The organism is uncultured Eubacterium sp., from assembly GCF_934295145.1.
In the GTDB taxonomy this organism is placed as follows: Bacteria; Bacillota; Clostridia; order Lachnospirales; family Lachnospiraceae; genus Eubacterium_I.
In genome coordinates this window covers 1-57,671 of sequence record NZ_CAKRAS010000009.1, presented here as the reverse complement: position 1 = coordinate 57,671, position 57,671 = coordinate 1, and the positions used below count along the sequence as shown (strand labels likewise).

Annotated in this window: 44 protein-coding genes (1 of these 44 running past the window's edge); 37 read left to right on the top strand and 7 right to left on the bottom strand. The window is 42.6% G+C overall.

The window, feature by feature from the left end; genetic code table 11:
- Together metA and Q0I54_RS03130 are read left to right on the top strand one after the other, a co-directional pair.
- Positions 1–696 carry the 3' portion of a homoserine O-succinyltransferase gene (gene metA, locus Q0I54_RS03135; protein ID WP_296116360.1) on the top strand. The gene continues 219 nt to the left of window position 1, outside the view, so only the last 696 of its 915 coding nucleotides appear in the window; its start codon lies beyond the left edge, outside the window; it ends in the stop codon at positions 694–696.
- Between the two features lie 169 nt (positions 697–865).
- A complete protein-coding gene (locus Q0I54_RS03130; RefSeq protein WP_296116358.1) occupies positions 866–1,357 on the top strand; it encodes a hypothetical protein in 492 nt (163 codons plus the stop codon).
- A gap of 20 nt (positions 1,358–1,377) precedes the next feature.
- Here Q0I54_RS03130 and Q0I54_RS03125 read toward each other — a convergent pair whose 3' ends face one another.
- Positions 1,378–2,346: a Gfo/Idh/MocA family protein gene (locus Q0I54_RS03125; protein WP_296116356.1), complete on the bottom strand. Its 969-nt coding sequence runs from the start codon at positions 2,344–2,346 to the stop codon at positions 1,378–1,380.
- A 293-nt stretch (positions 2,347–2,639) separates the two neighbouring features.
- On the opposite strand from Q0I54_RS03125, the gene Q0I54_RS03120 reads away from it, so the two are divergent.
- From Q0I54_RS03120 to Q0I54_RS03050, 15 genes are all read left to right on the top strand, one after another.
- Positions 2,640–3,581, top strand: a complete 942-nt coding sequence (locus Q0I54_RS03120) for an ROK family glucokinase (RefSeq protein ID WP_296116373.1) — start codon at positions 2,640–2,642, stop codon at positions 3,579–3,581.
- A 790-nt stretch (positions 3,582–4,371) separates the two neighbouring features.
- Positions 4,372–5,259 (top strand): LysR family transcriptional regulator, encoded by an 888-nt coding sequence (locus tag Q0I54_RS03115; RefSeq protein ID WP_296116354.1) that lies wholly within the window; start codon positions 4,372–4,374, stop codon positions 5,257–5,259.
- A 102-nt stretch (positions 5,260–5,361) separates the two neighbouring features.
- A complete protein-coding gene (locus Q0I54_RS03110; protein ID WP_296116353.1) occupies positions 5,362–6,531 on the top strand; it encodes a DUF4317 domain-containing protein in 1,170 nt (389 codons plus the stop codon).
- A 495-nt stretch (positions 6,532–7,026) separates the two neighbouring features.
- Entirely contained in the window at positions 7,027–9,051 is a 2,025-nt protein-coding gene (locus tag Q0I54_RS03105) for a beta-galactosidase (protein WP_296116352.1), read from the top strand.
- A gap of 112 nt (positions 9,052–9,163) precedes the next feature.
- On the top strand, positions 9,164–9,658 hold the full coding sequence (locus tag Q0I54_RS03100; protein WP_296116351.1) for a phosphatase PAP2 family protein: 495 nt from the start codon (positions 9,164–9,166) through the stop codon (positions 9,656–9,658).
- 84 nt (positions 9,659–9,742) lie between these two features.
- Positions 9,743–11,788, top strand: coding sequence for an alpha-L-arabinofuranosidase C-terminal domain-containing protein (locus Q0I54_RS03095; protein ID WP_296116349.1), 2,046 nt, complete (start codon positions 9,743–9,745; stop codon positions 11,786–11,788).
- A gap of 104 nt (positions 11,789–11,892) precedes the next feature.
- Complete coding sequence (gene fic, locus Q0I54_RS03090) at positions 11,893–12,498, top strand: protein adenylyltransferase Fic (protein WP_296116371.1); 606 nt, start codon at positions 11,893–11,895, stop codon at positions 12,496–12,498.
- 356 nt (positions 12,499–12,854) lie between these two features.
- Entirely contained in the window at positions 12,855–14,333 is a 1,479-nt protein-coding gene (locus tag Q0I54_RS03085) for an L-fucose/L-arabinose isomerase family protein (RefSeq protein WP_296116347.1), read from the top strand.
- Positions 14,334–14,351: 18 nt separating this feature from the next.
- The gene (gene xylB, locus Q0I54_RS03080; RefSeq protein WP_296116346.1) at positions 14,352–15,815 is read left to right on the top strand and encodes a xylulokinase; all 1,464 of its coding nucleotides are present in this window, start codon (positions 14,352–14,354) and stop codon (positions 15,813–15,815) included.
- An 81-nt stretch (positions 15,816–15,896) separates the two neighbouring features.
- Positions 15,897–17,063: a substrate-binding domain-containing protein gene (locus tag Q0I54_RS03075; protein WP_296116344.1), complete on the top strand. Its 1,167-nt coding sequence runs from the start codon at positions 15,897–15,899 to the stop codon at positions 17,061–17,063.
- Positions 17,064–17,228: 165 nt separating this feature from the next.
- The gene (locus tag Q0I54_RS03070) at positions 17,229–18,749 is read left to right on the top strand and encodes a sugar ABC transporter ATP-binding protein (RefSeq protein ID WP_296116342.1); all 1,521 of its coding nucleotides are present in this window, start codon (positions 17,229–17,231) and stop codon (positions 18,747–18,749) included.
- Positions 18,750–18,751: 2 nt separating this feature from the next.
- Entirely contained in the window at positions 18,752–19,774 is a 1,023-nt protein-coding gene (locus Q0I54_RS03065; protein WP_296116340.1) for an ABC transporter permease, read from the top strand.
- Complete coding sequence (locus tag Q0I54_RS03060) at positions 19,767–20,732, top strand: ABC transporter permease (RefSeq protein ID WP_296116338.1); 966 nt, start codon at positions 19,767–19,769, stop codon at positions 20,730–20,732. Before Q0I54_RS03065 ends, Q0I54_RS03060 begins: the two co-directional genes overlap by 8 nt.
- Positions 20,733–20,779: 47 nt before the next feature.
- Positions 20,780–21,892: a Gfo/Idh/MocA family protein gene (locus Q0I54_RS03055; protein ID WP_296116337.1), complete on the top strand. Its 1,113-nt coding sequence runs from the start codon at positions 20,780–20,782 to the stop codon at positions 21,890–21,892.
- Positions 21,893–21,992: 100 nt separating this feature from the next.
- Entirely contained in the window at positions 21,993–22,412 is a 420-nt protein-coding gene (locus Q0I54_RS03050; protein ID WP_296116336.1) for a cupin domain-containing protein, read from the top strand.
- A gap of 173 nt (positions 22,413–22,585) precedes the next feature.
- Here the strand turns inward: Q0I54_RS03050 and Q0I54_RS03045 are convergent, their stop codons facing one another.
- Both Q0I54_RS03045 and Q0I54_RS03040 read right to left on the bottom strand, forming a co-directional pair.
- On the bottom strand, positions 22,586–23,608 hold the full coding sequence (locus tag Q0I54_RS03045; protein ID WP_296116334.1) for a LacI family DNA-binding transcriptional regulator: 1,023 nt from the start codon (positions 23,606–23,608) through the stop codon (positions 22,586–22,588).
- Positions 23,609–23,844: 236 nt separating this feature from the next.
- Complete coding sequence (locus Q0I54_RS03040) at positions 23,845–24,015, bottom strand: DUF362 domain-containing protein (protein WP_296116333.1); 171 nt, start codon at positions 24,013–24,015, stop codon at positions 23,845–23,847.
- Between the two features lie 420 nt (positions 24,016–24,435).
- Here Q0I54_RS03040 and leuA point away from each other — a divergent pair, with 420 nt between their 5' ends.
- The 6 genes from leuA to Q0I54_RS03010 all read left to right on the top strand — a co-directional run bounded on the left by leuA (position 24,436) and on the right by Q0I54_RS03010 (position 31,570).
- Positions 24,436–26,097: a 2-isopropylmalate synthase gene (gene leuA, locus Q0I54_RS03035; RefSeq protein ID WP_296116331.1), complete on the top strand. Its 1,662-nt coding sequence runs from the start codon at positions 24,436–24,438 to the stop codon at positions 26,095–26,097.
- Between the two features lie 34 nt (positions 26,098–26,131).
- Entirely contained in the window at positions 26,132–27,571 is a 1,440-nt protein-coding gene (locus Q0I54_RS03030) for a sugar transferase (RefSeq protein ID WP_296116330.1), read from the top strand.
- 38 nt (positions 27,572–27,609) lie between these two features.
- A complete protein-coding gene (gene glf, locus Q0I54_RS03025) occupies positions 27,610–28,719 on the top strand; it encodes a UDP-galactopyranose mutase (protein ID WP_296116328.1) in 1,110 nt (369 codons plus the stop codon).
- A gap of 149 nt (positions 28,720–28,868) precedes the next feature.
- The gene (locus tag Q0I54_RS03020; RefSeq protein WP_296116327.1) at positions 28,869–29,816 is read left to right on the top strand and encodes a glycosyltransferase family 2 protein; all 948 of its coding nucleotides are present in this window, start codon (positions 28,869–28,871) and stop codon (positions 29,814–29,816) included.
- A gap of 1 nt (position 29,817) precedes the next feature.
- Positions 29,818–30,285: a GtrA family protein gene (locus tag Q0I54_RS03015; RefSeq protein WP_296116325.1), complete on the top strand. Its 468-nt coding sequence runs from the start codon at positions 29,818–29,820 to the stop codon at positions 30,283–30,285.
- A gap of 223 nt (positions 30,286–30,508) precedes the next feature.
- Positions 30,509–31,570: an FUSC family protein gene (locus Q0I54_RS03010; protein WP_296116323.1), complete on the top strand. Its 1,062-nt coding sequence runs from the start codon at positions 30,509–30,511 to the stop codon at positions 31,568–31,570.
- Between the two features lie 406 nt (positions 31,571–31,976).
- Here the strand turns inward: Q0I54_RS03010 and Q0I54_RS03005 are convergent, their stop codons facing one another.
- Positions 31,977–32,651 carry a DUF6198 family protein gene (locus Q0I54_RS03005; RefSeq protein WP_296116321.1) on the bottom strand — a complete coding sequence of 225 codons (675 nt, stop codon included), beginning with the start codon at positions 32,649–32,651 and terminating at the stop codon, positions 31,977–31,979.
- Positions 32,652–32,746: 95 nt separating this feature from the next.
- Entirely contained in the window at positions 32,747–33,556 is an 810-nt protein-coding gene (locus tag Q0I54_RS03000; protein ID WP_296116319.1) for a helix-turn-helix domain-containing protein, read from the bottom strand.
- Positions 33,557–33,704: 148 nt separating this feature from the next.
- On the opposite strand from Q0I54_RS03000, the gene Q0I54_RS02995 reads away from it, so the two are divergent.
- The 5 genes from Q0I54_RS02995 to pnuC all read left to right on the top strand — a co-directional run bounded on the left by Q0I54_RS02995 (position 33,705) and on the right by pnuC (position 39,526).
- Positions 33,705–36,749 carry a glycoside hydrolase family 2 TIM barrel-domain containing protein gene (locus Q0I54_RS02995; RefSeq protein ID WP_296116318.1) on the top strand — a complete coding sequence of 1,015 codons (3,045 nt, stop codon included), beginning with the start codon at positions 33,705–33,707 and terminating at the stop codon, positions 36,747–36,749.
- Between the two features lie 325 nt (positions 36,750–37,074).
- A complete protein-coding gene (locus tag Q0I54_RS02990; protein WP_296116316.1) occupies positions 37,075–37,581 on the top strand; it encodes an RNA polymerase sigma factor in 507 nt (168 codons plus the stop codon).
- A complete protein-coding gene (locus Q0I54_RS02985) occupies positions 37,581–38,273 on the top strand; it encodes a zf-HC2 domain-containing protein (protein ID WP_296116314.1) in 693 nt (230 codons plus the stop codon). Before Q0I54_RS02990 ends, Q0I54_RS02985 begins: the two co-directional genes overlap by 1 nt.
- Before the next feature lie 70 nt (positions 38,274–38,343).
- The gene (locus Q0I54_RS02980) at positions 38,344–38,664 is read left to right on the top strand and encodes a hypothetical protein (RefSeq protein WP_294786646.1); all 321 of its coding nucleotides are present in this window, start codon (positions 38,344–38,346) and stop codon (positions 38,662–38,664) included.
- A 187-nt stretch (positions 38,665–38,851) separates the two neighbouring features.
- Positions 38,852–39,526: a nicotinamide riboside transporter PnuC gene (gene pnuC / locus Q0I54_RS02975; RefSeq protein ID WP_296116312.1), complete on the top strand. Its 675-nt coding sequence runs from the start codon at positions 38,852–38,854 to the stop codon at positions 39,524–39,526.
- A gap of 222 nt (positions 39,527–39,748) precedes the next feature.
- Here the strand turns inward: pnuC and Q0I54_RS02970 are convergent, their stop codons facing one another.
- Together Q0I54_RS02970 and Q0I54_RS02965 are read right to left on the bottom strand one after the other, a co-directional pair.
- Entirely contained in the window at positions 39,749–41,518 is a 1,770-nt protein-coding gene (locus Q0I54_RS02970) for an acyl-CoA dehydratase activase (RefSeq protein WP_296116310.1), read from the bottom strand.
- Complete coding sequence (locus Q0I54_RS02965; RefSeq protein WP_296116309.1) at positions 41,518–42,792, bottom strand: 2-hydroxyacyl-CoA dehydratase family protein; 1,275 nt, start codon at positions 42,790–42,792, stop codon at positions 41,518–41,520. Before Q0I54_RS02965 ends, Q0I54_RS02970 begins: the two co-directional genes overlap by 1 nt.
- Positions 42,793–43,236: 444 nt before the next feature.
- Between Q0I54_RS02965 and Q0I54_RS02960 the strand changes: the two genes are divergently transcribed.
- The 9 genes from Q0I54_RS02960 to Q0I54_RS02920 all read left to right on the top strand — a co-directional run bounded on the left by Q0I54_RS02960 (position 43,237) and on the right by Q0I54_RS02920 (position 57,483).
- On the top strand, positions 43,237–44,376 hold the full coding sequence (locus Q0I54_RS02960) for a DUF362 domain-containing protein (RefSeq protein ID WP_296116307.1): 1,140 nt from the start codon (positions 43,237–43,239) through the stop codon (positions 44,374–44,376).
- A 56-nt stretch (positions 44,377–44,432) separates the two neighbouring features.
- The gene (locus Q0I54_RS02955; RefSeq protein ID WP_296116306.1) at positions 44,433–45,425 is read left to right on the top strand and encodes a hypothetical protein; all 993 of its coding nucleotides are present in this window, start codon (positions 44,433–44,435) and stop codon (positions 45,423–45,425) included.
- A gap of 11 nt (positions 45,426–45,436) precedes the next feature.
- Positions 45,437–46,135, top strand: coding sequence for a response regulator transcription factor (locus tag Q0I54_RS02950; RefSeq protein ID WP_296116305.1), 699 nt, complete (start codon positions 45,437–45,439; stop codon positions 46,133–46,135).
- Positions 46,136–46,138: 3 nt separating this feature from the next.
- Positions 46,139–48,166 (top strand): sensor histidine kinase KdpD, encoded by a 2,028-nt coding sequence (locus tag Q0I54_RS02945; RefSeq protein ID WP_296116304.1) that lies wholly within the window; start codon positions 46,139–46,141, stop codon positions 48,164–48,166.
- 138 nt (positions 48,167–48,304) lie between these two features.
- Positions 48,305–50,593 (top strand): hydratase, encoded by a 2,289-nt coding sequence (locus Q0I54_RS02940; protein ID WP_296116303.1) that lies wholly within the window; start codon positions 48,305–48,307, stop codon positions 50,591–50,593.
- Between the two features lie 184 nt (positions 50,594–50,777).
- Positions 50,778–52,139: an AI-2E family transporter gene (locus Q0I54_RS02935; protein ID WP_296116300.1), complete on the top strand. Its 1,362-nt coding sequence runs from the start codon at positions 50,778–50,780 to the stop codon at positions 52,137–52,139.
- A 33-nt stretch (positions 52,140–52,172) separates the two neighbouring features.
- Complete coding sequence (locus tag Q0I54_RS02930) at positions 52,173–54,926, top strand: hypothetical protein (RefSeq protein ID WP_296116298.1); 2,754 nt, start codon at positions 52,173–52,175, stop codon at positions 54,924–54,926.
- Positions 54,927–54,952: 26 nt separating this feature from the next.
- On the top strand, positions 54,953–56,854 hold the full coding sequence (gene glgB, locus Q0I54_RS02925; protein ID WP_296116297.1) for a 1,4-alpha-glucan branching protein GlgB: 1,902 nt from the start codon (positions 54,953–54,955) through the stop codon (positions 56,852–56,854).
- A 56-nt stretch (positions 56,855–56,910) separates the two neighbouring features.
- Positions 56,911–57,483, top strand: a complete 573-nt coding sequence (locus Q0I54_RS02920) for a phosphatase PAP2 family protein (RefSeq protein ID WP_296116294.1) — start codon at positions 56,911–56,913, stop codon at positions 57,481–57,483.
- Positions 57,484–57,671: the final 188 nt, after the last annotated feature.

Here is a 57,671-nt window from a genome sequence, read left to right as displayed (position 1 = left end):
AGCTATACACCGCAGCATGTGGACAGCGAGCATATGGAATCATTCTACACGACATTTGAGCAGGTAAAAGACCGCTGGTTCGACGGATTGATCATTACAGGTGCGCCGCTGGCTTTTGTGCCGTATGAAGAAGTACATTACTGGAAAGAACTTTGCAAGATCATGGACTGGGCAAAGACACATGTACATTCTACGATGCACATCTGCTGGGGCGCTCTGGCAGGACTCTATTATTATTATGGTATTCCGACCGTGGAATACCCGGAGAAACTTTCCGGTGTATATACGAATACCGTATTAAAGCAGAGTTCACCGTTATTCCGGGGATTTGATGATGTATTTTATGCGCCTCATTCCCGCGAAGTCGGTATCCTCAAGGAGGATGTGGATAAAGTCCCGGAACTGGAACTGATCGCTGACAGCGAAAAGGGCGGTCCGACAATTTTGAAAACGACGGATTCCAAAAACTTTTTTGTGCTTTGTCATCTGGAATATGATGCAAACACACTGGAACTGGAGTATCAGCGAGATATGAAAAAAGGGTTAAACCCGCATATTCCGTGTAATTATTATCCAGATGATGATCCAACAAAGAAACCGATAGTAACCTGGCGTTCTGCCGGTCAGCTGTTGTTTTCAAACTGGTTGAATTATTATGTATACCAGACCACACCATATGATATTGGAAATAAATAAAAATTCTATATCAGATGAATAAAAGATTAAGAAAGAAACATCTCAGAGTACGTCAGATATCATTGCGCAGATGGCAGTAGGATATCATGGCACGCTGGGATGTTTCTTTTATGGATTTGCTTTTTGCGGGAAAGAAGTGCTGATTGAATAAAAGAGGACGCGAAAGGATATGAAAAAGAAAAAACGGCATTATTACTTATTAGTAATTATATTAGGATGTGTAGCATTGGCTTTTGCGTGGCAATGGAAGACAATAAATCTTAGAATGTCAGTGAAGGCAAACTGGGGAAAAAAATTACCATTATTTCTGCATGTGACAGATATCCAGTCCAATCAAGGATTTGGTGGAGATGGAGAAGTGTACGCAATTGTATCCTATAGAGGAACAATGTCATTGACGGAATTGAAAAGTCATGATGTAAATAAGCAGGATGTATTTTGGGATCAGAGACATGGTTCTGGTATGCTTTCAAAAAAGGAAATGGAACAGATAAATACGGAGATAAGTTCTCTTGGACAGAATTTGTTTGATACTGTGGAGTATGATGAATGGTTAAAAGAGGAACAATACTATAGTTTTAACGAAAAAATAAAAAATTGGTGTTATTTTTTGAATGATAAAAAGAATCATACATTGTACATAGTAATGAAATTTATGTAAAATGATGGAAGCTCTGAACCCTAGTAGGGTCTCAGAGCTTCCAGTATTTCTGTCACAATTTCGCTGATTTCCAGCAATTGATCTGCTTTTGCAAAATCCTGTTCACGGATCATTCGTTCAAATTCATAAAATTCGTAGGAAAGTCGATGTACATTTTCCTTAAAATCACAGTTTTTCAGAAGATTTCCTTTGCGGTCTGTGATAGTAAATGCAGAAATCTGATTCATCGGCATTGGAATGGTCAGGCAAGCCTTTTCGCCGGCAATGGTGGAATGTACCGGAGCCTGACAGTCTTTGGCAGCCAGAGCGACAGCTTTGTAATTGCCGTAATCCAGAGTGACCACGCCGCTGGTGTCAATGCCGCGCTGCATGTTTGGCTGATAGGAAAATGCCTTCGGTCTGCCAAATAATCCGATGATGGCATGCAGGTTGTAGACGTTCAGATCCATCAGGGCGCCGCCGGCACAGTTTGGATCAAAGGCCGGAGCGATGTTTTCTTCCAGAAATGCATCGTAACGGGAGGAATACTGGCAGAACTGAAAATTGATCATGCGCACCGGACCAAGTTGTGGTAAGGTCTCTCGTACCGCCTGATAAGCCGGAGTAAAATGTAAGCTCATGGCCTCGATCAACATAACGTGATGTTTTTTGGCAGTTTCGCGGAGAATCCGCAGTTCTTCTGTGGTCAGTGTGATCGGTTTTTCCACGATGGCGTGTTTGCTGGATTCCAGCGCTTTTTTCGTGAAATCAAAGTGCAGGGTGTTTGGCAGAGCTACGTAGACCGTATCAATATCTGTCTGCAACAACGCATCGTAATCCAGAAAGACACCGTTTAAGTCATAGGTTTCACAAAGTTCTCCGGCACGTTGCACTGAGGATTCCCGCACCAAAATATAACATGCTTCAATTTTTCCTTCCTGTTTCATGGCAGCCAGCAGCGGGAGAACATCCCGCACAATCAGACCGCTTCCTAAAATTCCAAGTTTCATATTGTGCTCCTAATAGTTTGAATATTTGTCGAAAAGCCTCTGTTTCTATAAGGTGTAAATGGCGACTGATTCCATATGCGTTCACCTTGAATTCAGCTTAAATTATTTTATCGCTGCAAGAAACGAAGCATAACATTGTTTTTATGAAATTACTTCTGTGCTTAGTATAGTTCAGAAAAATACAAAAAACCAGTAGCAAATGTGGAAATCCGGCATTGAGACGGGGACGGAACATGTGCTATACTAAGGGCAATGAGGAGTTTTTGAAAAAAGAAGAACGAGAGGTAAAAGAAATGAAGAAGTATGGATTTGGTGTTGACGTAGGTGGCACAACATGCAAGATTGGTTTGTTTGAGAATACCGGTGTGATCGTGGACAAATGGGAAATCAAGACAAACACAGAGAACAACGGTGCATCTATTCTGGATGATATCGTGGCATCTTTGGAGGATAAGCTTGCAACAGCTGGTATCAGCAAAGATGAGGTGGAAGGAATCGGAATCGGTGTTCCGGGTCCGGTCAAAGACGACAGCGTTGTTTGCCAGTGTGTAAACCTCGGCTGGGGTACATTTGATGTAGCTGAGACACTTTCCGGAAAAATCGGTCTGCCGGTTAAAGTTGGAAATGATGCCAACGTAGCTGCACTGGGCGAGATGTGGAAAGGCGGCGGACAGGGCTGCAAAAATGGTGTCATGGTAACTCTGGGAACCGGTGTCGGTGGCGGCGTTATCATCAACGGTTCTATCATTGGTGGTGTGCATGGCGCAGGCGGTGAAATCGGACATATCAAAGTATCCGATACAGAGACCGACAAATGCGGATGCGGCAAATGCGGATGCCTGGAGCAGTATGCTTCTGCAACCGGTATTGTTCGTCTGGCAAAACAGCGTCTGGCAGCAGATGATGCGGCAACCACACTGCGTGATCTGCCGGAAGTAACTGCAAAAGATATTTTTGACGCTGCAAAAGCAGGTGACGCTGTTGCGATTGAGCTGGTTGAGAAACTTGGAAAGATTCTCGGTGGCGCACTGGCTTCTATCGCTTGCGTGGTTGATCCGGAAATGTTCGTAATCGGCGGCGGTGTGTCCAAAGCAGGACAGATTCTGATCGATGTGGTTCAGAAGAACTTCAAAGAGCGTGCATTCCATGCCTGCGAGGATACAAAATTCGTGCTGGCTTCCCTTGGAAATGATGCGGGAATGTATGGTTGTGCGAAAATGATTTTTGATAAGTAGGAACAAAATAAAAGAAAAAACTCCAATGCAGGCACGAATGATTTTCTATCTGCGCTGCGCCGCTTATTTCCGATTGCTTTCGTGAACTCGGCTGCAAAGACGGCAGCCTCAGACACACTTACGCAATCGGGCTAGGCTCGCTCCGATGACGAAAATCAATCTACCGCCTTGCCTTGGAGTTTTTTCTTTTTATTTTTGTTCCATCTACGTAGTAGTAGTATAGCAGCAAGAATGCCGAGAGCATTCTTGAATATTTGTGCTGTCGGGTAATTGACTTGTGATACGTAAACAAGGTATCAAGGTATCAAAAAAGCCTGTCCAATGGACAGGCTTTTTTGATTGTTTGTTGAGAGTTGTAAAAAAGTGATTTTGAAATTTCGTTCAATTTCTGATACTAGAATACTACATAGTTACCTATTTGTAAAATTGAAAAAAGTGATAGGTGAAATCAAAAAAAATGAACAATAAAGGTTTACTTCTATCACGATTCCAGATACAATGAAGCATGAGAGAAATGTACGTTTTGCAATAAAAATCATCTCAGTCTGAGTTCAATCTCCGACTGAGATAAACGCTCCGCGAGGGCGCACATTGTCTGGGAGACAATGGTTTTGCGCCGACCGAAACGAAGTGTAGATGTGCAATGATTCTGAGAAGAATATGTCAGCTTACGCTGACCAGAATCATGCACCAAGTCTCACGTGCGTTCGACTTGAAATGTTTCGGAAATGAAATTTTTCTGAGTATGGATAGCATTGTGGAACAAATATAATGTAATTGGTGAGGGGAAATGGAACTACGAAATGTAAAAACCTTTATTAAAATTGCAGAGATTGGCAATTTTTCCAGAGCCGCATCCGACCTTGGATATGCACAGTCGACGGTGACGATGCAGATTCAGACGCTGGAGCGGGAATTGGGAGTATCTCTGTTTGAACGAAATGGAAAGAGTGCGGTGCTTTCTGCAGCCGGAAAGGAATTTCTGGATTATGCTTATAATCTGCAGCGCTGTGAAGCCATGGCGTTGGAGCATTTTGCAGAAGGGGAAGAACCAAGCGGAGAAGTCAGTGTTGGAATCATGGAGACGTTGTGTGCTTCCCGTTATGGTATTATTTTCCGGGAGTTTAAGAAACGTTATCCACGGGTGAATGTCAAAGTGGTGGTGGCAACGACGCTGGAATGTATGGAACTGCTTGGCAAGGGAAAATTGGATTTGATTTTGACGGTAGATAACAAAATCAACCATATTAACTGGGTGACAGCCCATGAGGTGCCAACGGAAATACGGTTTTTCTGTCCGGCGAACCATCCTTTTTCCGGAAAAAGAGATATTCCGTTAGATACAGTTTTGGAGGAAAATTTTATTATGATCGAGGAAGGCTGTAATTACCGTCAGGCTTTTGAACAGTATGTGGTAGAGCAGAGGGGACGCCGCCCGTCTATTACGGAGATTGGTTATACACGTCTGATCATTGATGCGGTTATCGAAAATCTGGGAGTATCTCTGCTTCCGAGGTTTACACTGGAAGAAGCATTGCGGGAGAAAAAAGTCGCATTATTTTCCGTAAAAGGATTCCAGTTGTCTATGCTGATGCAGGTAATTTACAGCAAAAACCGGTGGGTGTCACCGGCGATGAAGGCATTTATTGAAATGACGCAGGAGTTTATGCCGGAATAGAAAGCAGTTCAAAGAATACTATCGAATAGATAGAAGTTTTTATGAAACTTTTTGGGCAAATGGTTAATGATAGAAAAATAGTGGTAGGAGAATGTATATATTATGAATAAGAAAGAAGTTACAGAAATTAAAAAGTTATTTACGAAAGAGCGCTGTTGTCTGAACCGTCTTTGCGGCTGTTATGTGGACGCAGATAAAAATAAAGTAGTACAGTTCAAAGAAGCATTTTTATCCCTTCCGGAAGAAGAAGTTTATAAATATCTGGATATTTTTCGGAAGAGTCTGTCTGGCACGTTGGGAAAAAATCTGCTGAATATGGAATTTCCATTGGAGCAGGAGATGGGCGAAGGCACACAGAAAAGTCTGCTGGCGCTGCGTGACAGTGAGTTGAAAGACGATGTGATGCTGGATGCTTTTTATGACCGCATCATTGAGACGTATTATCATCCGGAAAATTATCTGATTCTGCTGGTGCATGGTTCCTATGATATTCCGATGAAAACATCCGATGGTCTGGAAATGGACGATGCCTCTGATTATATATACAACTTTGTGCTGTGTTGTCTGTGTCCGGTAACGTTGTCAAAAGCCGGGCTTTGCTATAACGCGGAGACAAACAGTATCGAGGACCGAATTCGTGACTGGCTGGTAGACATGCCAGAGCAGGGATTTTTGTTCCCGGCATTTCAGGATCGTAATACAGACATTCATCGTCTGCTCTATTATTCCAAAAATGCAAAGGAACTTTGCCCGGATATTACCGAACAGCTGCTTGGCTGTGTACAGCCAATCCCGGCACCACAGCAGAAAGAATCTTTCCAGGCAATTATTGAGGATACACTGGGAGAAGAATGTGTATACGATGTGGTGCGCAGCATCCATGAAAACCTCAATGAGATGATCGAGGAGCAGAAAGAAAACGGAGAACCGTTGGAGCTGGATAAAATGCAGGTGCGCAAACTTTTAGAGCGCAGCGGAGCACCGGAAGAAAATCTGGAGCAGTTTGAAAAACAGTACGATGAGGAAATCGGTGCGCAGATGACTGTTATGGCAGACAATATTTCCGATACACGCAAATTTGAGGTAAAGACACCGCAGATGACAGTGAAAGTAAGCCCGGAGCAGGCGAGTTTGGTAGAAACACGCATGATCGACGGTGTGCCATGCCTGGTTATTCCGCTGACCGATGAAGTAGAAGTAAATGGCATTCATGTACACTTGAGAGACGAAGAGGTATTAAAAGCATTAGAACAAGGTGCAGATGAACAGTAATTCTGAAAAGAATATGTCAGCTTACGCTAACCAGAATCATGCACAAAATTTCGCGTGAGTTCTACTTGAATATAATACAATGAATTAGGACTACAGAGAGGGTTCTGGCTGGATAATAGATGTCCACTTTAGGACAATGGTTTTCTTTTCATATAAAAATATTTACTGTAAAATTATATGTAATAAGATAATATATAGTTAGTTTTAGATGTTGCATTGTATTGATGTGTAGAAATGCAGGAATAAATCTGTGAAAGCGGACATGCAGGGCGAAACGGTAGAGCAATTTTCGTTATCGGAGCGAGCATAATGTCGCCTCCGGGAGTGTGTCTGAGCCCACAGCTGATTTTGCTGTGGGTGAGTTCGCGGAAGGAGGCGACAATAGATGGCGCAGCGCAGATAGAAAATTGTTCGTGTGAGCCTGCATGCCGCTTCACAGATTAAAATTCCGCATTTCGACCGTCTGTCAACACCCAAAAAAGGAGGGCATTTTTTATGAAGAAATTACTGTATGGGGTAGCGTATTATTATGAGTATCTTCCGTATGACCGCTTAGAAGAAGACATCAAAATGATGAAAGCCGCAGGCATCAATGTAGTCCGTATCGCAGAATCCACCTGGAGTACTTACGAAAAGCAGGAAGGCCAGTTTGATTTTTCCACGGTGACCAAGGTGCTGGATGCCATGGAAGAAGCAGGCATTGACGTCATCATCGGTACACCAACCTATGCGGTTCCATCCTGGCTGGTAAAAATGGATCCGACAGTTCTGGCTGTGACACATCAGGGCGAGGGTGTGTACGGCGCCCGTCAGATCATGGATATCACAAATCCGAATTATCTGAAATATGGGGAGCGTGTAATCCGTAAATTGCTGGAAGTCTGCCAGGGACGCAAATGTATCATCGGTTTCCAGCTGGATAATGAGACAAAATATTATGATACCGCAGGCCCGAATGTGCAGGCGGCATTTGTGGAATATCTGAAGGAAAAATTTGACGGAAGCACCGATGCCATGAATGCAGCGTTTGGTCTGGATTACTGGAGTAATCGTGTGGATAACTGGGAAGATTTCCCGGATGTGCGTGGAACCATCAATGGAAGCCTTGGTGCTGAATTTGACAAGTTCCGCCGTGGACTGGTTACCGAATTTTTGACCTGGCAGTCCAATATTGTAAAAGAGTATGCCCGCCCGGATCAGTTTATCACACATAATCTGGATTTTGAGTGGCGTGGATATTCTTATGGTGTACAGCCTGCAAATAACCATTTTGAAATTGCAAGAGAGGCACTGACGGTAGCTGGTTGTGATATTTATCATCCAACCCAGGATGAATTGACAGGCGCAGAGATTGCGTTTGGCGGCGACATGACACGTTCTCTGAAGCAAAATAATTATTTTGTCCTTGAGACAGAAGCACAGGGATATCCATGCTGGACACCGTTCCCGGAACAGCTTCGTCAGCAGGCTTTCAGCCATGTGGCCTCCGGAGCAGCAATGGTTGAGTACTGGCACTGGCATTCCATTCATAATTCCTTTGAGACTTATTGGCGCGGTTTGCTGAGTCATGATTTCAAGGAAAATCATGTATATTGTGAGGCAAAAACCATTGGTCGTGATTTTGCGGCATTAAGCCCGGCTCTCTGCAATCTGAAAAAAGAGAACAAAGTGGCTATGGTTGTCAGCAACGATGCGTTGTCAGCACTTGACTGGTTCCGCATTGATACTACGGCAGAAGGCCCTGGAAAAACCAGTTATAATGACGTAGTTCGCTGGATGTATGATGCCCTTTATAAAATGAATGTAGAGGTTGATTTCATCGAGCCGTCCTGCAAGGAGATGGATCGTTATCAGATGGTGATCGTTCCGGCACTGTATGCGGCTTGCGAGGCAGATCTGCAGCGCATGAAACAGTATGTGGCAGATGGCGGATACCTGATCACTACATTCAAGACTGCTTATACCGATGAAAATGTAAAAGTATATCACGATGCATTCCCGCATGTATTAAACGAATGCCTTGGTATTTCTTACAGTAATTTCACTTTCCCGAAAGAGGTAAAACTGAGCGGTACAGAGGATGAGCAGGCAGAACTTTTCATGGAACTTGTGAAACCGGAAGGTGCAGAAGTGCTGGCATCCTACGATCACTATGCATGGAAAGACTATGCGGCAGTGACGAGAAACCATTATGGAAAAGGAATTGCACAGTATCTGGCATGCAAGACGTCTGAAAAATATCTGCAGAAGCTGCTGGCAGATGCCATGAAAGAAGCAGGTATTGCGGATGCAGTACAGGATACAGAGTTTCCTGTTATTGTGCGCCGCATGAAAGATGAGAACGGAAAAACAGTTTGGTTCTATTTTAACTATTCCCATACACCGGCAGAAGCTGTTTATGCAGGAGCAGATGGTGAATATCTGATGAAAGAGGACAAGACATTCCCTGGAGAAGAGATTGCAGCAGGGGAAAAACTTGCACTTGGCAGCTGGGATGTACAGATTATCAGAGAAAAATAAACAATTGAATATAAAGTATCTAGTGTTTGAAAAGTATGCTATAATCAGACTATTATAGTTGATTTGATAAAATTCAAATTCAGACATATTAGAAGAAACGAGGTAATGCAGGATGAAGCAGGAGTTTTATGACAGATTGGCAGCGCCATTTGAAGCATCGGAGCAAAAGAAGAACTGTCTGCTGCGGGTAAATCACATTTTGACAGATGTGGTTTATCTGATTTATCCTGCATTACTTTTTTATCTGGTAGTTTGCAGGGACGGTCGTTTCTGGCGGGTATTACTGGTTCCGGCAATAACTTTTGTATTGGTCACATTATTTCGAAAAAAGTTTAATGCGCCGCGACCTTATGAAAAATGGCCGGTGAAGCCGCTGATCCCGAAGGATACGAAGGGAAATTCATTCCCAAGCCGACATGTATTTTCCATTTACATTATTGCTATGGCAGCATGGTATGTGTGGATGCCACTTGGGATTCTTCTTTGTGTGGCAGGGGGCTTTCTGGCAGCAGCACGGGTGATCGGTCGGGTGCATTTTGTAAAAGATGTCGTGGCAGGCGCGTTGATCGCAGTTGGATTTGGAATATTATGTTTCTGGGTAATTTAAAGAACTATATGTTAGATGTATGTTTCGAGACAGATTGTAGCAGGGAGTACAAGTTGACGTTTTTTGGAGAGAAGGTAGTGTAGCATGAGGATAGGAAAAGAAAAAGGTGTTTCAATCGCACCGGAACTGATTGGTTTGTTTTTTGAAGATATTAATTTTGCAGCAGATGGCGGTCTGTATGCAGAACTGATTGAAAATCGCTCTTTTGAGGCAAAGGAAGCCTATGGCAATCCGGGCCGATTTTATGCAGTGGATGACTTTGGATATGCGTGGAAACCCTTGTATCAGACCGGAGAAGAATGTCCATTGATGCAATATGTGACAGGAACGCCGGTGTCTGCGGTAAATCCGCATTACCTACGTTTCACTGCAAAGCAGGCGGGACAGGGATTTGCAAATAAAGCCTATGACGGTATCCGATTAGAAAAAAATCATACTTATAATGTATCTTTTTATGCGAGATGTGTGGCGTATGAAGGCGATGGTTTTCAGATAAAAGTACAAAAAGACGGACACATTTTTGCACAGACAGAAGTAAAGGCTGTGAAACCGGTTCCGTATGTACCATTTTGTGATCTGAAGATCCCGATGAAGATTGGTTATGGAACCTTGAATCCGGAGATTGAAAAAATCCACCAGATGGATCAGAGTGATAAATGCCGCAGAAATGAGTGGATAAAATATGAAGCGGTACTTACAGCCTTGGATGATGTTCGTGGGGCACAGTTTGCGATCGCGATGGATGCGCCGGGCGTGGTAGAGTTTGACCTGATTTCCATGATTCCGGAAGATGCAGTGGCAGGAATTTTCCGCAAAGATCTGTTTGAGGCATTGCAGGCGATAAAACCGGGATTTGTGCGTTTTCCGGGTGGCTGCATCGTGGAAGGCATCAGCCTGGATAATCGTTATTACTGGAAAAATACAGTGGGCGATGTGAAAGACCGGCGTTATATCCCAAATCTGTGGGCATTTGATGATGATTGGAATAAAAATGATCCGATGACGAAACGGCCGGATGCGCATTATGGTCAGTCTTTCGGCCTTGGATTTTATGAATATTTCCTGTTGTGTGAATTATTAGGAGCGAAACCGCTTCCGGTGCTGAATATTGGTACAGCATGTCAATTCCGTTCCACGGAGATGGTGGATTCTGGGAGTGAGGAATTCAATGAGTATGTGCAGGATGCACTGGATCTCATCGAATTTGCCAATGGACCGGTGGACAGTAAATGGGGTGCATTGCGTGCCAAAATGGGTCATCCGCAGCCTTTTGGCATGGACTTCCTTTCTGTCGGAAATGAGCAGTGGGAGACACAGTATCTTGATATGAGATATCGTTATGAGCAGTTTGAGGCGGCCATTCATGCAAAATATCCTGAGATTCGGTTACTCGGAACGGCAGGACCATTTATGGAGTGTTCTATCACCGAGGATGCATGGAACTATTACCGGGAAAAGGCAAAGGAAAATCCGGAGTTCAGTTATGCAGTGGATGAGCATTATTATGTAAGCCCGCAGTGGCTGTACGATCATGTGGCTATGTATGATGACTATCCGCGGGATGTGGCTGTGTTTGCAGGAGAATACGCGGCACATACGGAAAAACGGGAAAATTCCATGGAGAGTGCCCTTGCCGAAGCGGCATTGCTGACCGGTATTGAGAAAAATGCGGATGTGGTAAAACTTGCTTCCTATGCACCGTTGTTTAACCGGATCGGACACAGTCAGTGGAAGCCGGATATGATCTGGTTTGATGACAGTAAGGTATATCTGACACCAAATTATTATGTGCAGAAATTGTTCGCAAATCACAGAGGCAGTTATACGGTATTATTGCATGAACAGGATGTCAACTTACGAAAAATAGGAATATATGTGTCGGTATCTATGGATGATAGTGAAAATGTCATTGTGAAAGCAGTAAATACAACGAATCAGAATTATGATCTGACGCTGGAAGATGCAGAAGGATTTGCGGTAAATGCGGCTGGAAAACAGTGGACACTGCAGGGAACCGGCGAGATACCAGAAGGATTACCGGAGAAATCAGAGGTGACTGAGCAGAAGGTTCAGATTAATGGATGTGTAACGCTGCCGGAGAAAAGCATGGTGGTAGTGGTTTATAAATAGTGATAAGGCAGTGACAGGGAATGTTGTAATAATGCACGTTCGGAATTTTGGCAACGACTTATTTTGAAAGAGACAGAGCGTACAGATTATGAAGTGAAAGGAATATTATGCTTGAAAATAAATTAGGAGTTACGAGTTCGGCAGAACTTGCACGGGAAGAGGAAAGAATCAGTAAAACAAAGGCTGCCGCATTGTTTGAAAAGGGGATTCTTGATAAACTTCCGGCGGGAAAATTTTCTTCCTTGCAGGAAATTCACCGATATTTATTTGAAGATATCTATGATTTTGCGGGAGAAGTGCGAACGGTGAATCTGGCAAAAGGAAATTTTCGTTTTGCGCCGGTGATGTATCTGCAGGTAGCACTTGAAAACATTGATAAAATGCCACAGTATGATTTTGATGAAATTGTAGAGAAATATGTGGAGATGAATATTGCACATCCATTCCGGGAGGGAAATGGACGCAGTACCCGTATCTGGTTGGATCAGATGCTAAAACATGAAATCGGAAAAGTTGTAGATTGGAGCAAAGTGGATAAAGAAGATTATCTGCTTGCCATGGAGCGAAGTCCGATTAGAGATATCGAGATCAAGTATGCTTTGAAAAATGCGCTGACAGATCAGACGGAGAGTCGTGAAGTGTTTATGAAAGGCATTGATCACAGTTATTATTACGAAGGTTATACGACATATAAGGCAGAAGAATTATAAATAAAAACAGAGTGTCGAAAAATGATTCAGATAGGGATTGTTTTTCGACACTTTTTTGCCTTTTTAAAAGAAAAAACATTATGTAGAAAATGATTTTGCTTCAAAAAAGTGTATGTGAAGTAAGAAAAATGATGACAAACTAAATATTCAACTAAAATATTCAGATATATTTTTGTTAAAAACTGGACAAAGAAATAAGCAAAATGCACAAAAAAGAGAAGAAGAAATACAAGAATATGCCAAAAATGTGAATTTAAAGAAAGAAATAATTGACAAAAGCAAGGGGGGGGTAAAATACAACTAAATTAATTGAGAGAAAAATTTACTAAATAAATTCAATAGTAGGGGGCGAAAAAATGTTTAATGTTCCAGAAGTAAAAGTGGGTGTGGTTGCTGTTAGCCGCGATTGTTTCCCGGAAAGTCTTTCTGTAAACAGAAGAAAGAACCTGATAAAAGCATATCAGGACAAATATGGAGAGGACAATGTTTATGAATGTCCAATCTGTATTGTAGAGAGTGAAATTCATATGATGCAGGCTCTGGAGGATATCAGGAAAGCAGGATGTAATGCTTTGTGCGTGTATCTCGGAAACTTCGGACCGGAGATTGCAGAAACAATGCTTGTGAAAAAATTTGATGGTCCGACAATCATTGTTGCAGCAGCAGAGGAAGAAAATCTAGTACAGGGACGTGGCGATGCTTACTGTGGAGTCCTTAATGCAAGCTACAATCTGGCACTTAGAAATACAAAAGCCTATATCCCGGAAGAACCGGTTGGAAGCGCGGAAGAATGTGCAGATATGATTCATGATTTTGTAGGAATTGCAAGAGCACTCATCGGACTTTCTTCTCTGAAAGTGATCAGCTTTGGACCGAGACCATTAAACTTTCTTGCATGTAATGCACCGATTAAACAGTTTTACAATTTAGGGGTTGAGGTTGAAGAAAATTCAGAATTGGATCTGTTTGAAGCTTTTCATAAACATGCAGATGATCCTCGTATTCCGGAAGTTGTGGCAGATATGGAAAAAGAATTGGGAGATGGAAATAACAAACCGCAGATCTTACCGAAACTTGCTCAGTATGAACTTACACTTCTTGACTGGGTGGAAGCGCATAAAGGTGCATGCGAGTATGTGGTATTAAGTACAAAATGTTGGCCGGCATTTCAGACACAGTTCGGATTTGTTCCATGTTATGTAAACAGCCGTCTGGCAGGAAAAGGAATTCCGGTATCCTGTGAGGTTGATCTGTATGGAGCATTAAGCGAATACATTGGTCAGTGCATCAGCGGTGATACAGTTACTTTGCTTGATATCAACAATACCGTAACAGATGCAATTTATAATGAAGATATCAAAGGAAAATTTGATTATAGAAAAGGTGAGACATTCATGGGATTCCACTGTGGAAATACATGCTCCACAAAACTGGTAAAACATTCCATGGAATATCAGATGATCATGGCAAGAAGTCTTCCGGAAGAAGTTACGCAGGGAACACTTGAAGGTGACATCATTCCGGGTGACATCACATTCTATCGGCTCCAGAGTACAGCCGATGGAAAATTAAGAGCTTATTTGGCAGAGGGCGAGGTGCTTCCGGTAGCAACAAGATCTTTCGGAGCAATCGGAATCTTTGCAATCAAAGAGATGGAAAGATTTTATCGCCATGTACTGGTTGAGAAAAATTATCCGCACCATGGAGCAGTTATGTTCGGTCACTTCGGAAAACAGTTATTTGAAGTGCTGAAATACATTGGTGTGGCACCGGAAGAAATCGGTTACAATCAGCCAGCAGGCATGCGTTACATTACAGAGAATCCTTACAGATAATAAATGAGGAAAAGAAATATGTATTACATAGGCGTGGATTTAGGAACTTCAGCCGTTAAACTTGTATTGATGCAGGGAGATGGCACAATCAAAAATACAATCTCCAAAAGCTATGAATTATATTTCCCGCATCCGGGCTGGTCAGAACAGAAACCGGAAGACTGGTGGAAGGCAGCAATCGAGGGATTGAAAGAACTGACAGCAGAGTGTGACAAAACTCAGATTGCAGGCATCAGCTTTGGTGGACAGATGCATGGGTTGGTAATCTTGGATGACAAAGATGAAGTGATCAGACCGGCAATCCTCTGGAACGATGGACGTACACAAAAGCAGACAGATTATCTGAATGAAGTGATCGGCAAGGACAAACTTTCAGAGTATACAGCGAATATCGCATTTGCAGGATTTACCGCACCGAAGATTTTATGGGTAAAAGAAAATGAACCAGAAAATTTTACAAAGATCTGCAAACTGATGCTTCCGAAAGATTACATTGCATACAAATTAAGTGGTGTACTCAGTACCGATTATTCAGATGCTTCCGGTATGTTATTGCTGGACGTCAAGAATAAATGCTGGTCAAAAGAAATGATGGATATCTGCGGTATCACAGAAGATGTGTTGCCGAAGTTATATGAAAGTTATGAAGTAACTGGAACTTTAAGATCAGAGATCGCAGCAGAGCTTGGATTCCCAGAGACATGTAAGATTGTTGCGGGAGCTGGCGATAATGCAGCAGCAGCAGTCGGAACTGGAACCGTGGGTGATGGAAAATGCAATGTGTCCCTCGGAACAAGCGGAACCGTATTTATCTCCAGCGAGAAATTTTGTGTAGATCAGAAAAATTCCTTACATTCCTTTGCACACGCAGACGGATGTTATCACCTGATGGGTTGTATCTTAAGCGCAGCTTCCTGTAATAAATGGTGGGTAGAAAATATTATCGGAAGGAAAGATTATGATACAGTACTCGGCGGTATTTCCGAACTTGGTGATAACCCAGTGACATTCCTTCCTTACTTAATGGGAGAGAGATCACCACACAACAATCCGAATGCAAGAGGCATGTTTATCGGAATGTCAATGGATACGACACAGACACAGATGTCACAGGCCGTTCTGGAAGGCGTTGCATTTGCAATTCGTGATTCTTTCGAGATTGCAAAATCCCAGGGAATTCAGATTGAAAGGACAAAACTTTGCGGTGGTGGAGCAAAGAGCCGTATCTGGAGAAAAATCATAGCAAATGTCCTTGGAATCAAAGTGGATATTCTGAAAACAGAAGAAGGTCCGGGACTTGGAGCAGCGATGCTTGCAGCAGTTGCCTGCGGAGAATACGCAAGCGTAAAAGAAGCGGCTGACAAGATCGTAGAAGTAGTAGAAACCATTGAGCCGGAACAGAAAATTGTTGAGAAATACAATAAACAGTACAACAAATTTGTGCAGATGTATCCGACAGTGAAAGGTTTATACGAACTATAAGAGAATGTAACAGTGAAAAAACTGATACAGAATATGGGATTCAAGAGAGTGAATTCTGACAAAAGAAGGAGGAGCGAAAGAATGAAAAAGAAAGTGATCGCAGCATTAATGGTAGCAGCTATGGCTGTAGGGTTACTTGCAGGTTGTGGGGGCGCATCTGATGATAAAGGTGGCGCAGCAAACACTGGATCAGCCAGTGAGGAAACGAGTTCCGGCAGTAAGAGCGAGTCAACAGATGGGGTATTAACAAAAGTTGATCTCACAGGACAGGATATTTATGTAGGTATTGCACCAGGTTCTGGTGGATCTGCATGGCGTGATCAGATGGTGAATGATATCACAGGTGTTCTTGATGAATATAAAGAAAGCGGAGACATCAAAGGATACAAAGTAGTAAATAATGCTACAAATGGTGATGCCAATGAACAGGTTCAGATTATTCGTGATTTTATTGATGATCCGCAGGTAAATGTGATCATGATCAACCCGAATGATACAACATCACTGAACGAGGCAGTTTTAGATGCAGAAGCAGCTGGAAAACTTGTAGTTGTTTATGACGCATCTATTACAGCAAAAGGTATCTTAAATGTATCTGTAGATCATTATCAGTATGCGTATGGTCCTGCAAAGACATTGCTTGATATTATCGGCGGTAAAGGTACAGTAGTTGAGGTGTCTGGTCTTGATGGACATCCGGCTAACGTAATCCGTATTAAAGCAACTGACGATGCAATCGCTGAGTATCCAGACGTAACACTGGCTGCAAATCAGCCAGGTGGCTGGGATAATACAACATCAAAATCTGTAACAGCAGCAATCCTTGCTTCTGGTATTAAACCTGATGGAATCATTTCTCAGGATAATGGATGTTACGGTGTTCTGCAGGCTTGTATCGATGCAAACTACATTCCGAAGGTTGTTTCCGGTGATGGTTCCAAAGCGTTCTTTACAGCTTGGAAAGATCTGGTAGACAAAGGAGAAGATTTTAATGCAGTAGTAGTTCCGAACCCTCCGGGAATTGGTGCTACAGCAGCAAGAATCGCAGTTAAAATTGCTCAGGGTAAAGAGTTTGATGAGAGCCAGCTTACAGTTGAAGATGGCGTAGCTACATATGAGTATGTTGTTACAACTGTTTACACAAACGATAACTTTGATGAAGGATGGGAAGTTGTAAAAGACTTTACAGATGAGCAGTGTATTGATGAATATATGACGGATGATGAAGCAAACGCTCTGTTCAAATAATAACAGATTTAATGAAGCATAATTTCTGATGAAATCATAAGTAGATACCGGGGTAGATGGGGAACTGCCCCCTCAATCCCCGGTATTTTGCTTTTACACATTATTATCGCGTTCCTGTTGAAACTAATAGGAAGAAAAATGAATGGCTTTTGAAGGGTAGATAAGATGGAAAATAAAATAATCCTTGAGGCAAAAAATATAGTAAAAGAATTTAATGGCGTTCCGGCTTTGAGTGATGGTAATCTCGTCTGCCGAAGCGGAAAAATTACCGGATTGCTGGGAGCCAATGGTTCGGGTAAAAGTACAATTTCCAAATGTATTACAGGTGTATATCACAAAAATGGTGGTACCATCACATATTTGGGGAAAGATGTAAATTTCAAAAACCCGATGGATGCCAAAAAAGCAGGAATTGCGATGGCATTCCAGAATCTGAGCCTTTTACCGGATCTGACTGTATGGCAGAACATTGTAATGGGATTTGAGAAAAAGAAAGGATTTTTCCTGGATGATTCGAATGCAAAACATACGGCTGCCAAAATTTTGGAAGATTTCGTACCGGGCTTTGATTACAACAGAAAAGTCTCTGAACTTAGTCCGTCAGAGATGCAGATTGTGGAGGTGGCAAAAGCAATCTCGCAGGAACCGAAAATGCTGATTCTTGATGAGCCGACAGCCGCACTGGAACAATCGCAGGTTGAGATTTTATTTAAATACATGAGAATGCTTGCAGACCGAGGAGTCGGTATGGTATTTACTTCTCACAGAATGTGGGAAGTAATGGATATCTGTGATGATATCATCGTTTTCAAAAATGGTGAAGTTGTTGGCAGATTAGACTTTGATAAAGATGAAAAAGACGCAGATGTGATCATTCAGATGATCACCGGAGAAAAGAAAGTTGTCTCCGAGAAGCGTACATATAAAGAAATCCCTGATGAAAGAACCATTGATATTGAACACTTGAATTACAAGGGGATTTTAAAAGATATTTCTCTTCATATTAAAAAAGGTGAAGTACTTGGAATCGGCGGATTGTCCGGTCAGGGACAGGAAGAATTACTTCTTGCGATCTCCGGTGATTACAAAGATATGAAGTCCAAGATTAAAGTAAATGGAGAAGAAGTATTACTGAATGCGCCGCATAAAGCGATTGAGCGTGGAATCCTCCTGATTCCAGGCGACCGTCAGAAGGAAGGTCTGATGATGCAGAATAGCATCTATGAGAACCATATTCTTCCGAAGGCAGCATTAAAGAGAGAGCCATTCGTTCTTCCGAAGAAGAAATACAGAGAAGAATGTCTGGAATCTAAAAAGATTCTTTCTACCAAGTCAGATGGCATTGAATGTCCAGTATCCAGTCTTTCTGGTGGTAATGCACAGAAAGTTGTTATGGGAAAATGGCTGCAGGTAGAATCTTCGCTGATTGTACTTTCCGATCCGGCAAAAGGTGTTGATGTAGGTGCGAAAAAGGATATGTACGATATTGTACAGAACATCGTGGATGAGAAGCATATTTCCGCACTGCTCTACGCCAGTGATAATGAAGAGCTGATTGATAACTGTGACCGTGTGCTTGTAATGCATGAGGGAAGTATCGTAGGTGAACTTGTTGGTGATGAGATTACAGATGAGGCATTGGTTGAACTCTCCATGAAGGGTAATCACAAAGAGGAGGAAGCATAAACATGAATACAAAGAAAAAATCTGTTCCTGCTTTCGTCAGAAAACCGGAGTTTGTTACAATCATAATTTTAATCGTAATGATCATTGTTGTAGCAGTGCTGCAAGGAAACTTCTTTGCACCGTCATCACTTCAGAATATGATCATTTCCTGGACACCGATCATTCTTCTTACAATCGGACAGGCAGTCGTAATTATTTCCGGCGGTTTGGATATGTCCAGTGGTAATGCAATGGCATTTATGCTCTGTATTCTTGCAGGTATTATGAAATCAGCAACACCGGGAAGCGGCGTGATCGCATTACTGGTATGTTGCCTGGCAATGGTTGGTATTGGTCTGTTAAATGGTGTATCCGTTGCATACTTTAAACTTCCGCCAATTATTGCAACATTTGCAACATCTTATATTTACCTTGGAGCCGCATTGTTTATCATGCCATCTCCGGGCGGCAGTTGTGCAAACTGGATGCGATTTTTCTACAAATTCAGCTCGGTTGAGAATATGCCGGCAGCTTTAAAAGCGTTTGGTGACAAGATTCCAACAGGCGTACTGATGATTGTTGGTGTTATCGTACTTTGGTACATCATCAGCAGAAAGAAACTTGGGCGTTATATCTACGCTGTAGGTTCTGATCGAAATATCGCATATGACAGTGGCGTTAAAACAGTAAAAGTTCAGATCATGGCTTACGTATTTGATGCATTCTGCTGTATGCTGGCAGCGCTGTTCCTTGTAGGACAGAACCAGTCAGGTAGTGCCCGTCTTGGTGATGCATTAACACTGAAGAGTATCGCATCAGCAATTGTCGGAGGTGTTTCACTGGCAGGTGGTACAGGTAATGTATATGTAGCCATTGGAGGTGCAGCAATCATCAGTTTGGTATCAAAACTAATCTCTTTCTCCGGCATCAACAGTGATTATCAGACCCTGGTAAGTGGAATTATTCTTCTGGTGGCAGTATCCAGTTCCGCAATTATCAGACTGGTGAAAACACTTACAGCAAAGGAGGGCAAAGAGAATGAATAATACAGCAGCAAATGGCTCAAAATCATTTATCAAGAAAAATTCAAGCCTGATCCTTTGTATTATCCTGATCGTTATCCTGTTCGTTATGGGAAATGCGATCACCGGTGGACAGTTCGCTTCCGTAGGATCGACTGTTAAGTTCGCAGCATTAATCGCAATCTTCGGTCTTGGTCAGATGTTGATTATCTGTACAGGTGGTGACATCGATTTGTCCGTTGGTTATACAGCAACATTAGTATCCTGTGTAACAGCAGGTATGATGGATGGTTCCAACATGAACCTCTGGAAAGCAATCCTGTTTGCTCTGATGGTTGGTATCATCGTTGGTCTTGTTAATGGATTCATGACAATTTATGCAAGAATTCCTTCGTTGGTTGTAACGCTGGCAATGTCTCAGATCCTTCAGGGTATTGTAGATATTTACTCAGCCGGCGCAAGTATCGGTGGTGAGCCAAGTCCATGTCTGAAATGGCTGGCAGGTCAGCAGACTGGTCCGGTTCCGAACATCGGATTCCTGCTGATGATCATGACAGTAGTCGTAATGTGGCTCCTGTACAAAACAAAATTATCCAGTTTATACGTGGCAACTGGCGCAAACCCAAGAACAGCACATCTGTCAGGTGTAAAGGTTAATCTCATCAGAATGTCTTCTTTCGTTGTCTGCAGTATCATTGCAGCAATGATGGGGCTGATCCTTCTTGGTAACCTTGGAATGGCATTCAAAGATATGGCATCTACTTATGTAATGCCAAGTATCGCAGCCGTAGTAATCGGTGGTGTATCAATCAAAGGTGGTCAGAGAAACTATATTGGAGTTATTCTTGGAGCAATCGTACTCCAGACACTGACAAACCTGTTTGTAGCGCTTGGTTACGGCGACAGCGGTAAGTATTTAGGATCCGGAATTATTCTGCTTCTCATGTTAATCGTATATGTTCGTGAGAAGACAAGCAGATAATTTTTCAGATACAATATTTTTTAATCTTAAAGAAAGAGGTGTAAGGTATGGACAACAAAGTAAGAGTTGCGGTAGTTGGATTAGGATTTGGAGGAGAGTTTGTACCGATTTATCAGGCGTATGAAAAAACAGAGTGTGTAGCTGTTTGTCGTAGAAATGAAGAGGAATTAAACAAATTCGCAGATGCGCATGGGGTAGAGAAACGCTACACAGACTATGACGAGTTATTAAAAGATCCTGATATTGATGCAGTACATATCAACACAGATTTACTTTCACATTATACTTTCGTAGAGAAAGCATTAAAAGCAGGTAAACATGTTGCTTCTACCGTTCCTATGGGAATGACAGTTGAAGAGTGTGAGAACATTTGTAAACTGGAGAAAGAAACTGGTAAAGTATACATGTTGATGGAGACATCCATCTATACAAGAGAGTTCTTATATTTTAAGAGCTTATATGAGAAAGGTGATATCGGACGTTTGCAGTTCCTTCGAGGATCTCACCAGCAGAATATGAGTCTTCCGGGATGGCCATCCTACTGGTATGGTATGCCACCAATGCATTATCCGACTCATGCGATTGCTCCACTTTCTGAAATCCTTCGTAAACCGATTAAAACGGTTCGCTGTATTGGTTCCGGACGTATTCGTGAAGAGTATGTTGGAAAGTATAATTCTCCATTTGCAGCAGAGTCTGTGCAGTTAACATTTGCAGATTCTGATGTGGCAGGTGAGGTTACACGTACATTATTTGATACAATTCGTCAGTATCGCGAAAGTTTTGATTTCTATGGTTCCAAAGAATCATTTGAGTGGGAGCAGTGTGTAGGTGAAGGTCCAGTTATCTATACAGGTATTGAAGGTGCAGAACATATTCATGTACCGGATACAGATTATATGCTTCCAGATTCTATTAAAAAGTTCAGTTTGAAGAACCAGATTGAAGACCAGGATCATGTATCCTTTATTCAGGGTGATGGACATGGTGGATCACATCCGCATATGATTCGTGAGTTCATCGATGCAATCCTTGAGGGCAGACCAGCTCATGTAAACTCTGTTGTAGCTGCTAACTGGAACGTAGCCGGAATCCTGGCTCATGAGTCTGCTATGAGAGGCGGAGAAATCATCGAAATGCCAGACTTCACTCAGTTTTAAGAGTTAAAAAGTATATGATTATTCGAAGCCGGTGTAAACCGGCTCCGGATGATCGAATCAAACAAAATCTTATCGGCATAATAAAAAGGAGATCATTATCATGAAAAAATATACAGGAAAAGAATTCTTTGTAAATACAAAACAGTGTGAGACACAGAAATTCCCTTGGGGAACACTTCAGTGGACAATTGAGCCACGTACAACAGGTACAGACAATATGACAGGTGGTATTGTTACTCTGCTTCCGGGATTAGGACACAGTCAGCATAGCCATGAATGTGATGAGATTCTGTATATGATTGATGGAAAAGATTGTGAACAGTATATTATTCTGGAAGATGGTACAAGAATCTCTGAATTGATGCAGCCAGGCGATTTTGTACGTATTCCGGCGCATCTTGAGCATGGAACCGTAAATGGACCGGATATGACTACACATATGGTAGCTGTATATCAGGTTCCAGGCTCCGAAGCAGTTCTTGGAAAACAGGCAGATGAAATTATTCCACCAGAAGAATAAAATAATTTACTCTCCAATTAAAAGTAGATTTCTTCCTCGTGATAGGGATAATATATAATCTCTACAGGCAGACTCAATGGCAACGGTAGTTGCTGTTGGGTCTGTTTATTTTGCTCTATATTATGAAATAAGCACAGTCAGTGACCGTGCTTATTTTTGCATGAAAAAGAATCTTATGTAGTTTCGCGTTCTACCAATTTTGTGGAAACATAAACGAGGAGTGTTCCGTCGTTAATGCATTCTGCACCGGAGTAGAACTCTGTGATGCGATTGTGGAGGAGATTAACCGCTGTTTTGCCAATCATCTCTTTATCTACATCGATGGCAGTAAGAGGAGGTTCCACCATCGAACACAAAGGCATGTTATCAAATCCGATAACTGCGACATCTTCTGGGATCCGATAGCCATGTGCTTTTAGTGCGCGAGTGCATGCCGTTGCAATTACATCATTATCTGCAAGTAAAGCACGGGGTGGCTGATTATTATTGAGCCACTCACTCATATCGTTATATGCTTTCAGGGAAGAAATGCCTACATCGATCATAATATAATTCTGATCAAGTGCTGCCTCTTTGCAGGCATTGAAAAATCCTTCCTGACGTCTGCGAAAGTTATCAATTTTGGATTTGGAACGCAAGTAACCAAGATCTGTATACCCTTTTGCTAAAAGGTATTTTGTGGCATTGTAAGAGCCGCGGTAATTATCTGTAACAACACAGTCAATACCAAGAGCTTCGATATAGTTATCGACCAATACCATGGGAAGGTTAAGGTCAAACAGTGGGCGCAACTCTTCTAACCGAGAACGTTCAATAGATGTTCCGAGAATGATCAGTCCCGTAACATCTGCAGAAATTGCATTTAATTGTAATGTTGGATCTTCGTCGGCGCGATAATAACTTACAAGAACATTGTATCCATATCGTTTTGCATATTTTTCGATTCCTTGCAGTATGTAGGAATAGAAAGTTGTTTCTTGAATGATTTCACGCTGATTGCTTAAAAAAATAACAAAGCGAATATTTTGTGGTCCGGCAGTTGTAACTTTTTGTTTTGCATAACCCAGCCTTTCTGCTTCTGCAAGAACAAGTTCTCTTGTACTGTCACTGACACCAGGTTTGCCGTTTAGAGCCAATGATACAGCAGATGGAGACAGGTTAAGTTTTTCTGCAATTTTTTTTGCTGTGATAGCCATCTTTTTTCTCCATAAATTATTTATTCTAAGTTGTAATTAAAACTCAAACGTACTAAAATATAACTTTATTATACACTAAAATTTATATAAAGGAAAGAAAAAAATATAACTTTTTGATCAAAAGCTATATATGCAAATTTATATGATCAAAACATTTACATAAAAAAACTGCTGTACCAATGTTGATACAGCAGCTTGTAATGCATAAAATTAATTGTGCTAATAAGGACTTAAAATTAAGCCTCTGCGATAGCACCTGTAGGACATGTACCTGCGCAAGCGCCGCAATCGATGCAAGCGTCAGCGTCGATAACGTACTGAGCATCTCCCTCAGAAATAGCACCTACTGGACATCCACCAGCACATGCGCCACACATTACACAAGAATCGCTAATTACGTATGCCATAATTTTTTCCTCCTTAAAAAATACTTGTTCGTCAAGCTTTCCATAAGCTTTTTCCCATAATAATATAAAAAATCAAAAATTGCAAGCACTCTCTGATATAAAACGATCAATAAGGGTGCTTTTTTGCGATTGTATTGAACTTAATACATATTGACACTTGAGTTAGTATATGCTATCATAGATGTTGAGTAAGTTTTCCTGTTTGGAATAAAGGAAAAACTTGCTCATTTTTATTTTACTTTGGAAAACTTCATGAATTATTCAGAAAAATCATCTTGCAACGTTAAGATAGATGATATAATATGTATATTTAGCAAGAAATAATAATTACAGGCATTTTACGCCCTTTTTCAAGAAAAGTGATACGCGGAATGTACTGCAACATGCATAAAAGAAGTTGGACAATGGGAGAGATTGACTATGTTAAATTACAGAAAATACAAAAGAGTGCCGGTATTACATTACCCGGAGCGTGAATGGCCGAATAAAGAGATTGAGCATGCACCAATCTGGTGCAGTGTGGATCTGCGGGATGGAAATCAGGCCCTGATCGATCCGATGAATGTAGACGAAAAAATGGAGATGTTCCAGCTGCTGTTAAAACTTGGTTTTAAGCAGATCGAGATCGGTTTCCCGGCAGCATCTCAGATTGAGTATGATTTTTTACGAAAATTAGTCGATGAGAATATGATTCCGGACGATGTACAGGTTCAGGTTCTGACACAGTGCAGAGAGCATCTGATCGACCGTACGTTTGAGGCAATTCAGGGAATCAAGAATGTAATCGTTCATATTTACAATTCGACCTCTGTACTTCAGCGTGATGTGGTTTTTCATAAAGATAAAGAAGCAATCAAACAGATTGCCATTGATGGAACAAAAATGGTAAAGGAGCGTGCTGCAAAATTTGACGGAAATATCCAGCTGGAGTATTCTCCGGAGAGCTTTACCGGTACGGAAGTAGAATTTGCACTGGATATTTGTACTGCAGTTCAGGATGTCTGGCAGCCGACACCGGAAAACAAGATTATCTTCAACCTTCCGGCGACTGTTGAGATGAACACACCGAATGTGTATGCTGATCAGATTGAATGGATGCATAAACATTTTAAAAACAGAGATTCTATTATTTTAAGCGTACATCCGCACAATGACCGCGGAACAGGTATTGCTGCTACAGAGCTGAGCCTGCTGGCAGGAGCTGACCGTGTGGAGGGTACTTTATTTGGAAACGGCGAGCGTACCGGTAATATTGACGTGCTGAACGTAGCATACAATATGTTTTCACAGGGTATTGATCCGGAACTGAATATTGAGAATATCAAAGAGATTATTGAAGTATATGAGAGATGCTGTAAGATGGATATCGACATGCGCCATCCGTATGCAGGAAAACTTGTATTTACTGCATTTTCCGGTTCTCATCAGGATGCCATTAACAAAGGTGTGCACGCACTGCGCGAGCGCAACACAGGAATCTGGGAGGTTCCGTATCTTCCAATCGATCCGGCAGATATCGGCAGAGAGTACGAGCCGGTGGTTCGTATCAACAGCCAGTCCGGCAAAGGCGGTGTAGCTTTCGTCATGGAATCCATATATGGTTACAAACTTCCGAAGGAAATGCACAAAGAGTTCGCGGATGTTATTCAGAAAATATCCGAGGAAAAAGGTGGAGAGATTGCACCGGAGCAGATCTTCGATGCGTTCAAGCATGAATATATCGCATTGGATGATCCGTTTGAGTTCAATAAAATCCGCGTGGAGGATGTCAATGACAAAGACTGCGTGGCAACCATTGATTTTAAATATAAGAAAAAACCATACCATATCGAAGCAAAAGGTAACGGTCCGCTGGATGCTGTCAAGACAGCCATCAACAAAGAATTTGACCTTGATATACGCGTTATGAACTATTCTGAGCATGCGCTTGGATCTGGTTCTCATGCGAGAGCAGCTGCTTACATCGAGATGAGAGACAACAGCACCGGAAAAGTACTTTTTGGCGCAGGTGACAGTTCTAATATTACAAAAGCAACAATCCGTGCATTCTTCAGCGGATTGAACCGTTTAGCTATAAAATAAGAGACAGACACTTGAAAATAAGACGAGGGATGCTATGAATCAAAAGAAAAAGTATGGCTGGTGGAAGCATATAGATTTTATGATCATTGATCTGATCTGTATTCAGATTGCATACGTGGCTTCTTACTTCTTCCGGCATGACACACTGCAGCTTTATCGTGAGACGAGTCTGTATGCACATGTAAACATATTGCTGATCATTATTGATCTCTGTTATGTGTTGCTGCGTGGAACTTACAAAAATATTTTAAAACGTAGTTTTATCAGGGAGATAGAATCCGTTCTGGTCCACAACATTATCATGTGGGGGCTGGTTATGGCATATCTGTATGTGACGAAGCAGGCATTTTGGTTTTCCAGACAGGTATTCCTGACCTCTTTTGGATTTACAATCATTTTCATGCTGGTAGGCAGATTTTTGTGGAAGCTGAACATTCGACGAATTGTATGGAAAGGAAAAAATCAGCCAAACTTCCTGGTGATCAGCACGGAAGAGTATGCGTCAGAGATGGTGCGTCAGTTTTCCAACCGTATGTACAATGGATTTAACCTCGCAGGTCTGGCAATCATGAACCGTGATCTTGAAAATGAAAAAATAGAGGGGATTCCGGTTGTATGTAACAAAGACAATCTGCTGACTTATATTCAGAAGAATGTCATCGATGAGGTTATGATCAAATTAGCGCAGGATGATAATGAAGTGGATGAACTGACCTGGACACTGCTTCAGATGGGCGTGGTCGTGCATATTGCATTGGATTACACGGATGACGCACTTCCAAACCGAACCATTGAGCGCATTGGTGGTTATACCTGTATGACGACCAGTATCAATACAGCAAGCAGTATTCCAATGGGATTAAAGCGACTGACAGATATTGCAGCAGGTATTGTGGGCTGTGTGATCACCGGTATTGCTTTTATTTTCGTGGCACCGCTGATCTATAAGGCGTCACCGGGACCAATTTTCTATTGTCAGGAACGTGTCGGGAAAAATGGACGCCGGTTTAAGATGTACAAATTCCGTTCCATGTACATGGATGCGGAAGAACGCAAAAAAGATCTGATGGCACAGAATAAGATGCAGGGCAACATGTTCAAAATGGATAATGACCCGCGTATCATCGGCAGTGAAAAAGGTCCGGGCAAGGGAATTGGAAATATTATCAGATCCTTGAGTATCGACGAACTTCCGCAGTTTTATAATATTCTCAAAGGTGACATGAGTCTTGTGGGAACCCGTCCTCCTACAGTGGACGAGGTGGCAGCATATGATCTGCATCACAAAGTCCGTCTGAGTATGAAGCCGGGTCTGACAGGCATGTGGCAGGTAAGCGGACGAAGTGAGATCACAGACTTTGAGGAGATTGTTCGTCTGGATGCTTATTATATCGAGAACTGGAGTTTGAAACTGGATCTGAAAATTATTTTAAAGACATTTAAAGTCGTTTTTGCAAAAGAAGGCGCAGAATAAAAAGTTACGAATCGTACATGGTGTACAGGAGGTATCGGATGAAAAAATATGATTATCTGATCGTAGGAGCAGGATTATTTGGTGCAGTATTTGCACACGAGGCAAAGGCAGCAGGAAAGAGTTGTCTGGTTATTGACAAACGGAACCATATTGCAGGAAATATTTACACTAAGAAAGTACACGATATTGATGTTCACCAGTATGGTGCACACATTTTCCATACTTCCAATGAGACGGTATGGAATTATGTAAACAGCTTTGCAAAATTTAACCGTTACACCAATTCACCGGTTGCAAATTACAAAGGTGAGATCTACAATCTTCCATTTAACATGAACACATTTAACAAACTCTGGGGTGTTGTAACGCCGAAGCAGGCACAGGAGAAGATCGAAGAGCAGAAAGCAGCTTTCCATGTGGAAAATCCGCAGAATCTGGAAGAACAGGCAATCAGCCTGATCGGACCGGATGTATACACAAAACTGGTAAAAGGCTATACCGAGAAGCAGTGGGGAAAACGTGCTACAGAGCTTCCGGCATTTATCATCAAACGTCTGCCGGTTCGTTTTACTTATGACAACAATTACTTCAATGACGATTATCAGGGAATCCCAGTAGAGGGATACACCAAGATGATCGAGCGCATGTTGGATGGCGTAGAAGTGAAACTGGAAGAGGACTTTCTGAAAAACAAAGACTCCTGGATGGAGCAGGCTGACAAGATTGTTTATACCGGTATGATCGATGAGTATTACAATTACTGCTACGGAGAATTAGAGTACCGTTCCCTGAAATTCGAGACAGAAGTCATCGAAGGGGAAGAAAACTATCAGGGAAATGCAGTTGTAAACTACACAGAGTATGAAGTGCCGTTTACACGAATTATTGAGCATAAACATTTTACTTATGGCACACAGCCGGATACTGTTATCACCAGAGAGTATCCACAGACATGGAGCAAAGGGGATGAGCCTTATTACCCGATGAATGATGAGAAAAACCTGAAACTCTATGAGCAGTATACAGAACTTGCAGTAAAAGAAGGAAATGTGATCTTCGGCGGTCGACTTGGCATGTACAAATACTATGACATGGATGATACCATCGAGGCAGCATTAGACTGTGTACAGGCAGAACTTGCAAAATAAAGAAACAGAATCATATCAGGCGGCAGGACAGACGAAGTCTGGATTGCTGCCTGATTTACCTCAGTCGAGAAGACTCCCACTTCTGCAAGGTGAGTAATATCAGTGAGTGATTGCTCTGCATAGACAGCAGAGTTAGACAGGAGAGATACGTGACAGAATTATCATTAATTGTACCATGCTATAACGAAGAACAGAATGTGGAGGCTTTCTATGCCAGATGCTTAGAAGTTTTTTTGCCGGAAACATTCGAAGTTGTTTTTGTAAATGATGGCAGTAAGGATGGCACATATAGAAAATTACAGAGTTTACATGAGAAATACAGCAACATTCTGGTAGTGAACTTTTCCAGAAATTTCGGAAAAGAATCTGCCATTTATGCAGGATTGAAGTATGCTACCGGAACTTATATTTCTATCATTGATGCAGACCTTCAGCAGGATCCGGAAATTGTCCGGAACATGGTAAAAATTCTGGATGAAAAGCCGGAAGTGGATGTGGTTGCAGCTTATCAGGAACAGCGCCATGAAGGAAAGCTGATGGGGTGCTGCAAAGATCGTTTTTACAAATTTATCAACCGTCTGAGTGAAGTGGATTTACGGGAAAATGCCAGTGATTTCAGAACGTTCCGGTCAAATGTGCAGGAAGCATTACTTGGGATGCCGGAGTATTTTCGGTTTTCCAAGGGGTTATTTTCCTGGGTTGGATTCGAGACGGAATATATTCCGTACGAGGCGGCGGAGCGTTTTGCAGGTACGACGAAATGGAATTTTGCGAAGCTGTTTCAATACGCGATAGAGGGGATTGTATCATTCTCTACCGTACCGCTGCGGATTGCAACATTTTGTGGAGCTATTGTGTCTGTCATTGCCATTATTTACGGTATCATTATCATTGCACAGACGTTGATCACGGGAATTGATGTGCCGGGTTATGCGACCACCATCGTTGTCGTGTTGTTTTTGGGTGGCGTGCAGCTCCTGGTGATGGGAATTCTGGGCGAATATCTGGCGAAAACATATATTCAGGGAAAACATCGACCAGTCTATATTGCAAAAAATGTGTTAGAGAAAGAGCCAGAAGCAGAAAAGGAGAGCTAAATTGGAACAAAAAAAAGAAGATATATTTGACCGGCTGATGCATTTACCGGGGCTTCGGATATTTGAAAAAATTTACAAAAAAAACAAAGAGGTTTTGCTGTACTTGTTGTTTGGCGGACTGACCACCATTGTCAGTATCGGAACATTTGCATGGTTTAATGTGGGAATGCATATGAATGAACTGATTGCAAATGTGATTTCCTGGGTGTTTGCAGTTACATTTGCTTATGTGACAAATAAAATCTGGGTATTTCAGTCAGAAACATCAGGATTCGTAGCAGTGCTGGAAGAGATTGCCAAATTTTTTGGTGGACGTCTGGCAACCCTGGGAGTGGAAGAACTGATTCTGTTTGTGTTTATTAGCTTATTGCATGGAAACAGCATGATTGTAAAGCTGATTGCGCAGGTTGTGATCGTAATTTTAAATTATATTATCAGTAAAATTTTTGTGTTCAAAAATAAAAAATAGTGAATGATACAGCTTACCTGTTGCATAAAACGTGTAGAAGGTAAGCTGTTTTTTATAAAAGCATATTACGTAAATTTCTAAATAAAAAATAAAATCAATGGAATCTAAATTGACATAGAATAACCAAGGTGCTATAATTCCTCCCCGATGTGTCGATAAAAGAGATATAAGACACCATTCTTGAATGAAAAAACTTACAGATAAAATAAAGAGGTAAAATAAGATGACGTTTTATCAAGAATTACAGTTGAATCAGGCTGGATCGAAAGCAGTGATTCGTAGTTGTACAGATAAAAAAGAAAAAAGGCGGCATATAGCAATTTATTTGTTTAAAATTTTTATAACAATGGTATTCTGTATGGCAGTTGTTATTGGATTCAGCAAAATATTTGGAAATGACAACAGTATTGTAGGCGTTGTGGTGCTGCTTTGTGTGATGGCATTCCGTTTCGCAGATTTCGGCATCCGGACACCGCATGCCATGGGTGCGCTGGCAATCATGTTTGCAATTCTGACTTTTGGTCCCCGTCTGGCAAATGCCGGTGGACTGGCGCAGGAGTTTCTTGTGAACACGGTTTGCATTTTGATTTTGATGGTGCTTGGTTGTCACAATGTGGTCATGTTTAATCATTCTACATTACTGCTGAGCTATTTGCTTTTGTATGGTTATGATGTGTCCGGAGAGCTGTACATTCAGCGACTGATCGCTATGGGAATCGGTGCAGCGGCGACATTGATCGTATATTACCGGAATCATCATAAAAAAGTTTATAAGCGAAGTTTGAAAGACATTTTTCGGGAATTCGATATACATTCTCTGCGTACAAGATGGCAGATCACGATGGTATTTGGTGTGACAACGGCTATGCTGATTGCCGGATTGCTGCATATTCCGCGTCGGATGTGGATCGGAATCGCGGCGATGTCTATTCTGGTGCCGTTTCACGAAGATGCAAAGCAGCGTGCCCAAGCCAGAGTTCCGGGGAATATTGTTGGATGTTTTGTATTCCTGGCGCTGTATTATTTCTTGCCACCGTCCATTTATAATTATGTAGGTGTGATTGGAGGAATCGGTGTGGGACTTTCCGCGACTTATGGATGCCAGGCAATTTTCAATACTTTTGGAGCGTTGTCGATCGCGGTTGGAATCCTGGGACTTCCGGGGGCGATATTTTTCCGAATTTTCAATAACTTTTTCGGAGCCATTTATGGTGTGCTTTTCGAACGTGGCTTCGGACGGGTGCTGGATCGGGTTTCAGTGGATTCCCGGGAAACTTCGGCTTAAGAGAGGGGATATTTAAAGCGAAATCGGAGAATCTTTCTGCGACAGCTAGACGTTCACTACCCTCGTTTTGCTTCGGTTTTATCGCGCTCGTTCCCAACTTCTATAAAAGCTGGTCGTTTCCCACTCGCGCAAAACTCGCAAAACTCAGTCGTTTACTTAATCGCTTGCCGCAGAAAGATTCTCCGATTTCGCCATTTAAGTTATCATTATTTTCCGTTAGTTTACTTAGTTGAAAATATGTGTGGCACAACATAAGGGTAAACAAACAGTGAGGTTTAATTTCATAACGTAGAGAAGAAGGGGCTCTGGTTATTTTTCTCGGCAAGCGATTGTTAGCTGACGAGACAAATAACCAGAGTCCCTTTTTATAACTCTATATACTAAAACACACAATTACCCGGAACGATTAACGATGAGCTGTCCGGAACGTCACGAACCGGAAATGTCCGTCGAGTTTTTCGCCAATAAGTCCGATGACTTTTCCCATGGTGAAGGCCGCCAGTACCGTTCCGATACCAAGTCCTTTGATGCGTCCGATACCGATGAAAGTGATCAGTGCTGTTGTTGTCAGACAGATAACATCAAAAGATATTTTTACTTTTGCGTATTTAAAGTTTTTGATGGCAGACAGTTCTCTTGGGAAAAGGTCTGTCGGAATGATCGGCAGTCTACAGCGGTTGGAAAGTGCGATTCCGAGGCAGAGCAGCAGATAACTGATGATAAAGTAAAGGATTCGCATTGGAATGTTATAAGGAAGAATGGAGATCCAGCTCTTATAAAAATCCAACATCATGCTGAATGCAAATCCTACGACAAAACTCAGTAAGTATTCCAGAATGAAACGTTTGCGTAAAATCATCAGGGATGCAATCAGGATTGCCTGAAAAATATATGTCCATGTTCCAAGGGATAGGAATGGAAATACTTCAGAAAATGCGTAAGGTACGCTGGAAATGGCTGAAATTCCGGAGCCGGAATAGAGCATCAGCACCACGCCAAAACTGTTCATTATAATTACCAGAAGCAAGGCTAATTCCCCGCGAAAAATATGTCTTTGATCCTGCGAATATGTATCATCCATGATCATGCCTCCAATTAGTTTTTAGCAGTATATACACCAACTGCACACCCGAGTTTAGCACGAAAGGAAGATGTGTTCAAGTTTCTGTTTGGTCCTTAGTGCATCCGCCGAAATTCCAGTGGTGTCATGCCCGTCGCTTTTTTGAACATGAAAATAAAATGGCTGGTATCGGAAAAACCGATCATACTGGCGATGTCCTGCACTTTCAGGTAAACGTTGGTCAGCAAAAGTTCTTTTGCTTTGTTGATGCGGTGCATGGTCAGATATTCGTACACAGAGCAGGAGAAAAAACGCCGGAACAGACGGGAAAGATATTGCGGTGACACAAATACTTTTTCACTGAGAGCCTGTGTGGTCAGGTCTGCAGAAAAATTTGTTTCTATTTCCTGCACAACGGGTACAATGTATCTCTGATAGAGTGGATCCTGCATATGAGCCAGTCCATTCATACAGTCTGTGAAGTTCAGCAGTAGGTTGTAGCAGTTGACAGACAGAAATTTGCTGTCCTGCTGACCATGTGCAGCAATCTCATCTACACATGTGGCAATCTGGGAAGCAATCTGCTGTACCTGCTCTTTTTCAACCCAGATTACGTCTCTGTTTTGCAACATTGCGGAAATGCTTGTTTCTAATGTACCTGTAAAGGTTGCAAAGGCGGTGATCCATGTGTCGGAATTTTTTTTGTAAGAGTGCGGAATGAAAGGTGCGATCAGAAAACCTTCATTTTCCCGCAATTCATAATAGTTTCCCTGTATTTCAATCTGCCCGCATCCGGATTCGGTCTGCAGATAATGATAATGCGGATAGCCTTCCGGGCGGCTGGTTTCTTCTTCTATCCATTGATTCCCAATGGAATCAAACATGAATGGTGCACTCACGGGTGTATTCCTAAAATAGATTGGCATAATAACCTCCCCAAAAACTTGTTTCAAAATGTTATATTTTTTAGCGAAACTTATTATACACCCAACACATGAAATCTGCTATACTGAAGATACTTAATGTAGTAGACAACACAGCAATCTGATTTACTTTAATCAGGAGGAGGAACCTATGAAACAGTTTGATTATGCAATGGTAAAAGATCCGGAATATTTCCGCGATGGTCGTCTGGATGCACATTCCGATCATGTGTATTATGCGTCTGAGGAGGAAGCCTGGGATAAAGAGACTTCTTACCGTGAGTCCCTGAACGGGCTCTGGAAATTCCAGTATGCGAGAAATTATGAGAGTGCGATTCCGGGATTTGAGGCAGAAGCGTATAACTGCAAAGACTGGGAGGACATTTATGTGCCGGCTCATATCCAGATGGAAGGTTACGATGCACCGCAGTACGCAAATGTACAGTATCCGTGGGAAGGACATGAGGACATCCATCCGGGCGAGATTCCGACACATTTTAATCCGACGGCTAGTTATGTAAAATATTTCACTGTTCCGGAACAGATGAAAGGCAAACGTTTATTCATTTCTTTCCAGGGGGCTGAGAGTGGCCTGGCTCTGTGGCTGAACGGGAAATTTGTGGGCTACAGCGAGGATTCCTTTACGCCGTCCGAGTTTGAACTGACTGAGTATGTAAAAGAGGGCGAAAATAAACTGGCCGCACAGGTGTTTAAATGGACTGCCAGCAGCTGGTGTGAGGATCAGGATTTTTACCGTTTTTCTGGTATTTACAGAGACGTATATCTCTACACCGTTCCGGAAGTTCATGTAAATGACCTTCGTATCCGTGCAATTCCGGAGGAGTCACTGACAAGCGCAGATCTTGAATTGGTGACAAAAACATGGGGAAGCGGACAGGTGAAAGTTGTTCTTTCTAAGGATGGTGAGACCATTCTGGAAGATACAAAAGCAATCTCCGGAGAGGATGTATTTTTATGGAAAGTGGATGCTCCGGCACTCTGGAGTGCAGAAGATCCGCAGTTATACGATCTGGAACTGACCGTATCAGATGCAAATGGAAATGTACAGGAGATCATTCCGCAGAAAGTTGGTTTCCGTCGTTTTGAAATGAAAGACGGTATCATGACACTGAACGGAAAGCGTATCGTATTCAAAGGTGTAAACCGTCATGAGTTCAGTTCTGTCAGCGGTCGTCACGTATCCGAGGAGGAACTGCGCAAAGATCTGACAACGATGAAATTAAACAATATTAATGCCATCCGCACCTGTCATTATCCGGATATGTCCAAAATCTATGAACTGTGCGATGAGTTTGGTCTGTACATGATTGATGAGACAAACCTGGAATCTCACGGTTCCTGGGATGTGGCAGAGATGACAAAGGACTTTACATATACCGTTCCGCATAACAAACCTGAGTGGCTGGAGATGATGCTGGATCGTGCAAATTCTATGTATCAGCGTGATAAAAACCACCCGGCGATTCTGATCTGGTCCTGCGGTAATGAATCTTTCGGTGGAAAAGATATTTTTGAAATGTCACAGTTATTCCATAGAGAAGATCCGACCAGACTGGTTCACTATGAAGGTGTCTGCCATGATCGTAGTTACAACGACACCAGCGATATGGAAAGTCAGATGTATCCGTCTGTTGAGGCGATCAAAGAATTTTTGGCAAAAGATGCCAGCAAGCCGTTCATCTGCTGTGAGTACACACATGCTATGGGAAATTCCTGCGGTGCGATGCACAAATATACAGATCTGACCGATACAGAGCCGAAATATCAGGGAGGCTTTATCTGGGATTACATTGATCAGTCTATTTACAAAAAAGACCGATACGGTAAAGAATTCCAGGCATATGGCGGAGATTTTGGCGAGCGTCCGACAGATTATAATTTCAGTGGAAACGGTATTGCATACGGCGGTGACCGCGAAGCTTCTCCGAAGATGCAGGAAGTAAAATTCAATTACCAGAACATTACAGCAAAAGTAAGCGAAGATAAAGTAACTGTTATCAACAAAAATCTGTTTGTAAATACAGATACTTTTGATGCAAAAGTAACGCTGGCAAAAGACGGAAAAGTTGTTTGTACAAAACCGCTGGCAGCTGCAGTTGCACCGTTAAGTGAGGAGACCTATGATCTTCCGATTGCAAAACAGGAGCGTCCGGGTGAATATACCGTAACGGTATCTTTCCATTTAAAAGCTGATACAGTATGGGCGAAAGCAGGACATGAGGTAGCATTTGGTCAGTATGTATATCAGGTAGAAAAAGCACCGGTTGCATGCACTGATGAAATAGAAGTTATCCGCAGCACACACAATATCGGTATCCGCGGAGCTCATTTTGAGGTATTATTCTCTGTATTAAACGGAGGCCTGGTATCCTATAAATATGCAGGACGTGAGATGATTGAGTCCATCCCGAAACCAAACTTCTGGCGTGCGCCAATCGATAACGATTGTGGAAATCTGATGCAGATGCGTTATGCTCAGTGGAAGATTGCAAGTATGTATCTGAATTTCAAAGATTATCGCGATGGTATTTATGTAGGTGGACATCAGCCGCAGCTTGAGGTGAAAGAGCATTCCGCAGTGGTATCTTATACTTATGTAATGCCGACGACACCGATGGCAGAGTGCCATATTTCCTACGAAGTATTTGGTGATGGACGTGTAAAAACAACACTTACTTATGATCCGGTCAAAGAGCTGGGCGATATGCCGGAGTTTGGTGTCATGTTCAAGTTCAATGCAGATTATGATCATGTAGAATGGTACGGACTGGGTGAGGCTGAGACTTATGCAGACCGTAAACATGGTGCAAAACTTGGCATTTATAAAAACATGGTAGCTGACAATATGGCGCATTACATGGTTCCGCAGGAGTGTGGTGCAAAAGAAGAAGTCCGTTGGGCGAAAGTAACAGACCGCAAAGGCCGTGGAATGTTATTTGAGATGGATCCGGAAAATGGTCCGATGATGTTCTCAGCACTTCCGTATACACCACATGAGATGGAAAATGCAATGCATCCATATGAACTTCCGGAAGTTCATTACACGGTAGTACGCGCAGCAAAAGGCCAGATGGGAATCGGCGGTGATGACAGCTGGGGCGCACGTACTCATGAGGAATATTTACTCAAAACCGATGAAAAAATGACATTCAGTTTCGTATTTAAAGGGTTATAAAATTTCTTTTTAAGTTAAAGTGAATCAACGATAGGTTTTGAAAAGTTTTACGTTAAAGTGGCTCAACGATAAGTTATGAAAAAGGTCTCCGACAATTTTGTCTTCGCGGCTAACAATCGCTCGCTAAGAAAAAATTGTCGGAGACCTTTCTTCTACGTTATAATGTTATCCGAATGTTGATGGTTATTTTGAACAAGTGCTGCCACGAATGGTATTATACAAAGAATAAAAAATATTTGAAAAAATAATGTAACGTTTTTGATTCCAAGGGGTCTAATTTATAGAAAACAAAATCATGAGGATGTTTTTTGGGGGGTGAATACAGGTGAGTGAACATGAAATCAGTCAGGAAATCCTGATCGCAGAGTATGAAGCAGTATATTATTATGTGTTATCACTTTGTCATAATTCATCCGAAGCAGAAGATATTACACAGGAGACTTTTTGCCGGGCGTTGTATAAAAAGACGGCATTTAAGGGAAATTCCAGTATTTATACGTGGTTGTGTGCCATTGCCAGAAATATCTGGTTGAAGAAGATCAAAAAAGAGAAACGCAATGTGTCGGATGAGGTTCTTTTTAGGGAATTGGAGTGGAACGGTGAGACAGTTGAGTCAATGATCATAAATCGGGAAACGCTGAAATCTATTCACAAAATTCTTCATACAATGGACGAACCGTATAAAGAAGTATTTTCTTTGCGGACGTTTGGCGAGCTTCCATTTCGGGATATTGCAGATTTATTTGAAAAATCAGAGAGCTGGGCGAGGGTTGTGTATTATCGGGCAAAGCAAAAAATATTAGATCAATGGAAGAAAGAAGGTGGCTTTTAATGTCAGAGAAAAATAACATGAATCAAATTTCCTGTGATATGGTTCAGGATTTGCTGCCATTATATCAGGACGGACTTCTTCGGGATTCGACAAAAGATGCGGTGCGTCAGCATTTAGAGCAGTGCTCAGCATGTAGACATGTATATGAACAGTTGAAAATGCCTGTTGCCTTAGAAAAAAATGAGACAGAACAGGGCGTGGAACGGTTTCAGGCTATGGTGAAAAAGAACCGGAAAGCTGTGGAAAGCAAAATAGCTGTCGGCTGTGTGATTTCTGCAGTATCTGCAATTGTTTTCTTTTTCGTAGTATTTTGTGTACCTGTGATTCCAACAAATGAGAGCAATATGAGAGTCAAGGATGTATATTGTGTGAAAGAAGATGGCATTCAAAAAGTATATGTAAATTGTCAGTGGCCGGATAGCAGGAGAAGCGCAATTTACAGACCTTCATTTGTACTGAATGAAGATGGTTCTGCAACGATGAAGACTGCAAAAGAGTATAAACTTACCATAGCGGATAAAGTGAGCGGCCGTGCGGAAACTTACGATAATGAACTTTATGGAAGTGCATATGTGGAATTGGATACGCCGTGTAAAAGCATTATTTATGATGGAAAACAGATATGGTCAGAAGAAGACTATAGCAGAGAAACACCGGAATTTGTCTATGATTGGAAGGAAGTTCAGGATTGACAGAAGTAAATGGAGAGAGTAGAATACGATTAAAAATGAGTTCCATTTTGTTGATTGAAAGAGGAATCGTATGATAGGGTTTAGTATAATAACATGGTTTATCGCTGTTATCATGATGTGCTTGAGTATTTTTTTACTGAAAGGAAATTATACTTTTGTTCATGGGAAAGTATTTGACAAAATAAAGGATAAAGCGGGATACGCAAAACGTCTTGGAAAACCAGTTTTATTCCTGGCAGTTGGAATTGCAATTTCTGGAGTGATTGCTGTTGCGTTGTCGCAGGAATATGCTATGACGGTTGTAATCATCTTCTTGTTATTAGTGGTGGCAGTAACGATTGGTCTGTTTTACCGAGTAGACAAATATTTTCGAAAATCCCTGTCTGAATAAAAATTGAAAAACATTACGGCTCTTTCCTGCCACCGGGTAGGAAAGGTAAGCGTCAGAATTTCTATCGTTAGGTCTGAGAAGATAGGAATCCTGGCGCTTTTTGTTTGTGAGACGGATAATTCCATAATGGCTGTAAGGAATATTGACCATAAATATATTGTAGCAAAAGAGGAGTGAAAAAACGGGCATGAGTAATCCGATTACATGTTTAACAAAAAAGGAATGGGGAATCTGGATGGGAGCATTGCTGATTATCGTGGTATCAAATGTTTTTTCGGCAAATTTTAACGTGCTGACGCTGGTTGCTTCATGTGTTGGTGTTACATCTCTGATCATTGCGGCAAAAGGAAATGTATGGTCTCAGATTTTGATGATCCTGTTCAGCATTCTTTATGGAATCATCTCCTGGCAGTTTCACTATTGGGGAGAAATGATGACCTATCTTGGAATGACAATGCCGATGGCTATCTGGTCAACAATAACATGGATCAGAAATCCATCCGAAAGTGGAAAAGAAGTTGAGATTCAGCAACTGACGAAGAAACATGTATTTTTATTGGTTACCAGTACTACCGTTATTACAATTTTATTTTTCGAGATATTAGCTGTATTGGAAACACCAAACATTGTATTTAGCACGATATCGATTACGACAAGTTTCCTGGCGGCATCACTGACAATGCTGCGTTCATCTTATTATGCAGTCGGATACGCCGCAAATGATATTGTACTCATTGTACTCTGGATCATGGCAACGATGAAAGATCCATCCTATTTTTCAGTAACTATTATATTTATGATATTTTTCGTTTTTGATCTATATGGTTTTGTTAGCTGGAGAAAAAGAGAAACAGCAGTGTAACTATTTCCAAATGAGATAAGAATTGATTTTATAAATGGTTAGATGGTAAAAATTTCCTGTAGCAGAGTAAGTTTCAACTGAGTGAAATGTTCTGATTGGGTTGTTATCTTCTATACGTAAATTGAAGAGAGCAGGGTACTTTTTCCTGGCAGGCGATTGTTAGCCGCCGGGACAAAATACCCTGCTCTCTTTTCACAACCTACAGTTTAGCCACAAAAGAAATTAATGAATACTTTCGAGGCCATACAGCGCCGCCCCCAGTGCACCCACAATTTCCGGCTCTTCGGAAATAAAAAGCGGTGCTTTCAACTGTTCTTCCAGAACTTTTACTACGCCCGGATTTTTGGCAACACCGCCGGTCATCATATAACCAGGCTCTAATCCGACACGGCGCATCAGCGAAATTGCCTTTGCGGCGATTGCCATGTGGATGCCGTGGGCGATATCAGCGGTCTCTTTATTTTGCGCAATCAGCGAAATGACTTCAGATTCGGCAAATACGGAACACATGCTGCTGATCTCAATATTTTCTGTGGATTTCAGCGATAAGGGACCAAGCTCTGCAATATCTACTTCCAGCGTTCGTGCCATCATTTCCAAAAAACGACCGGTTCCGGCAGCGCATTTGTCATTCATGACAAAATCGGTCACTTCTCCTTTTTCATTCAGATGAATCGCTTTGCTGTCCTGACCGCCGATATCAAGAATCGTGCGGATTTCCGGATTCAGATAATGTGCGCCTTTTCCGTGACAGCTGATCTCTGTCACGTTTTCATCTGCAAATGGAATGCTGACACGTCCGTATCCGGTGGACACGATTTTGGTCAGATCTTTACGCTGCAGGTTTACCTTCTGTAAAATTTCTTCTAAAATACGCTGTGCGCTTTCTCCGCTTTTTGCTCCGGTTCGAATGACTGCGGAAGCAACGATTTCACGTTTGTCATTTAAAATTACAGCATTGGTGGATGTAGAGCCGCTGTCAATTCCCATGACATAGACAGGCGTATTTGTTGTGCTAGCTGCTGTGGTATTATCCGTATTTGCAGTTACGGAATCAGAAGTGGAGTCTTGCGCTCCGGCGGAATAGTTTTCCAACTGATGTCGTTTATTTTTGAATAGCATAGATTCTCCTTTTTGTGCACGCAGGGATTCTAAAAATGCTTCCAGTCGGGTTAGGATCTGACCGCCGCACTGAGCAGTAGCGTCGGTTTCAATTTTTAGAATCGGTAAGCTGGATGTTTCGTGCAGTTTGGTATATTCATAAGCATAAATATCACAGAATTTTACTGTATGGTAAATGATACCGTCGATGCGGTTCTCATAGGCTTCCAGAATGCGCTGGCGGTTTGATGCGGCAGCCATACGCATGCATGGAAGCTGATCCAGCAGGGCATGTGCATAAGCTGACAGAATCTGATCAGAATCAAGGTCATAGCTGCGTTGAATGCCGGTGCAAGTTAAATCCAGTGTGATCTCTACCTGATGATTAGTGATAAGCTGACGGATCTCACTGCCCGGACGGGCACCGGCGAGGGCAATATGAATCCCATTCATCGGTGCACTGGAAGGCTGGATATTGGCTGATGTTGCACGTTTTTTACAAATTTCCAACAACTTCTGCTCTGAAAATGTTTTTCCGGAAAATGCAGCATAGGCCTCAATGAGTTTCTGCAGCTGTTTTGTGTAAAGTGTCACAGCAAAGTCATTGATCTTGCGCGGCAGATCCAGACAGAAGAAAAATTTATCCGGAAACTGCTGACACAAAATGTCATACAGGCGGCGGGAACTGTCGCAGCAGGAGGTAAAGATCATTCCCTCATAATCCTGTTTCTCAAATTCTTCCAGAACTGCTTTCGAGAAGGAGCACATATTTGGGTGCATCAGGGCATCTGCCTGGGTAAAATTTGTCACATGCGGTTCCAGACAGACAAACTCTGTGCCGAAAGCCTGCATCAGTTCTTCCGGAACATATTTACAAAAATAAGCCAGCATTATGTCTCCTCCTTTCGTTGCTTTAGTACTTCTAAAAATGCTTCAAATCGGGTACGGATCTGCCCATCGTGGCTGTTTCTGCGGTCCATGCCGTCTCCATCCAGAATCAGGAGCGGAATGTCTTTTTTATCCAGTTCTTCTTTTAACAGCATGATACCGCCGGAGGACTGTTTGCAACCCCAATGACAGAAATTGATGATACCGTCAGACTGCAGATCCTTAGCAAGTTCCGATACCAGTTTTGCTTTTCGTTCATAAGGACCGTTATAGACATTGTGGATCATTTTGTCTGCCAGTGCTTCCAGGGGATGTTCCGTATCCAGCTTTGTACGGTAATCCAGATTCATTTCGATTGCCTGAATCTGATAATTGTCGGTCAGATTAAAGTATTTCTTTAACGTTTCCTGATAATAAGGCAACAGGTGAACCCAGAGGATATTGGTGCCGTGAAATTCCGGTGCGGCAGCGGTTTCTGTTTCCATTTGCTGATAAAAATGCAGGATTTCCGGTGTGCCAATGTTTATATGTGATGCAAAAAGCATATACATCTGCATCGTCAGCGTAGATGGATAATGATGCGTTTGCAGATTTTTTAAGCAACGCTCATAGCAGGCTTTGGATTCGTTTTCCCGCTGCAGGACCGGAACCAGTTCTTCTTCTCGAAATTTTTTGTGGAAGGTATCTTCCAGCATTGCAATCAGCTCGTTTAACTGCTCTGTGACATATTCTCTGGCACCTGGTGTATTATACTGGGGGATGTCGATCAAAAACGACGGCACCTGATGCTTTTCGGACAGATGTTGGAAAGTGTTAATGTTTCCGTCGCAGATGGTTGAGGTCGTTACGGCAAATGCTGCCGGCGGGATGATACCGCTGTCGATGGCACCAATGAAGTTTTTGTGATAGGAGCACAGTGTGGATGCCAGTCCTTCGTTTTCGGCGTAATCCAGAAAATAGTCCTCGATAGTGAAACCGGATAAAAAAGAGGACAGAGATTCGATGGACAGACTGTGCAATCCAAAGCATTGTAACAGCTCTACCGGGGCAAAAATATTTGCCCAGACAGAAGTTTCCGGATGCTTTAATGATTCCAGAACATCTCCAACCGCATAGGTATTTAAATACTGGTAAGCGCCGGGCATTCTTTTGTCTGCCAGATGCTTACTGCGAAACTGCTCTAGGGCCAGACCAGCTTTGATCATGCGAAAGGCAGCCAGCGGATGGTCTGGAGCATATTTTTTTATGATATTTCCATAAGTACGAATTAATTCCATTAACTAGTGTTCACCTCAATTGAAATCGAAACTTCCACTTTTGTATGTAGTGAGCAATAACAAATCTTTTCCAGTGGGAGTATTATAATTTCTTCAAAATTTTTTCATAAAGTTCATTCTGTTTTTTCGATAGCATTTTACAGGAAAACGGGGGAAAAGGCAAGATGACGGATAATTAGCCGATATGTGTGAAATGCAGATTGAGAATGTCCAATTTACTGTAAATCAGCCAGACTTACAACCATTTAAGAAAAATTTAACTGTAAACACGGGAGTGGTTATGGTAAACTATAAGAAATATGGAATGATTCAGAGTCAGATGGATAAATGTTTTTCTTGTACGTTCATGAGCAAGTAGCGAAAGCGGATTGCGAATGTCCGCTTTACGGAAAATTGTATTGAGATGGCTGTGAGTTTATATGAAATATAGAAGGAGTTTTGGCAATGGAAAAATCAAAAGTTTATTTTACATCCTTTAAGACAAGTTTTACCGAAAATCTGATGCAGAAGCTGGCGCGTCTGGTCAAGACCGCAGGCATCGAGACTATCGATTTTCAGGATCATTATGCAGCAATTAAAATTCATTTTGGCGAGTATGGAAATCTGGCATTTCTTCGGCCAAATTATGCGAAAGTCATTGCAGATATCGTAAAGGAGCAGGGCGGAAAAGCCTTTCTGACAGACTGCAATACATTATATGTCGGAAGCCGTAAAAATGCGGTGGATCATCTGGAGACAGCTTACATGAACGGATTTACTCCATATGCAACCGGATGTCCGGTCATTATCGCAGACGGACTGAAAGGTACGGATGAGGTGCTGGTTCCGGTGGATGGTGAATATGTCAAAGAAGCAAAAATCGGTCGTGCGCTGATGGATGCAGATATTCTGATCTCGCTGACCCATTTCAAAGGACATGAGGCAACCGGTTTTGGCGGTGCCATCAAAAATATCGGTATGGGCGGCGGATCCCGTGCAGGTAAGATGGAACAGCACAGTGCCGGAAAGCCATATGTACGGCAGAGAGTCTGCGTTGGATGTGGTATGTGTACGAGAGTATGTGCCCATGATGCAATTACTATTGAAGAACACAAGGCACAGATCGACCATGATAAATGTGTGGGCTGCGGCAGATGTGTCGGTGTCTGTCCGAAAGATGCAGTGACACCGGGGGTTTCCGAGTCTAATGATATCTTAAACTGCAAAATGGCAGAGTATACACTGGCAATCTGCAAGGATCGTCCATGTTTTCACATTTCACTGATCTGTGACGTGTCACCAAACTGTGACTGTCATTCAGAAAATGACCGCCCGATCATTCCGAACGTCGGTATGTTAGCTTCTTTTGATCCGGTAGCGCTGGATATGGCATGTGCCGATCTGTGTAATCAGCAGCCGGTACTTTCAAACAGTGTGCTGGCAGAAAATATGGAGCAGCACAAGCATGAACATGGGGACTGTGATTGCGAACATGGACACGATCATTTTTATTACAATCATCCGGATACCAACTGGAGAAGCTGCATCGAGCATGCGGTAAAAATCGGACTTGGTACAGATCAGTACGAATTGATCGAGGTATAGAAGGGCATTAGAATCTGAAGAACAGAATGTTTTAATCTGATAGGAAAAAACTCTGTATGTTATATCCGAAAATTTGTTATTCAGGAAAGGAAAAAGAAGAAGGAGAAATTAAGGAAAGAATGAGTCCACAGGATAAAGTAGAGCGGGTGTTAAAAGAGATTCATGTTACGTTTTCAAAAAGTGAGATGGTGGATGGACATCCGGATAAAGTAATTATTGACCGCAAGAAATTTCTGGGGCTGCTGGATCGTTTGAATCAGGGCATTTACGATATGATGGATCAGTACGAGCAGACGCGACAGAGCAGAAACAATGCGGAGCGGGCATTTCAGAAAAAAGGAAATGAGATCATTGAGGCGGCGAATGCCAATGCAGAAGATGTCTATGCTGCTTCCGTTATTTACACGGCAGATATGATCGGAGCGATCCGGGATCTCATGGATCAGACCAATGATTCCATGAATGATCTGTTTTTACAGTTTAAAAAGGATCTGCGGGAGCAGAAGGACAAGCTGCAGGCTCATGAAAATGAGCTCCAGGGACAGCTGGCAGACCTGTCAGATACAAAGAAATATCTGTCCATCATAGACGATATCAACCGCCAGCGGGCACGCAAAAACCGTGATCTGGAGGCTGAGAAGGAAGCCGGTGTGCAGTATGCCAGAAGTATGATGTACATCCCGCCATCAGAGCCGGACATTAAAGTAAACGAACAGTATTTTGAAAATTCCGGTACAAAGAGACCGGAGGAACTGGCCCGGGAGCCGCTTCCGGCAGAAAAACCGGATATCAAGATCAATACCGATGCAGCTTACTTTAAGTGGAAAGCAAGTCAGGGGGCAGCGCAGAACGATCAGGAAACTGACGAGGAAGCGGTCGGAGACGAGCAGCAGTATCCGAATCCGGAATTTCCGGATGAAGAGAGCATCCGACAGGCAGTGCTGGCAGATGAGTTTGCCGAGGGATGGGAGCAGCCCCAGAACCGTAAACGGGAAAAACGAGATGCAAGTGCGATTCTAAAAGATCTGATTTTCGGCAGAGAAGAATAGGAGGAATTCCATTGAACAATATATTAGTATGTGATGATGACACTTCCATTGTTGATTCCATTGAGATTTACCTGCAACAGGAAGGCTATCAGGTTTTTAAAGCATATGATGGTGTGCAGGCATTGGAAATGCTTAAAAAAGAAGACATTCAGCTGGTGATCATTGATGTGATGATGCCTCGTTTAGACGGAATTCGTGCGATTTTGAAAATCCGTGAGGAGAGCAATATGCCGATCATTGTGCTGTCTGCAAAAACCGCAGACTCTGACAAAATCCTTGGTCTGAACGTAGGCGCAGATGATTATGTGTCTAAGCCGTTTAATCCGCTGGAACTGGTGGCAAGAGTCAACTCGCAGATGCGCCGTTATACCAGACTTGGAAATGTGGCGGAATCCAGTAAAATATTTCAGACTGGCGGTCTGTCTATCAACGATGACTTGAAGGAAGTGACTGTGGATGGACAGAATGTACGTCTGACACCGATTGAATACAATATTCTGCTTTTGCTTGTGAAAAACCAGGGAAAAGTATTTTCTATCAATCAGATTTATGAAAGCATCTGGAATGAGGAAGCAATCGGGGCAGATAATACGGTAGCTGTACATATCCGTCATATCAGGGAAAAAATTGAGATCAATCCAAAAGATCCGCAGTATCTGAAAGTGGTCTGGGGCGTTGGATACAAAATTGAGAAAATAGAACCGAGGTAGTCGATGGAACAGAACAGAAAGCGCTATTCATCACTGGCAAAGGCTATTGTGATCGGATTGCAGATGATCGCAGCCGTTGTAGCTGCTGTCAGCATTGTGCTGTTCAGCACCTGCGTCAATCAGAATATGCTGAACATGGGAGATCTGCAGAATTCATCCTTTGTGGAATCCGGATATTTTGAGCGGACCTTTTCCAAACAGATGGTGCAATTGTTGGAGTATCTGAATCTGAAAGAACAGTTTGAGACAGACGGCGTATATGATGAGAACCGACCGGAGACTGTGAATGCTTCACCGGAGAAAATCGCGGATTATAAAGTCTATAATAATAAATATGATCAGAACAACACAAATGTTTATTACTGGCTCAGTGACTTCAAAAATGGTACTTGCGTAACAAATATGAAGGACATAAAGAAGCAGGAGGATGCTTACGAGGCGGCAGTAAATTATGGCCGTTATCTGAGTTATAATAACAAAACCTTCCGTTTTGAGACAAATATCGGCGGCATGGAGAATAATTATTACCAGAATATGGCGCAGTATAATGAACTGCAGAAAGGTGATTTCACGCTGATCGTTGCAGTGGATATAAACTTCCCGCAGGAGGATGACCTTGCAGTTGCAAAGCGGGAATTTGACAAATTGTTCCCTTGGGCGCAGCGAAGTCTTGTACTGGCAGCGGTTGGTCTCATCGTCTGGTTAGTGGGACTGTGTTATATGACGGTTGCAGCAGCAAAGCGCAGCGAGGATAAGGAGATTCATTTGACAAACTTTGACAAACTGCGGACGGAAATCCCAATTGCATTACTGTTTGTATTTAGTATAGTATTAGCGGCTCTTGGCATGCGTGTACATAATCAGGATTACGGTGTGATGGGACGCATGGTAGTAGTCGGAACTTTTACCGTACTTGGTGATTGTGCATTTATGGGAATGTACCTGAGTCTTGTGCGCCGGGTAAAAGCAGATACGTTTTTTGAAAACAGTTATCTGCACTGGCTGTTGGTGAATCTGAAAGGTACGCTACATAACCGTTATCTTGGCAATCGGATGACGCTGGTCATCTGGGGAATTGTCCTGGCAAACGTTTTGATTGCATATCTGGCCTTTCACTGTGGATTTATCTGGGCATATATTTTGCTGCTCATTTTTCTGATATTTACGCTGCTCTATTTTTCACAGCGTGTCATTCAACGGAGGAAGATACTGGAAGGGATCGACCAGATCACCCAGGGAAAATTCGATTATAAGCTGAATCTGGAAGAATATCAGGGGGATGAATATCAGCTGGCAGAGGGAATCAATCATATTAGTGAAGGTCTGGCAACCGCCATTGGTGAGAGCGTGCGGGATGAGCGTATGAAGGCAAATATGATCACAAATATTTCCCATGATATCAAAACACCGCTGACCTCCATTATTAATTATATCGGCCTGCTGCGCCGGGAAAAAATCGATAACCCGAATGCGGAAGCATATATTGAAGTGCTGGAATCTAAGGCACTGCGATTAAAACAACTGATGGAAGATCTGGTTGATGTATCCCGTATTTCTTCAGGTAATATTACCTTGCAGATGGATGATATCGATCTGGTGGAACTGGTGCGCCAGACCGGTGGCGAGTTCAATGAAAAGCTGGAGCAGAAAGGGCTGAATGTGATCAGCAAGTTCCCGAAGGAAGCTGTGATGATCTATGCGGACGGGCGGCAACTCTGGCGTGTTATCGGAAACCTGTATAACAATACGGCAAAATATGCCATGTCAGATACCCGTGTGTATGTGGAAGTGGCAAAAGAAGGCTACGAGGCCTCCTTTACGATGAAAAATATATCCGAAAAATTGCTGAACGTGGATGCGGACAGCCTGACGGAACGGTTTGTGCGTGGCGATGAATCACGCAGCACCGAAGGAAGCGGACTGGGACTTTCAATTTCCAAGATGCTTACGGAACTTATGGGCGGAAAATTTGAACTGAGTCTGGAGGATGATCTCTTCCGGGTGAAGATCACGTTTCGGTGTAAGGAGTAAGTGGAAGCAATTTATTACTGTGAAGTGAAAAAGACTTGCTTTTTAACATATGCGTCATTATAATAAAAAAGAATTACTGCCGAATTTTGCGGCATATTGAGAGTTTGTAAAAAAGATTTTTAAGGAGGGCCAGAAACCATGATAAAATTACATGAGAATGGTGTATATCTGCTGAATGGAACAGAGATTATCGAAGATAATCACGAAGCAGCAGCATGTCTTGAGGCAAAAACAGGAAAGAAAGTGACGACTGCTGAAGCTGCAGCAGGTACAATGGCATATCGTATTTTGAAAGCGCACAATACTTCAGGAAACATGGATCAGCTGCAGATTAAATTTGACAAGCTGACTTCCCATGATATTACTTTTGTCGGTATCATTCAGACTGCCCGTGCGTCAGGACTGGAAAAATTCCCTGTACCGTATGTACTGACAAACTGTCACAATAGTCTGTGTGCCGTTGGTGGAACCATCAACGAAGATGACCATATGTTTGGACTGAGCTGTGCAAAGAGATACGGTGGAATCTATGTACCGCCTCATCAGGCAGTTATCCATCAGTTTGCCCGTGAGATGCTGGCTGGCGGCGGCAAAATGATCCTTGGTTCTGACTCCCATACACGTTACGGTGCCCTTGGTACTATGGCAATGGGTGAGGGTGGCCCGGAGCTTGTAAAACAGCTGCTTTGCAAAACCTATGATATCAAAATGCCGGGTGTTGTAGCTATCTATCTGACCGGCGAGCCGATGAAAGGTGTCGGACCGCAGGATGTGGCTCTGGCTATTATCGGTGCTGTATTTAAAAATGGTTATGTAAATAATAAAGTCATGGAATTTGTTGGACCGGGTGTGGCTTCTTTAAGTGCTGATTTCCGTATCGGTGTGGATGTTATGACCACAGAGACCACCTGCCTGTCCTCTATCTGGGTAACCGATGAGAAGATTAAAGAATTTTATGATATTCACGGCAGATCTGCAGATTATGCGGAACTGAAACCGGAGGCTGTTGCTTACTATGATGGATGCGTTGAGGTGAACTTAAGTGAGATCAAACCAATGATCGCAATGCCGTTCCACCCGAGCAACACCTATACGATTGATGAAGTAAATGCAAATCTGGAAGACATTCTGGCTGAAGTTGAGAAGAATGCGTTAGTAAGTCTGGATGGAGCAGTAGAGTACAAATTAAGAGATAAGATCCGCAATGGAAAACTGTATGTAGATCAGGGTATCATTGCAGGATGTGCCGGCGGCGGATTTGAAAATATTTGTGCAGCAGCAGACATTCTGAATGGCAAGAGCATCGGACCGGATGAGTTTACCTTAAGTGTATATCCGGCAAGTATGCCAGTTTACATGGAATTAGTAAGAAATGGTGCAGCAGCCAAGATCATGGAGACAGGTGCGATCATGAAGACAGCATTCTGCGGACCATGTTTCGGCGCAGGTGATACACCGAACAACAACGGATTCAGTATCCGTCATACTACGAGAAACTTCCCGAACCGTGAAGGTTCCAAACTTCAGAACGGTCAGATCGCTTCCGTAGCACTGATGGATGCACGCTCTATCGCTGCAACCGCTGCAAATAAAGGATATCTGACACCTGCTACTGCTCTGGATGTAGAATATACAGGACCGAAATATTTCTTCGACAAGACAATTTACGATAATCGTGTATTTGACAGTAAAGGTGTGGCAGATCCGAACGAGGAACTCAAATTCGGACCAAACATCAAAGACTGGCCGGCAATGAGTGCTCTGACAGATAACCTCGTTCTGAAAGTAGTATCCGAGATTCACGATCCGGTTACTACAACGGACGAACTGATTCCGTCCGGTGAGACTTCATCTTATCGCTCCAATCCACTGGCACTGGCTGAATTTGCTCTGTCCAGAAAGGATCCGGAGTACGTAGGCCGCGCAAAAGAGGTTCAGAGAGCAGAGAAAGCAAGAGTTGCCGGTGAAAAACCAGTCGAGGCACTTCCGGAGCTTGCACCGGTCATCGAGACGATCAAGACAAAATACCCGGATCTCAACCGTGAGAATTTCGGTATCGGAAGTACGATCTTTGCAGTAAAACCAGGTGACGGTTCTGCCAGAGAGCAGGCTGCTTCCTGTCAGAAAGTATTGGGCGGCTGGGCAAATATCGCAAATGAATACGCAACGAAACGTTATCGTTCCAACCTGATCAACTGGGGTATGCTTCCATTCCTGATTCCAGAAGGAGATCTCCCGTTTGCAAACGGTGATTATCTGTTTGTACCGAATGTGCGTAAAGCTATCGAAGACAAGCTGACAGACATCGAGGCATATGTGGTAAAAGACGGTGAGATGAAACCGTTTACTCTGAAAATGGGTGATCTGACAGAGGATGAGAGAACCATCATTCTGAAAGGCTGTCTGATCAATTATTACAGAGATTAAAAAGAACCTTAAGATGGTATAAACAACTGATAAAGAAAAACGAAAAGAATCCTGGAAACGGGATTCTTTTTGATTTTTTTATGAACACTTCTGTTATATGCAGAAAAATTATGGTATACTTATTGCATATTTTAACAGGACTTCTCAAAAAGGATTCCGGGAATTTTAGAAAGGCAATTTTAGCATGCAGGAAGAGACAAAAAAAGAGCATACCGTAACTGAGAAACAACCGGAGAAAAAGAAAGTAAATCTGGATATTCGGCCATATCTGGCAATAGGACTAACGGCTATTTTGGTAGTTATGGTCTGTATCGCAATCTTTTTTGTGGTACTTCGATTTGACGGACTATTTTCTGGTTTCCAGAAGATCTTACAGAGTCTTCAGGCTATTTTGGTCGGATTGGTCGTGGCATATCTTGTTAATTCGATCATGAAATGGTTTGAACGGTTTTTATATAAGAAAAATAGAGCAAAAGGGAAAGAACTGACAGAAAAGCAGTGTCAGAAGATCCGGGCTGCATCTGTAGGATTTGGAATGGCGGTATTTCTTGCAATCATCGTTGGATTGATCTGGCTGATCATCCCTCAGCTTGTAGTCTGTATCGAAGATATTGTACTTAGCATGAACGAAAAAGTTCAGAATTTAACTGAGTGGGTGGATCGTCTGATGAGACAGGACAGTCCACTTGCCGGAAAATTGGATACATTTATTGCAGATGCATCTGTTTATCTGGAAAACTGGCTGCGTAAGAGTGTGTTGGAACAGTCCGATTTTGTGGCAAATATTACCACTGGAGTATATAACGTAGTAAAAACTATTTTCAATGTGATCATCGGATTTATTGTTGCTGTTTATGTATTGATGACGAAGGAAAAATTTATTGGTCAGCTCAAGAAAATAGTATATGCGATTTTCCGTCCTCGTCTGGGTAATGTAGCTATGGAAGTAATCAGAAAGGCTGACGAGGTCTTCGGAGGTTTCTTCATTGGAAAAATTATCGATTCAATGATCATCGGATGTATTTGTTTTGTTTGCCTGGCAATTTTGCGGATGCCATATGTGGCACTGGTCAGTGTGATTGTCGGCGTGACAAATGTTATTCCGTTTTTTGGACCTTATATCGGTGCAATCCCGAGTGCGATTTTAATATTCCTAGTGGATCCGATGAAAGGAATTTATTTCATCATATTTATCATTATTCTACAGCAGGTAGATGGAAACGTAATAGGTCCCAAAATTCTTGGAAATACGACTGGTCTGAGTCCATTCTGGGTTATTTTTGCAATCCTGCTTTTCGGCGGAAGTTTCGGCGTAGTTGGAATGCTTTTCGGTGTGCCGATTTTTGCAGTTTTATATTATGTTATTAAACGAGTGGTGGAACATATATTGAAAAAACGGCAGTTGCCGGAAGAGACAGATCAATATACGGAACTGGATACGGTAGATATCGTGACAAATCAAGTCAAAATGAAAGAGACAGAAGAGCCGGAAGAATCCATCCGCAGATATGAAGAGACAAAGGAAAAAAGTAAAAAGTTGAAATAAAAACAAAAAATACAGACATGAGGTGAAAAAACAGTGGATAAGTATGAGTATAAGCTGAAACTGGAACAGCTTCAAAATTTGGTGGCTGCAGGCGATTATGCCACAGCATCAGAGATGGCGGATACCATCAACTGGCAGAAAGTACGCAGTGTCAATACATTGTGCATGGTTGGTGAGATTTATGAAAAAACAGGAAAATATGAGGCGTGCAGAACCGTATTACTGCAGGCCTATGACCATTCTCCGATTGGAAGAAATATTGTCAGCAAACTGGCAGAGGTTTCTATAAAAGCAAAGAAAATTGATGAGGCAGAGGAATATTATAATGAGTTTCTTGAGATTGCGCCGAAAGACAATATGCGGTATGTGCTGGCTTATGAGATCAGCTGCCTGAAGGATGAGCCGCTTCCGGTCCGCATTGCAATTCTGGAAGATTTAAAGGATCATGAGTACTCAGAAAAATGGGCATATGAGCTGGCTGTTCTGTACGGACAGGCCCAGATGCGTGACAAATGTGTGGAGACTTGTGATGAGCTGATCCTCTGGTTTGGTGATGGCGAGTATGTGGAGAAAGCATTGGATCTGAAAAGACAATATCAGCCATTGACCGCATCACAGGAGGAAAAGTACAAACAGTTCCGTGAGAAAAAAGGAATGGTGGAGATCAGTATTCCACAGACAACAGAGCCAAAGAATGTGATCCATGAGATGGTAAAATCTGCGGAAAATACTGTAACAGCAAGTAAGTTCAATACTTCCAATCTGGAAGAAGAACTGGCAAAAAGCATGAAACAGATCATGAATGCCACAGAGAAAGAAACCGTTGCGGATACGATGGAAAACATCAAGAAGATCGTCAGCGACATTCCATATCTGAACGGCGAGCATGAAGAAGATATTGAGCCCGCATTTGACAAAGAAAAGATCAATGCGCAGGTTGATAAATCATTGAAAAAAGACTTTAAGGAACTTCTGAGCGAGACAGAGCAGGAGAAGAAAGCGGAACAGCCGAAAAAAGAGATTCCGGTTGTGGTGAAAGCATCTGAGAAAAAGTCAGCCGAAGAAGAGACTGCAGAGCAGGTTGCTTCCGCGCAGGCAAGTATCGAGGAGGTACTGGAAGACTGGAAAAAGACGAAACGTGCGGCAGAAGCTGCCATTGCAGCAGCGGAGCAGAAGAAGCTGGAGATGGCGAAGGAAAATGCGCTCATCGAGGCTGGGCAGATTATGGAGCGTCTGAAAACATTGATCCCGATTCTGGATGCGACACCGGGAGAGGATCTTCCGGCACCAGAGGAGACAACCGTTGCGGCAGCCCTTGCTTCCGATGAGACTTTTACAGAAGACGGCAGTGAAGATTCAGAAGAAATTCAGAATGCATCTGAGAAAGCAGAGGAATCTGAAGTGGAGGAAGCATCCGAGGAAGAGAAGACAACGAAAGACGTTTCAGAAGCAACAGAAAAAGCGGCTGAAGAAAAAGCATCAAAATCTGAGGAAGATTCAAGCTCTTCTTCGGATGAAAACACAGAGCCTGCAGATGAAGCAAATGCATATACTGAGATTGAATCTGCAGATACAGCACAGGCTCAGAATGCAGAAAGTGCATCTGAGGCAGTTGCAGAAGAAACAGAAGCAGCCGATCTTTATGCAACCAGGAAAATGCCGGATGTACAGAGTTATCGTACACAGAATATAGCAACCGAACAGACACAGAAAGCAGCAGACGAAGAGGTAGAAGATACTGTTACAGAAGAACCTTCTGATGCTGAAGCAGAAGAAGTTACAGCAGATGAAATAACAGAGGAAACAATATCTGCTGAAGCAGAAGCTGAGGAAGAAGATCATCTTCGTGTTGTAGAGCCGGTTCCAGATGAAGAACTTGAGAAGACGCTGGCACAGGCAACACAGATGTTTATGGAAAACTCCAACGTGGAAGTTCCGGTTGGAAAGGCGGCTCTTTCGCAGAATACCGGTGTATTACCGGAAATTAAAATGCCGGAAGATATTGAGACAGAGCAGAATCAATATCAGCTGACAGAGGAGCAGAAAGAATTATTCTCCTATTTCCTTCCGGTTCCTGGTATGGAAGATCAGATTCGACAGGTTTTACTTGGCGCGAAATCCAGAATTGGTAATTCCGTGACATCTCTGGCAGGAAATATCCTGGTTCAGGGCGAAGAGGGAAGTGGAAAAACCGTATTTGCGACAAGCCTGATCAAGGCAATTCAGCAGGAGATTGGAAACGAGGATGCCAAGATCGGAAAGATCAGTGCAGAATCACTGAACCAAAAAGATTTTGCAGCACTGGTTCCGAAGATTGCCGGTGGATATCTGATCGTTGATAAAGCAGGAGAACTGACCCGAGAGACTGCAGTCCGCATGTCTCAGCTGATGGAGCAGAACACACAGGGTATGGTTGTGGTTTTGGAGGACACCAGAGCCGGAATCCGCAAGGCAATGCAGCTTGATTTTGGCTTTGCAAAGAAATTTACTGAGAAAGTGGATATTCCGATCTTTACTATCGATGAACTGGTTGATTTTGGTAAATCCTATGCAAAAGAGATGGAATGTACGATTGATGAAATGGGTGTACTTGCCCTGTATAACCGCATCAACAATATCCAGAAGCTGGAGCGCGCAACGACGCTTGCTGAGGTAAAGGATATTGTGGATGAGGCAATTGAGAGCGCTGAGGGCGGCGGAATCAAAAGAGCCTTCGGTTCTATTTTCTCAAAGAAATATAATGAGAACGATTATCTGATTCTTCATGAGAAGGATTTTGAGAATTAAAGTGGTTTTTAAGGAGGAGAAACACTATGGGGAACATTTCTGAGTATGATATGTATCTGTTCGGCGCAGGCGTACATTATGATATGTACATGAAACTTGGGGCACATCCATGCAAAAAAGGCAGATGGCAGGGAGTTAACTTTGCGGTCTGGGCACCGAATGCAAAGCGTGTCTGGGTCATTGGTTCCTTTAATGACTGGAATGAGACTTCCCATGAAATGAAACGTCTGGAGCCAAACGGAATCTACGAACTCTTTGTCAGCGGCGTCAAGATCGGTGATATGTACAAATATCTGATCGAGACACAGGATGGCAGAAAATTATATAAGGCAGATCCATATGCAAATTATGCGGAAATGCGTCCGGGAACAGCTTCCAAAGTTGCGGATATCAGCAAACTGAAATGGTCCGACGAAAAGTGGATGGAAGCCCGTGCAGCGCACAAAGAAGATGATGTATACCGTCAGCCGATGTCAATTTATGAGGTACATCCGGGGTCCTGGAAACGTCATGCTGGCTATGATGAAGATACCGGTTTTTATACATACCGTGAACTGGCAGTCGAGTTGACAAAATATGTGAAAGAGATGGGATACACCCACGTAGAACTGATGGGAATTTCCGAGTATCCTTTTGACGGTTCCTGGGGGTATCAGGTAACCGGATATTTTGCACCGACTTCTCGTTATGGAACGCCGGAGGACTTTGCATATCTGGTAAATTATCTGCACAAACACAAAATTGGTGTTATCCTCGACTGGGTTCCGGCTCATTTTCCAAGAGATGCACATGGACTGGCTGAGTTTGATGGAACTTGTCTGTATGAGTATGCTGATCCGAGAAAGGGTGAGCATCCGGACTGGGGAACCAAGATTTTTGACTATGGTAAGACAGAGGTCAAGAACTTCCTGCTGAATTCCGCACTGCTGTGGGTAGAAAAATATCATATTGACGGACTTCGTGTGGATGCGGTTGCTTCCATGCTGTATCTGGATTACGGAAAAGAAGCGGGTCAGTGGGTACCAAACGAATATGGAGAAAATAAAAATCTGGAGGCCATTGAGTTTTTCCGCCACTTAAATACACTGGTTTGTGGCAGAAATCCGGGAGCAATTATGGTCGCAGAAGAATCCACAGCATGGCCGATGGTAACAGGAAAAGCCGAAGATGGTGGTTTGAATTTCACATACAAGTGGAATATGGGATGGATGCATGATTTCCTCGATTATATGAAATTGGATCCGTATTTCCGTAAAGATAACCATAATAAGATGACATTTGCCATGAGTTACAATTATAGTGAGAAGTATATTCTGGTGCTTTCTCATGATGAAGTAGTACATCTGAAGTGCTCCATGCTCAACAAAATGCCGGGACTTGGTATCGATAAATACCGCAACCTGATGGCTGGATATGCTTTCATGATGGGACACCCGGGCAAGAAACTGTTATTTATGGGACAGGATTTCGGACAGTTGCGGGAGTGGAGTGAAAAGCGCGAACTTGACTGGAATCTTCTGGAAGATGAAAAACATAGCCATTTACAGGCATTTGTGAAAGAACTGCTGACCATTTATAAAAAATATCCGGCTATGTATGAACTGGACGATCAGCCGGAAGGATTTGAGTGGATTAATCCGAATGATGGATATCGAAGCATTTATAGTTTTGTTCGTCATGGAAAATCCGGCAGAAACAGCCTGTTGTTCGTATGTAATTTTACACCGATGGCGCGTCCGGATTATCGTGTAGGCGTACCCAAAAAGAAAAAATACACTTTGCTGCTAAATAGTGATGATGCGAAGTTCGGAGGTGAAGGCGCAGAACGTCCAACTGTGTACCAGTCAGAAAAATCAGAGTGTGATGGCAGACCATACTCCTTTGCTTATGAACTTCCACCATATGGAGTGGCAATATTTAAATTCTAAGGGATGATTTGGAGTTCCACGGGACTTAAAATACGATGGGAAGGGAATTGTGTAGAATGGCGGTTTTAGACACGATACTTCAACAATTGAATATATGGGATGGGCAGATTCTGCTGTTTATTCAGAATCATCTGCGTTCGGAAATTTTGAATCCAATCGTGATCGCCATTACAAATCTCGGTAATTCCGGAATTGTGTGGATCGTGTTGTCCGTTGTTCTGCTTTTTCCGAAAAAGACGAGGCGCGCAGGACTGCTGTCTCTGCTGGCGCTGCTTGGTTCCCTCTGCGTGACAAATTTTCTACTGAAAAATTATGTGGCACGGGTTCGACCATACGAAGTTGTGCAGGGATTACAGTGTCTGATCGCAGCGCAGCCGGACTGGTCGTTTCCTTCCGGACATGCATCAGCGTCCTTTGCGTCAGCGGTGGTAATCTACAAGAGCTGCAACCGGGGAATTGGAGTGCCGGCGCTGGTTCTGGCTTTTGCAATATCGCTGTCCAGATTATACGTGGGTGTGCATTATCCGAGTGATGTGCTCGTGGGAATGATCATTGGAACGCTGATCGCGCTGATATTATTTTGGATCTTTGGCGAAAAGAAATATAAGGCGCGGGCACGGCGCCGTTAATGTTTTAGGTGGCTTAAAATACGTGGCTATACTGTAAGATTACGAAAGCGGACTCAGCCCAATTTGTTCTGGTGGCTAACCAATCGCTCCCCAGAAAAAATTTGCTCTGAGCCCGCTATTCGCATATCGTGGGATAAAAATCCCACTTTTATGCTCATATCGGGGCGTGCCCCAAGGTCATTCATCCA

Bases quoted from the DNA above. Each gene is read 5' to 3' on its own strand.
- Q0I54_RS03000 (WP_296116319.1), bottom strand. From the start codon at position 33,556: ATGCCAATCTATTTTAGGAATACACCCGTGAGTGCACCATTCATGTTT.
- Q0I54_RS03060 (WP_296116338.1), top strand. From the start codon at position 19,767: ATGAATAATACAGCAGCAAATGGCTCAAAATCATTTATCAAGAAAAAT.
- Q0I54_RS02965 (WP_296116309.1), bottom strand. From the start codon at position 42,792: ATGGAATTAATTCGTACTTATGGAAATATCATAAAAAAATATGCTCCA.
- pnuC (WP_296116312.1), top strand. From the start codon at position 38,852: ATGAGTAATCCGATTACATGTTTAACAAAAAAGGAATGGGGAATCTGG.
- Q0I54_RS02960 (WP_296116307.1), top strand. From the start codon at position 43,237: ATGGAAAAATCAAAAGTTTATTTTACATCCTTTAAGACAAGTTTTACC.
- leuA (WP_296116331.1), top strand. From the start codon at position 24,436: ATGTTAAATTACAGAAAATACAAAAGAGTGCCGGTATTACATTACCCG.
- Q0I54_RS03110 (WP_296116353.1), top strand. From the start codon at position 5,362: ATGAATAAGAAAGAAGTTACAGAAATTAAAAAGTTATTTACGAAAGAG.
- Q0I54_RS03100 (WP_296116351.1), top strand. From the start codon at position 9,164: ATGAAGCAGGAGTTTTATGACAGATTGGCAGCGCCATTTGAAGCATCG.
- Q0I54_RS03040 (WP_296116333.1), bottom strand. From the start codon at position 24,015: ATGGCATACGTAATTAGCGATTCTTGTGTAATGTGTGGCGCATGTGCT.
- xylB (WP_296116346.1), top strand. From the start codon at position 14,352: ATGTATTACATAGGCGTGGATTTAGGAACTTCAGCCGTTAAACTTGTA.
- Q0I54_RS02970 (WP_296116310.1), bottom strand. From the start codon at position 41,518: ATGCTGGCTTATTTTTGTAAATATGTTCCGGAAGAACTGATGCAGGCT.
- Q0I54_RS02985 (WP_296116314.1), top strand. From the start codon at position 37,581: ATGTCAGAGAAAAATAACATGAATCAAATTTCCTGTGATATGGTTCAG.
- Q0I54_RS03115 (WP_296116354.1), top strand. From the start codon at position 4,372: ATGGAACTACGAAATGTAAAAACCTTTATTAAAATTGCAGAGATTGGC.
- Q0I54_RS03075 (WP_296116344.1), top strand. From the start codon at position 15,897: ATGAAAAAGAAAGTGATCGCAGCATTAATGGTAGCAGCTATGGCTGTA.
- Q0I54_RS02980 (WP_294786646.1), top strand. From the start codon at position 38,344: ATGATAGGGTTTAGTATAATAACATGGTTTATCGCTGTTATCATGATG.
- Q0I54_RS03050 (WP_296116336.1), top strand. From the start codon at position 21,993: ATGAAAAAATATACAGGAAAAGAATTCTTTGTAAATACAAAACAGTGT.
- Q0I54_RS02940 (WP_296116303.1), top strand. From the start codon at position 48,305: ATGATAAAATTACATGAGAATGGTGTATATCTGCTGAATGGAACAGAG.
- Q0I54_RS03105 (WP_296116352.1), top strand. From the start codon at position 7,027: ATGAAGAAATTACTGTATGGGGTAGCGTATTATTATGAGTATCTTCCG.
- Q0I54_RS02995 (WP_296116318.1), top strand. From the start codon at position 33,705: ATGAAACAGTTTGATTATGCAATGGTAAAAGATCCGGAATATTTCCGC.
- glf (WP_296116328.1), top strand. From the start codon at position 27,610: ATGAAAAAATATGATTATCTGATCGTAGGAGCAGGATTATTTGGTGCA.
- Q0I54_RS03130 (WP_296116358.1), top strand. From the start codon at position 866: ATGAAAAAGAAAAAACGGCATTATTACTTATTAGTAATTATATTAGGA.
- Q0I54_RS03125 (WP_296116356.1), bottom strand. From the start codon at position 2,346: ATGAAACTTGGAATTTTAGGAAGCGGTCTGATTGTGCGGGATGTTCTC.
- glgB (WP_296116297.1), top strand. From the start codon at position 54,953: ATGGGGAACATTTCTGAGTATGATATGTATCTGTTCGGCGCAGGCGTA.
- Q0I54_RS03070 (WP_296116342.1), top strand. From the start codon at position 17,229: ATGGAAAATAAAATAATCCTTGAGGCAAAAAATATAGTAAAAGAATTT.
- Q0I54_RS02955 (WP_296116306.1), top strand. From the start codon at position 44,433: ATGTTATATCCGAAAATTTGTTATTCAGGAAAGGAAAAAGAAGAAGGA.
- Q0I54_RS03065 (WP_296116340.1), top strand. From the start codon at position 18,752: ATGAATACAAAGAAAAAATCTGTTCCTGCTTTCGTCAGAAAACCGGAG.
- Q0I54_RS03055 (WP_296116337.1), top strand. From the start codon at position 20,780: ATGGACAACAAAGTAAGAGTTGCGGTAGTTGGATTAGGATTTGGAGGA.
- Q0I54_RS03095 (WP_296116349.1), top strand. From the start codon at position 9,743: ATGAGGATAGGAAAAGAAAAAGGTGTTTCAATCGCACCGGAACTGATT.
- Q0I54_RS03045 (WP_296116334.1), bottom strand. From the start codon at position 23,608: ATGGCTATCACAGCAAAAAAAATTGCAGAAAAACTTAACCTGTCTCCA.
- Q0I54_RS03010 (WP_296116323.1), top strand. From the start codon at position 30,509: ATGACGTTTTATCAAGAATTACAGTTGAATCAGGCTGGATCGAAAGCA.
- Q0I54_RS03005 (WP_296116321.1), bottom strand. From the start codon at position 32,651: ATGGATGATACATATTCGCAGGATCAAAGACATATTTTTCGCGGGGAA.
- Q0I54_RS03085 (WP_296116347.1), top strand. From the start codon at position 12,855: ATGTTTAATGTTCCAGAAGTAAAAGTGGGTGTGGTTGCTGTTAGCCGC.
- Q0I54_RS03030 (WP_296116330.1), top strand. From the start codon at position 26,132: ATGAATCAAAAGAAAAAGTATGGCTGGTGGAAGCATATAGATTTTATG.
- Q0I54_RS02935 (WP_296116300.1), top strand. From the start codon at position 50,778: ATGCAGGAAGAGACAAAAAAAGAGCATACCGTAACTGAGAAACAACCG.
- Q0I54_RS02920 (WP_296116294.1), top strand. From the start codon at position 56,911: ATGGCGGTTTTAGACACGATACTTCAACAATTGAATATATGGGATGGG.
- Q0I54_RS03120 (WP_296116373.1), top strand. From the start codon at position 2,640: ATGAAGAAGTATGGATTTGGTGTTGACGTAGGTGGCACAACATGCAAG.
- Q0I54_RS02945 (WP_296116304.1), top strand. From the start codon at position 46,139: ATGGAACAGAACAGAAAGCGCTATTCATCACTGGCAAAGGCTATTGTG.